Origin of the sequence: Pseudoalteromonas sp. A22 (genome assembly GCF_018141345.1) — a bacterium.
Lineage (GTDB): Bacteria > Pseudomonadota > Gammaproteobacteria > Enterobacterales > Alteromonadaceae > Pseudoalteromonas > Pseudoalteromonas maricaloris.
The window spans coordinates 2,052,745-2,110,415 of the sequence record NZ_CP047238.1; the positions used below are offsets into that span (position 1 = coordinate 2,052,745).

The 57,671-nt window shown below is 41.8% G+C and carries 56 protein-coding genes (1 of these 56 running past the window's edge); 30 read left to right on the plus strand and 26 right to left on the minus strand.

The features are described from left to right. Positions 1-31: 31 nt before the first annotated feature. Positions 32-1,003 carry a transposase gene (locus GSF04_RS13955; RefSeq protein ID WP_211857520.1) on the minus strand — a complete coding sequence of 324 codons (972 nt, stop codon included), beginning with the start codon at positions 1,001-1,003 and terminating at the stop codon, positions 32-34. A 301-nt stretch (positions 1,004-1,304) separates the two neighbouring features. Between GSF04_RS13955 and GSF04_RS13960 the strand changes: the two genes are divergently transcribed. The 3 genes from GSF04_RS13960 (at position 1,305) to GSF04_RS13975 (ending at position 3,782) form a co-directional block, all read left to right on the plus strand. Next, positions 1,305-2,501, plus strand: a complete 1,197-nt coding sequence (locus tag GSF04_RS13960) for a DUF3800 domain-containing protein (protein WP_211857521.1) — start codon at positions 1,305-1,307, stop codon at positions 2,499-2,501. A 25-nt stretch (positions 2,502-2,526) separates the two neighbouring features. Further along, positions 2,527-2,895 (plus strand): hypothetical protein, encoded by a 369-nt coding sequence (locus GSF04_RS13965; protein WP_211857522.1) that lies wholly within the window; start codon positions 2,527-2,529, stop codon positions 2,893-2,895. A gap of 230 nt (positions 2,896-3,125) precedes the next feature. Beyond that, positions 3,126-3,782, plus strand: coding sequence for a hypothetical protein (locus tag GSF04_RS13975; RefSeq protein WP_211857524.1), 657 nt, complete (start codon positions 3,126-3,128; stop codon positions 3,780-3,782). Positions 3,783-4,317: 535 nt separating this feature from the next. On the opposite strand, the gene GSF04_RS13980 is transcribed toward GSF04_RS13975, so the two are convergent. Together GSF04_RS13980 and bioA are read right to left on the minus strand one after the other, a co-directional pair. Beyond that, positions 4,318-5,655 carry a lysine 2,3-aminomutase gene (locus tag GSF04_RS13980; RefSeq protein ID WP_211857525.1) on the minus strand — a complete coding sequence of 446 codons (1,338 nt, stop codon included), beginning with the start codon at positions 5,653-5,655 and terminating at the stop codon, positions 4,318-4,320. A 188-nt stretch (positions 5,656-5,843) separates the two neighbouring features. Then, complete coding sequence (gene bioA, locus GSF04_RS13985) at positions 5,844-7,133, minus strand: adenosylmethionine--8-amino-7-oxononanoate transaminase (protein ID WP_211857526.1); 1,290 nt, start codon at positions 7,131-7,133, stop codon at positions 5,844-5,846. A gap of 148 nt (positions 7,134-7,281) precedes the next feature. Here bioA and bioB point away from each other — a divergent pair, with 148 nt between their 5' ends. The 4 genes from bioB to bioD are packed head-to-tail and all read left to right on the plus strand — an operon-like array spanning position 7,282 to position 10,939. After that, positions 7,282-8,325: a biotin synthase BioB gene (gene bioB, locus GSF04_RS13990; protein WP_010379433.1), complete on the plus strand. Its 1,044-nt coding sequence runs from the start codon at positions 7,282-7,284 to the stop codon at positions 8,323-8,325. 3 nt (positions 8,326-8,328) lie between these two features. After that, entirely contained in the window at positions 8,329-9,471 is a 1,143-nt protein-coding gene (locus GSF04_RS13995; protein WP_211857528.1) for an 8-amino-7-oxononanoate synthase, read from the plus strand. After that, entirely contained in the window at positions 9,468-10,247 is a 780-nt protein-coding gene (locus GSF04_RS14000; RefSeq protein ID WP_211857530.1) for a methyltransferase domain-containing protein, read from the plus strand. Before GSF04_RS13995 ends, GSF04_RS14000 begins: the two co-directional genes overlap by 4 nt. Further along, complete coding sequence (bioD, locus tag GSF04_RS14005) at positions 10,244-10,939, plus strand: dethiobiotin synthase (protein ID WP_211857531.1); 696 nt, start codon at positions 10,244-10,246, stop codon at positions 10,937-10,939. The genes GSF04_RS14000 and bioD overlap by 4 nt, the downstream gene beginning before the upstream one ends. A 246-nt stretch (positions 10,940-11,185) precedes the next feature. On the opposite strand, the gene GSF04_RS14010 is transcribed toward bioD, so the two are convergent. Further along, complete coding sequence (locus GSF04_RS14010) at positions 11,186-12,691, minus strand: hemolysin (protein WP_211857532.1); 1,506 nt, start codon at positions 12,689-12,691, stop codon at positions 11,186-11,188. Positions 12,692-12,878: 187 nt separating this feature from the next. Then, complete coding sequence (locus GSF04_RS14015) at positions 12,879-13,082, minus strand: hypothetical protein (RefSeq protein WP_211857533.1); 204 nt, start codon at positions 13,080-13,082, stop codon at positions 12,879-12,881. A 114-nt stretch (positions 13,083-13,196) separates the two neighbouring features. Here GSF04_RS14015 and GSF04_RS14020 point away from each other — a divergent pair, with 114 nt between their 5' ends. Continuing rightward, on the plus strand, positions 13,197-13,676 hold the full coding sequence (locus GSF04_RS14020; protein WP_211857534.1) for a GNAT family N-acetyltransferase: 480 nt from the start codon (positions 13,197-13,199) through the stop codon (positions 13,674-13,676). A 45-nt stretch (positions 13,677-13,721) separates the two neighbouring features. On the opposite strand, the gene htpX is transcribed toward GSF04_RS14020, so the two are convergent. Then, a complete protein-coding gene (gene htpX / locus GSF04_RS14025; protein ID WP_045989659.1) occupies positions 13,722-14,582 on the minus strand; it encodes a protease HtpX in 861 nt (286 codons plus the stop codon). Between the two features lie 147 nt (positions 14,583-14,729). Next, positions 14,730-15,254 carry a TetR/AcrR family transcriptional regulator gene (locus tag GSF04_RS14030; protein WP_069022073.1) on the minus strand — a complete coding sequence of 175 codons (525 nt, stop codon included), beginning with the start codon at positions 15,252-15,254 and terminating at the stop codon, positions 14,730-14,732. A 129-nt stretch (positions 15,255-15,383) separates the two neighbouring features. Here GSF04_RS14030 and GSF04_RS14035 point away from each other — a divergent pair, with 129 nt between their 5' ends. From GSF04_RS14035 to GSF04_RS14050, 4 genes are all read left to right on the plus strand, one after another. Then, the gene (locus GSF04_RS14035; RefSeq protein ID WP_039495859.1) at positions 15,384-15,590 is read left to right on the plus strand and encodes a hypothetical protein; all 207 of its coding nucleotides are present in this window, start codon (positions 15,384-15,386) and stop codon (positions 15,588-15,590) included. A 132-nt stretch (positions 15,591-15,722) separates the two neighbouring features. Further along, a complete protein-coding gene (gene purE, locus GSF04_RS14040; protein ID WP_010372883.1) occupies positions 15,723-16,205 on the plus strand; it encodes a 5-(carboxyamino)imidazole ribonucleotide mutase in 483 nt (160 codons plus the stop codon). Position 16,206: 1 nt separating this feature from the next. Further along, positions 16,207-17,355 (plus strand): 5-(carboxyamino)imidazole ribonucleotide synthase, encoded by a 1,149-nt coding sequence (locus GSF04_RS14045; RefSeq protein WP_211857535.1) that lies wholly within the window; start codon positions 16,207-16,209, stop codon positions 17,353-17,355. Positions 17,356-17,711: 356 nt separating this feature from the next. Beyond that, the gene (locus tag GSF04_RS14050) at positions 17,712-20,195 is read left to right on the plus strand and encodes a prolyl oligopeptidase family serine peptidase (RefSeq protein WP_211857536.1); all 2,484 of its coding nucleotides are present in this window, start codon (positions 17,712-17,714) and stop codon (positions 20,193-20,195) included. Positions 20,196-20,220: 25 nt separating this feature from the next. Here GSF04_RS14050 and rrtA read toward each other — a convergent pair whose 3' ends face one another. Then, on the minus strand, positions 20,221-20,805 hold the full coding sequence (gene rrtA / locus GSF04_RS14055; RefSeq protein WP_211857538.1) for a rhombosortase: 585 nt from the start codon (positions 20,803-20,805) through the stop codon (positions 20,221-20,223). An 82-nt stretch (positions 20,806-20,887) separates the two neighbouring features. On the opposite strand from rrtA, the gene ggt reads away from it, so the two are divergent. The 17 genes from ggt (at position 20,888) to GSF04_RS14140 (ending at position 40,567) form a co-directional block, all read left to right on the plus strand. Beyond that, positions 20,888-22,648, plus strand: coding sequence for a gamma-glutamyltransferase (gene ggt / locus GSF04_RS14060; RefSeq protein ID WP_211857540.1), 1,761 nt, complete (start codon positions 20,888-20,890; stop codon positions 22,646-22,648). 172 nt (positions 22,649-22,820) lie between these two features. Beyond that, entirely contained in the window at positions 22,821-24,515 is a 1,695-nt protein-coding gene (locus tag GSF04_RS14065; protein ID WP_039495863.1) for an NAD-dependent malic enzyme, read from the plus strand. A 209-nt stretch (positions 24,516-24,724) separates the two neighbouring features. Further along, the gene (locus GSF04_RS14070; protein ID WP_039495865.1) at positions 24,725-25,429 is read left to right on the plus strand and encodes an SIMPL domain-containing protein; all 705 of its coding nucleotides are present in this window, start codon (positions 24,725-24,727) and stop codon (positions 25,427-25,429) included. A 57-nt stretch (positions 25,430-25,486) separates the two neighbouring features. After that, positions 25,487-25,861 carry an MAPEG family protein gene (locus GSF04_RS14075; RefSeq protein ID WP_045963764.1) on the plus strand — a complete coding sequence of 125 codons (375 nt, stop codon included), beginning with the start codon at positions 25,487-25,489 and terminating at the stop codon, positions 25,859-25,861. Positions 25,862-25,863: 2 nt separating this feature from the next. Further along, a complete protein-coding gene (locus tag GSF04_RS14080; protein WP_211857542.1) occupies positions 25,864-26,517 on the plus strand; it encodes a sulfotransferase family protein in 654 nt (217 codons plus the stop codon). A 42-nt stretch (positions 26,518-26,559) separates the two neighbouring features. After that, a complete protein-coding gene (locus GSF04_RS14085) occupies positions 26,560-27,132 on the plus strand; it encodes a tRNA-(ms[2]io[6]A)-hydroxylase (RefSeq protein ID WP_039495868.1) in 573 nt (190 codons plus the stop codon). A 468-nt stretch (positions 27,133-27,600) separates the two neighbouring features. After that, positions 27,601-27,984, plus strand: a complete 384-nt coding sequence (locus GSF04_RS14090; protein ID WP_010372856.1) for a response regulator — start codon at positions 27,601-27,603, stop codon at positions 27,982-27,984. Next, positions 27,981-28,886: an AAA family ATPase gene (locus GSF04_RS14095; RefSeq protein ID WP_193522447.1), complete on the plus strand. Its 906-nt coding sequence runs from the start codon at positions 27,981-27,983 to the stop codon at positions 28,884-28,886. The genes GSF04_RS14090 and GSF04_RS14095 overlap by 4 nt, the downstream gene beginning before the upstream one ends. A gap of 14 nt (positions 28,887-28,900) precedes the next feature. Then, positions 28,901-29,830, plus strand: a complete 930-nt coding sequence (locus GSF04_RS14100; RefSeq protein ID WP_249122380.1) for a DUF58 domain-containing protein — start codon at positions 28,901-28,903, stop codon at positions 29,828-29,830. Next, positions 29,820-31,763, plus strand: a complete 1,944-nt coding sequence (locus GSF04_RS14105) for a DUF3488 and transglutaminase-like domain-containing protein (RefSeq protein ID WP_211857546.1) — start codon at positions 29,820-29,822, stop codon at positions 31,761-31,763. The genes GSF04_RS14100 and GSF04_RS14105 overlap by 11 nt, the downstream gene beginning before the upstream one ends. 1 nt (position 31,764) lies before the next feature. Then, on the plus strand, positions 31,765-33,093 hold the full coding sequence (locus tag GSF04_RS14110) for a Na+/H+ antiporter family protein (RefSeq protein ID WP_211857547.1): 1,329 nt from the start codon (positions 31,765-31,767) through the stop codon (positions 33,091-33,093). A gap of 149 nt (positions 33,094-33,242) precedes the next feature. Beyond that, on the plus strand, positions 33,243-33,842 hold the full coding sequence (locus GSF04_RS14115; RefSeq protein WP_211857548.1) for a response regulator: 600 nt from the start codon (positions 33,243-33,245) through the stop codon (positions 33,840-33,842). A 2-nt stretch (positions 33,843-33,844) separates the two neighbouring features. Then, complete coding sequence (locus tag GSF04_RS14120; protein WP_010604754.1) at positions 33,845-35,743, plus strand: EAL domain-containing protein; 1,899 nt, start codon at positions 33,845-33,847, stop codon at positions 35,741-35,743. After that, positions 35,733-36,872 (plus strand): response regulator, encoded by a 1,140-nt coding sequence (locus GSF04_RS14125; RefSeq protein ID WP_211857549.1) that lies wholly within the window; start codon positions 35,733-35,735, stop codon positions 36,870-36,872. The genes GSF04_RS14120 and GSF04_RS14125 overlap by 11 nt, the downstream gene beginning before the upstream one ends. Beyond that, positions 36,844-37,821 (plus strand): response regulator, encoded by a 978-nt coding sequence (locus GSF04_RS14130; RefSeq protein WP_130126324.1) that lies wholly within the window; start codon positions 36,844-36,846, stop codon positions 37,819-37,821. The genes GSF04_RS14125 and GSF04_RS14130 overlap by 29 nt, the downstream gene beginning before the upstream one ends. A gap of 2 nt (positions 37,822-37,823) precedes the next feature. After that, positions 37,824-40,115, plus strand: a complete 2,292-nt coding sequence (locus GSF04_RS14135) for a diguanylate cyclase (protein WP_211857550.1) — start codon at positions 37,824-37,826, stop codon at positions 40,113-40,115. Between the two features lie 59 nt (positions 40,116-40,174). Further along, the gene (locus GSF04_RS14140) at positions 40,175-40,567 is read left to right on the plus strand and encodes a hypothetical protein (RefSeq protein WP_249122381.1); all 393 of its coding nucleotides are present in this window, start codon (positions 40,175-40,177) and stop codon (positions 40,565-40,567) included. Positions 40,568-40,601: 34 nt separating this feature from the next. On the opposite strand, the gene GSF04_RS14145 is transcribed toward GSF04_RS14140, so the two are convergent. The 16 genes from GSF04_RS14145 to GSF04_RS14220 form a co-directional block, all read right to left on the minus strand. Continuing rightward, positions 40,602-41,453, minus strand: coding sequence for a lysozyme inhibitor LprI family protein (locus tag GSF04_RS14145; protein WP_211857551.1), 852 nt, complete (start codon positions 41,451-41,453; stop codon positions 40,602-40,604). A gap of 54 nt (positions 41,454-41,507) precedes the next feature. After that, positions 41,508-42,560, minus strand: coding sequence for a chemotaxis response regulator protein-glutamate methylesterase (locus GSF04_RS14150; RefSeq protein ID WP_211857553.1), 1,053 nt, complete (start codon positions 42,558-42,560; stop codon positions 41,508-41,510). Then, on the minus strand, positions 42,560-43,060 hold the full coding sequence (locus GSF04_RS14155) for a chemotaxis protein CheD (RefSeq protein ID WP_249122382.1): 501 nt from the start codon (positions 43,058-43,060) through the stop codon (positions 42,560-42,562). The genes GSF04_RS14150 and GSF04_RS14155 overlap by 1 nt, the downstream gene beginning before the upstream one ends. Next, on the minus strand, positions 43,054-43,854 hold the full coding sequence (locus GSF04_RS14160; RefSeq protein ID WP_010604746.1) for a CheR family methyltransferase: 801 nt from the start codon (positions 43,852-43,854) through the stop codon (positions 43,054-43,056). The genes GSF04_RS14155 and GSF04_RS14160 overlap by 7 nt, the downstream gene beginning before the upstream one ends. 11 nt (positions 43,855-43,865) lie before the next feature. Then, a complete protein-coding gene (locus GSF04_RS14165) occupies positions 43,866-46,100 on the minus strand; it encodes a methyl-accepting chemotaxis protein (RefSeq protein ID WP_211857555.1) in 2,235 nt (744 codons plus the stop codon). Between the two features lie 14 nt (positions 46,101-46,114). Next, positions 46,115-48,091: a chemotaxis protein CheA gene (locus tag GSF04_RS14170; RefSeq protein ID WP_211857557.1), complete on the minus strand. Its 1,977-nt coding sequence runs from the start codon at positions 48,089-48,091 to the stop codon at positions 46,115-46,117. Between the two features lies 1 nt (position 48,092). Continuing rightward, the gene (locus tag GSF04_RS14175; protein ID WP_039495895.1) at positions 48,093-48,377 is read right to left on the minus strand and encodes an STAS domain-containing protein; all 285 of its coding nucleotides are present in this window, start codon (positions 48,375-48,377) and stop codon (positions 48,093-48,095) included. Between the two features lie 10 nt (positions 48,378-48,387). Beyond that, a complete protein-coding gene (locus GSF04_RS14180; protein ID WP_010372802.1) occupies positions 48,388-48,753 on the minus strand; it encodes a response regulator in 366 nt (121 codons plus the stop codon). Positions 48,754-48,761: 8 nt separating this feature from the next. Beyond that, a complete protein-coding gene (locus GSF04_RS14185; RefSeq protein WP_211857558.1) occupies positions 48,762-49,949 on the minus strand; it encodes a methyl-accepting chemotaxis protein in 1,188 nt (395 codons plus the stop codon). Further along, entirely contained in the window at positions 49,949-50,464 is a 516-nt protein-coding gene (locus tag GSF04_RS14190; protein ID WP_010604740.1) for a chemotaxis protein CheW, read from the minus strand. Before GSF04_RS14190 ends, GSF04_RS14185 begins: the two co-directional genes overlap by 1 nt. A gap of 325 nt (positions 50,465-50,789) precedes the next feature. Next, positions 50,790-52,088: an ATP-binding protein gene (locus GSF04_RS14195; RefSeq protein ID WP_211857559.1), complete on the minus strand. Its 1,299-nt coding sequence runs from the start codon at positions 52,086-52,088 to the stop codon at positions 50,790-50,792. Positions 52,089-52,090: 2 nt separating this feature from the next. Beyond that, complete coding sequence (locus GSF04_RS14200) at positions 52,091-52,672, minus strand: chemotaxis protein CheX (RefSeq protein ID WP_010372790.1); 582 nt, start codon at positions 52,670-52,672, stop codon at positions 52,091-52,093. Further along, a complete protein-coding gene (locus tag GSF04_RS14205) occupies positions 52,669-53,034 on the minus strand; it encodes a response regulator (protein ID WP_010372787.1) in 366 nt (121 codons plus the stop codon). The genes GSF04_RS14200 and GSF04_RS14205 overlap by 4 nt, the downstream gene beginning before the upstream one ends. 283 nt (positions 53,035-53,317) lie before the next feature. Continuing rightward, complete coding sequence (locus GSF04_RS14210; RefSeq protein ID WP_010372783.1) at positions 53,318-53,752, minus strand: acyl-CoA thioesterase; 435 nt, start codon at positions 53,750-53,752, stop codon at positions 53,318-53,320. Then, positions 53,749-54,573 carry a M23 family metallopeptidase gene (locus GSF04_RS14215; RefSeq protein ID WP_130126332.1) on the minus strand — a complete coding sequence of 275 codons (825 nt, stop codon included), beginning with the start codon at positions 54,571-54,573 and terminating at the stop codon, positions 53,749-53,751. Before GSF04_RS14215 ends, GSF04_RS14210 begins: the two co-directional genes overlap by 4 nt. Then, complete coding sequence (locus GSF04_RS14220) at positions 54,566-55,420, minus strand: 6-carboxytetrahydropterin synthase (RefSeq protein ID WP_211857560.1); 855 nt, start codon at positions 55,418-55,420, stop codon at positions 54,566-54,568. Before GSF04_RS14220 ends, GSF04_RS14215 begins: the two co-directional genes overlap by 8 nt. A 240-nt stretch (positions 55,421-55,660) precedes the next feature. Between GSF04_RS14220 and fabA the strand changes: the two genes are divergently transcribed. Further along, positions 55,661-56,176 (plus strand): 3-hydroxyacyl-[acyl-carrier-protein] dehydratase FabA, encoded by a 516-nt coding sequence (fabA, locus tag GSF04_RS14225; protein ID WP_010372774.1) that lies wholly within the window; start codon positions 55,661-55,663, stop codon positions 56,174-56,176. A 78-nt stretch (positions 56,177-56,254) separates the two neighbouring features. Here fabA and rmf read toward each other — a convergent pair whose 3' ends face one another. Both rmf and serS read right to left on the minus strand, forming a co-directional pair. Next, complete coding sequence (rmf, locus tag GSF04_RS14230; RefSeq protein ID WP_010372771.1) at positions 56,255-56,425, minus strand: ribosome modulation factor; 171 nt, start codon at positions 56,423-56,425, stop codon at positions 56,255-56,257. A gap of 488 nt (positions 56,426-56,913) precedes the next feature. Further along, positions 56,914-57,671, minus strand: the 3' portion of a protein-coding gene (serS, locus tag GSF04_RS14235; RefSeq protein WP_211857561.1) for a serine--tRNA ligase. Its footprint extends 538 nt past the window's final position; the window shows 758 of its 1,296 coding nt (coding positions 539-1,296); its start codon lies beyond the right edge, outside the window — the gene reads right to left on this strand; its stop codon occupies positions 56,914-56,916.

Genomic DNA, 57,671 nt, shown 5'->3' on the forward strand with positions numbered 1-57,671 from the left:
AGAAATTCGAGAATTGAGAATGTGAGTTTTACTAAGCTAGCAAGCGCTCGCAGTTTGTTAGGTTTGTCCGTCGTCGTTTTTGGAGTGTTTCACAGTAAGCGGTTATTGTTCGCTCTCTTCCAACCGCGCCGTGGAATACCCGAGAAAATTGCGTAGTGAGTTTTATCCAGTTTTCAGGCTCTATATTGAGTCGAGTAAGAATGGGTTGCGCTTCGTTAATATAACCGCGTTTATCGGCTCGAATACACTGTCCTGTGAGTTCAACTAACTCAATATAGGATTTGAGTTCAAAGGGCAGGCCTTTTGGCATGTGTATTCGTGGGCTGCCAGCAAAGCGTAGTAGGCTTTTTGATTGCTTTCCTAATTTTGCATGGTCAATGCGCTTTTTGATGCTGGTGTAGTCTGAGGTTTCAGGCGTTGCGGCGATGTTTGCTCTAATTGGGTTTAAATCTACGTAGGCTAAACACGCAGCCAGTGCTGCCTCGTCCAGTAATGCTTGGGATTTAAATCGTCCTTCCCAAAACCGACCTGTACAATTATCTTCTTTATTTGCTCGGCGGGCGATATCTTCGTTAAGTACCCGCATAAACCAGCTAATATCTGCGAGTCTTTCTCTATATCCATCAACCAGCTCGTCGAATATCAATTGTTCCGATTCGCTGAGTGGTTCACCTTCAGTAAACTTTTGGCTTATCCAATTACCTTTAAACAGCTTGTGCCACCGTATCACAACTGCTTTATCCGACAGACGCTTAGCCTTTGTATCATCAACATATAAAACAATGTGAGTGTGATTACTCATCACCGCATAAGCGCAAACATCAATACAAAACACAGACCCCAACATCAATAGCTTTTCTTCAACCCAATCTCGGCGGTGCTCGTATGATTTACCAGTAAATTTATCTTCACCGCACAGAAACGCACGCCTTACGCAGCGGGAGATACAGTGGTAGTATTTGGTGTCGGTTAAACTGATTTGTCTTTTACGGGCAGTTGCCATAATTTAGTTTCCTCAATCCTTTGAGTGCAGAATTAAAGCGTAGGCGGTATATTTGGAAGGTGCAAATTAGTGGTGGGTGTCAGCGATTTGCATCAAGAGGTTATTTGTTTTCGATTTGAGATAATAGGTTTGGGAAACGCGCATGCGCATTTTTCCAGATGGTATATTTAGCAGAATGCTGATAAGTTCTTTACATACTGATAGTTAACTGCGCGCGTTTTCACTGGTCCAACGAGGTAAACGCGCATGCGCACGAATAAAATGTTATATTCTTCAGTGCAAATAATCGGAATCTAGGGAAATGGAAGTAGAGTTTAGTAAGAATAAATATTCTTTATATTACGATGAGTCCAACAATATTAGGAAGTTGCTTCTTGATGGTGATGAATACAATATTGACAATGATCCTAACCAAGAGTCATCTCCTATTTTTGTACTCGCAGGAATTGCCTTCAACGAAGAAAGCGAAAGCATAGATTTTTCTGAATTAAAGAAACAATTATATATACAACAAGGTGTTACTGAGTTAAAGCTAGCTCAAATGGTAAAAATACGGGCTAAATATACTCCAATTGAAGCTTTCAAATATGCTCTTGGTAGCAAAAAGTTCAAGAGTCTTTTTCAATGCCTTCTCACAAAGAAAATCCTTATTCACTATGAAATGATCAATACAGTCTATTGGTCGTTTTTAGATATTATTGAAGATTTAGTTCTTTGCACAAATGATCCACAGGACTATGCGAATCAGTTTATCTACAAAGACTGTTTATACAGACTCATAAAGATAGATAAGGAAAACTTCTTGTCACTAATGAGTCAGTTTAACTATCCAAACATTGAAAAGCATGAGTCATTAAAGTTTCTCGAGAGACTCAGTGATCTTGTAATGAGAAATATCGCTTTAAGATTTTCTGAAGATGAAAGTGACCTAGATGTGAAAATGTTAAATCATCTGGGATTTTTGATTTATAAGTGCATTAAACTTTTTAAGGATAAAGTAAATTTTGAATTAGTATTTGATTTTGAAAAAGATATTCTTATAGAAGACTTCTCATTCTTCTATATGAGTAGACTGAAAATGTTTCCTAACTCGTCGCATATTCTTGATAATGAGTTTGAAGTTGAAAAGAAATTAAATCACGGAAAAAATTTCGATTCTGAATTGAATGGATTATCGTTTTCTTTTGTAGAGTCAAAAGAAGAAGATAACTACTTAGTCCAAATATCAGACGTTGTATCTGGATTTATTCGTCTCTATTTTGATTTCTTAGAGTATGCCTCTATTGAGGAGGCTACTTCCTTTACTTCTGAGCTAAATCCATTACAGAAAGAAACACTTTTACTATTTAAAAGACTAATTGATCAATCTGTTAATGAGGATCATATCTTATTGCATCGAGTTATTGTTCCAATTGATGAGCATAAAGCAACAATCCTATTTAACCAGAATATAACAAGTCAAAGCACTCGGACACAGCAAAGCTGCGCCGGTGTTTGAGGCGTTAGCACTAAAGGAGTATATAATGACAGATTCAATTACAGTAACAACAAAAGCAGAACTAGAAAAAGCTAAAGACGATGGTGTACATGAAATTATCATTAAAGGAGAGCTAGCAAATAAACTAAAAAGATCTAAGAAAGTTGCAATGCTAAGTGGTGTAGGGCTTGCTGCTTTAACTGCTGCATTAGGGGTTGCAACGGTAACCGCACCAGCTACTGGAGGTTTGTCACATTTTGCAGTCGCACCTGTTGCTGCATTAACTGGCCTTGAGATTGCTACCATCATTACGGCTGCTTCATTAGGTATAGGTTTTATTGTTGCTCTATTTTTGGGCTATGAAGAAGTTAGTTTCGAAAATGGTCGCTTGGTATTACGTAAAAAGCAAAATTAACTTAAAGCTAAACTATAGGGTTTGTCATGTCCGAGATGCAAATCGATATGGCTTAAGAAAGACTTTTCTGTGCGTAAATAGTACTAACAATCTGTTCAAGAGTGATTTGCAACGCGTGGCATTTTTACGATGCGTTGGTCTTAGTGGTTAAGGTGGTATACGGGAGATTCGGTATTGCGTTGCTCACACCTTAACAGGGCGCTAGGTGCTATTCAATAGAATGAGATGTAGTGAAAATGACAATAATAAAAGATGGTAAGTTCAGTATTCCGCTTTATCATGGGACAACAGGTGCTTTTGTTGACTCGATCAAAGAGCATGGTTTAGGTGGTGTTGACCATTTGGAGAAAATTGGCGCAAAATCTTTGATGCAAGACTTATTTGACCTTGCTGAGAGGCAGGGGTGGACGGATGAAAACTGGTTAAAGCACCGGAAACTGCTGGAACCTCTGGTTATTCAAGAACGAAATCAAGTCTACAACTTTCAACACGGTGGAGCATACTTAACTTATTCAAAAGAACTTGCTAAGAAATACGCTTTAGATAATCCATTTGGGTGTGAATACTTGCAATATTTAAGGGTCTTCATTCAAATACTTTTACAAAGGGACGTCAATGAAGTTAAAAAGTATTTTGACCATCCTGTATTTGAGCTTTGGCAAAAACCGAATGACCCTTATCTCATTACTCTAGATCAAGTCGAGCTTGAAAACGTTGAGTCAGAGAATGATGTTAACCTTGAAACACAAATCGCTAGTATCGAGTCTCAAATAAAACAGGGCAACTATGATGCTCAAAGTTTTAAGCTAATTAATCCCGTTACTAATGATAGGCTGGTAATTACTAATTTGGGACACTGGAACTCAACAGCAACGGAACTACTTTAGGACTTAACTGGTGAATTTTTTGGCTCGCACCTAACAAACTGTTTAAGAGTGATTCGCAACGCGTGGCATTTTCACTATGCGTTGGCTTAAGTGTTTAAGGTGGTATGCGGCGGCTTCAGTATTGCGTTGCTCACACCTTAACAGGGCGTTAGCCATAGAAGTCTTTATGCGAAATAAACCTAATACAGACGTTCTCCCAACTCGTTTTGTCCAAATACGAGTCAGTCGAATGCCCTTTATCGCAATTGGATTTAAGATATGATGTTGCTGTTGAACGGCCGAGTTAGGCCCTTAAGTGACAGTCAGATTTGATTATGCTCTAGTACTCAAACCTGATAGATATAATTAAGACTTATTCAAATTAGAGCTTTTAGCAGCCTGTTATCCGCAAAACGCTCTGGCTAGATAAGGAAGTAATTATACTTAATATTAAAAGCAATGAGTTAGCCCACCTCTAATCTAAACCTCAGGTTATTTAAATGCGCCAGATAAAATGAAAGCCAGCAATTTACTGGCTTTTTTGATATTTTTACATTTACATGGCGTCGTACTCGTCCTGCCAGAAGAATTTTTCTTCGCCAAATGCTGGCTTTAAGTCATCCAGCCAGTGGGCATTTTCGTCGAACTTGGCAAAGAACGGACGCTGCACCCAGTCAGGGTTTCGAGCTTGAATAAAGCGCAGCACAAACACCTTTTCGCCTGCGACTTCTGTTACGCCAGACACTTCAACTTTACCAGGACCCGCACTCATTGATGGTCCTCTAACTGTACGACTCACACCGGAGACTTGCTTATAAGCTTCACGGAATGTTTCCCACGTTTTGTGTAACGGGATTTCAAAGTAACGCTTAGCGCCAGTATCACGCTCGATAAACATGTAGTAGGGGATCATGCCAAGCTGCGTTTGCTCTTTCCACATGTCAGCCCACATATCAGCGTCTACATTTATATTATTTAAAAGAGGTGCTTGTGTTCTGATCTGTGCACCTGTTTTGCGGATAAATTTAATCGCTTCACGTGTGACTTCAGTACGCAGTTCTTGTTTGTGGTTAACGTGTGCCATGATTGATACATGCTTTCCGGCATCAACCAGCTCTTTTAGTAAGGCTAACAACTCTTGTGCGTCCGGATCGGTGACGTATCTAAATGGCCAAAAAGTGAGAGATTTAGTACCGATCCTAATGGTACGAATATGGTCAAACCTTGGCTCTTTTAGCGCCTCAAGGTATTTACGCAATTTAACGGTGCGCATTACCATAGGATCGCCACCAGTCATCAATAGATCGGTCACTTCAGTGTGTTCGGCTAAGTAGTTGTGGAGCAGCTCGGCGTCATTATTGTTAAATCGGGTAGCTTTGCCAACAAACTGCGCCCAACGGAAGCAGAAAGTGCAATATGAGTGGCAGTATTGTCCTTGAGACGGGAAAAACAACACTGTTTCTTTATATTTGTGTTGGATCCCGTCTACGCGTTCACCTTCATACTCAGGAACATTTTTTTCCATTTGACCAGCTGGGTGCGGGTTTAACTTTTGACGAATTTTGGTTGCGAGGTTAAACACTTCTTCTGGTGTATGTTCGCGGCTTAACAAGTCGGCCATTTGCTCGTATGACTCGTCATCCAGCATGCCACGCTGTGGGAAAGTTAACTGAAAAACGGGGTCGTTAGGCACTTTATCCCAATCGATGAGCTCTTCAATCACAAAGTTATTAACGCGAAAAGGGAATACATTGGCGACGACTTTCATTTGAAAGCGAAGATGTTCAGGCAGTTTATCCAGTTGCTCTATCTTATCGATTTGGCGGTGTTGGTAAACAGTAAAACGAGGGGGCTGATAAGCTTCAGCTGGCTGCAATTTGACGGTTTGCTGCATAGATAATATGTCTCTTTTCTCACTTGCTAATAATAAAAACGACCATGGTAACATGCCATTGATATCATTTCAGGTACAAAGCGAGGAAAGTTCGAAATAACGCAACTTTGTTGATTATGCGCCATTGTTTTAGGTTACATTGTCGAAATTAGGTCATGAAATAGACCTAATTCCAAATTTAATGTGTTTTAGAAGTGTTCGCCTTCAATGGCAGCGTAAATCGCGTCAATGAGTGTTTCAATATCTTCATTTGAGGTGATATACGGCGGCATAATATAAATTAGCTTGCCAAAAGGTCTTATCCATACACCTTGTTGAATGAAGAATTTTTGGATTTTTGCAACATCAACAACCGTTTCTACCTCGACCACGCCAATCGCACCAAGGACTCTAACATCTGTGACTGCACTTAGATTAAGACAGCGCTTGAGTGCGTTTAGCGCGCTCGTGACTCGTTCAATATTGGCCATTGTTTCTTGGCGTTTTAAGATTGTGAGACTAGCTACAGCGGCGGCACACGCCAGCGGATTTCCCATAAAAGTTGGTCCGTGCATTAACACTTTCGCTTCGCCTTGGCTAATACCCAAAGCCACTTCTTCTGTTGTCAAAGTGGCCGCGAGCGTCATGTTTCCGCCAGTAAGCGCTTTGCCAACACACATAATGTCCGGCGCGATATCTGCATGTTCACAGGCAAACATTTTACCTGTACGGCCAAACCCAGTCGCAATTTCATCTAAAATTAGTAACACCTCATACTTATCACATAACGCTCGAAGCGCCTTGAGATATTCTGGGTGGTAGAAGTTCATGCCGCCCGCATTTTGCACTATCGGTTCGATGATAAATGCCGCGACCTTTTCATGATTAGCGGCAAATGCGGTTTCTAACGCGTTAAGTTCATCTTGACTTTGGCTGCCGTAAAACTCACTTCTAGGGGCATCGACAAACACTTGCTCAGGTAAAAAGCCTTGGTACATCGCGTGCATCGAATTCACAGGATCGCAAACGCTCATCGCCGCAAATGTATCACCGTGGTAGCCTTTTTTGGCGGTCATTATTTGGGTTTTATTCTTTTTGCCTTTACTCAACCAATATTGGATCGCCATTTTGATTGCAACTTCAACACTGACTGAGCCGCCGTCGGCTAGGAAAACTCGATTAAGTGGGGCTGGGGTTAGCTCCACGAGTAGTTTGCATAATTCCACGGCAGGCTGATGAGTTAGCCCCCCAAACATAACATGGCTCATCGTGTCCGCTTGATTTTTTATCGCAGCGATTATTTCTGGATGACCATAACCATGCACAGCACTCCACCAGGATGCCATACCGTCAATGAGAGTTTCGCCAGTTTCAAGCTCAATTTTGTTCTCGAATGTTCTTGCGGCCGGATAGACGGGCAGAGGGTCAATCATTGATGTATAGGGGTGCCATATATGCTTGCGATCAAATTCAATATCGATTGTTTGTTTATTGTTCATTTGTAAACCTTGTAGGCGCATGTAACGTTGACAATACTAAGCTAAGAAGTAGACTAAGCCAATCACCGTCAGTTTGACTGCGCTAAATTTAATCACTAGAAAATACTCGTGTTGTAAATTTAGGCAAGAATAAAAAGAGAATGAAAATATGGAATTAGGCGCGCTAAGACACGATTGGACACATGAAGAAGTAAAAACACTGTTCACCATGCCTTTTAACGACTTACTTTTTTATGCAGCAAGTATTCACCGCAAAAACTTCAATCCCAATGAAGTTCAAATCTCCACTTTGCTGTCTATCAAAACGGGTGCCTGTCCTGAAGATTGCAAATACTGCCCACAGTCAGGTCATTACAAAACGGATCTTGAACGAGAGCGTTTGATGGAAGTGGAAAAGGTTGTAACTCAAGCTAAGTTGGCGAAAGAAAAGGGCGCGACACGTTTTTGTATGGGCGCCGCTTGGTCTGATCCAAAAGACAGAGATATGCCTTATATCGCCAAAATGGTGAAAGAAGTTAAAGAGTTAGGCCTCGAAACCTGTATGACTTTGGGTAAATTGGATAATCAAAAAGCGCACACGCTAAGAGAAGCTGGCCTTGATTATTACAACCATAATTTGGACACCTCACCTGAATACTACGAGCAAATTATCACGACAAGAACTTATCAAGACAGACTTGATACCCTTGATCACGTCAGAGATGCAGGAATGAAAGTGTGCTCTGGTGGTATTGTAGGAATGGGAGAGCAGGCATCTGATCGTTATGGCTTGCTGATCCAATTAGCAAACCTGCCAAAACAACCAGAAAGTGTACCGATTAACATGCTTGTTAAAGTTAAAGGTACGCCGCTTGAAAATGTTGATGATCTCGATCACTTTGAATTTATCCGTACTATCGCGGTTGCGCGTATCATGATGCCACACAGTTACGTGCGTTTATCTGCAGGTAGAACGGCGATGAATGAACAGATGCAGTCTATGTGTTTCTTCGCTGGCGCTAACTCAATTTTCTATGGTGATAAGCTATTGACCACGGAAAACCCAGAAGCAGACGCCGATATGAATCTCATTAGAAAACTTGGGATGAACCCTGAAAAACGTGAAGATTATTCGGATGAGGCCTATGAGGCATCGTTAAGCTCTGCAATTGCAGACAAAGCGACATCAGAGCTATTTTACGAAGCCAACTAATCAATGTCGTTTGAGTATATTCAATCTGCCTTAGCAGCCCGTCACGCTGAAGGGTTGCTAAGAAAGCGCATTGTGGTTGAAAAGGCCTCTGCAAGTAGAATAAAAATTGCCGATCAGCAATATATTAACTTTGCCAGCAATGACTACTTGGGACTTGCAGACTCGCTGGAGTTTAACACGCTCGCATGCACTGAAGCCGGAAGCCGAAGTTCGGCGCTTGTTACGGGTTATCTTGATATTCACCGTCAGTTAGAAGATAGGCTTTGTAGCGTTTTGGGCTATGATGCAGCACTGTTATTTCCAAGTGGTTTTGCTGCTAATACCAGTGTGTTAAAGGCATTGTTCACGCCCCAAGAAAAGCAATTAAGCGCTGCGGTGTTCCAAGATAAGCTCAACCACGCCAGCCTGTTAGACGGTGGTTTAGCGGGCAGCGCTAAGTTTGTTCGCTTTAATCACAATGATTTGACGCACTTAAGGTCTCGATTAGAAAAGACCAAAGCCGATAGTAAACTCATCGTGACTGAAGGGGTGTTTTCTATGGATGGAGACAAAGCGCCAGTATCTGAAATCAGTGTGCTGGCTAAGTCTCATTCTGCGTGGCTGATGGTAGACGACGCTCATGCGTTTGGCGTTGTGGGAGCGCAAGGACTTGGCACGATTGAAAGCGGCATTAAACCTGAAATTTTGGTGATCACCTTTGGCAAAGCGATGGGCTGTCAAGGAGCTGCGGTATTAGCGAGTCATGATGTGATAAATTACATGATGCAATTTAATCGTGAGTTTATCTATACAACGGCGTTGTCGCCTATTATGGCGAGCGTTGCATTATGCCAACTAAATAAATTGCTTGTTGCATCTGAAGCGAGACACAAATTACAAGTAAATATCGACTATTTTAAGTCGTTAGTTGCTCAAACCAACTTATCTCCCATTCCAAGTGATACGGCTATACAGCCTCTTGTGTATGGAAGCAGTGAAAATGTATTAGCGGCGCAACATAAGCTTAAGGAAAAGGGACTTTGGGTTGGGGCTATTAGGCCACCAACGGTACCGCAAAATACCGCAAGATTGCGAATAACAATAACGGCACAGCACAGTCACGAAGATATAGACAAATTGGTTTCGGCGTTAGTGGAGGGAGCATGAGCAAAGCACAGAAGACGCAAACAGCAAAGTGCTTTTCAAAAGCCGCGCAATCATACTCTCAACACGCTAACGTGCAGAAACAGGCTGCAGATATACTTTTTTCACGTTTGACACAGCAAAATAGCGAGCTTGGTGCTGTGCGTATGTTTCCTAGGTTGCTCGATTTAGGATGCGGGCCACATGAAAACTTTCATAGATTAAACGCCTTCACGAATCATTATGTTGGAGCGGATCTTAGCTTGGCGATGTTGGCAAGCGCTGAAAATACGACAAATAGTGTTTGCTGTGATATGGATAAACTCGCTATTCAGTCAAATTGTATCGACTTAGTCTTTAGTAATTTTGCAATTCAGTGGTCTAATTCCCCGCAAGCGTTGTTTGCGCAATTGTATGAAGTACTAAAAAAAGAAGGACGAGTGTTGCTAAGCTCAGTGCTAGACGGCTCGTTAAACGAAATCGATATCGCATGGCGAGCCATCGATCAGTGTGGCCATATCAATTCATTTTATTCGCTGTCTGCACTTAAATCTTTTGCGCTACAGGCCGGGTTTGCTGTGACTTGGGCGGATGAAGCGTTATTGATTGATAGTTATGACACGCCGTTAAAGGCGTTACGCTCGGTAAAAAATATCGGTGCCAACGATGTAAAAACCGCTTCTCGCCGACAAGGTTTGTTAGGCAAATCAGCCTACGCTCAGTTGCTGAGCAGCTACCCTGAGAGTAAAAATGGTTTTGATGTCAGTTATCAAGTCGGATTTTTGGAGTTAAGGAAATGAATCAAGCATATTTTGTAACTGGGACCGACACTGAAGTAGGTAAAACCTATATTTCTACTTTATTACTAAAACTGTTAGCCAAACACGGCAAAAAGGCTTTTGGCTTTAAGCCGATTGCGGCAGATGCTGAAGAGGCATTTGGTGAACTAGTGAACGTTGATGCTATCAGTTTAATGGAAGCTGCGACGGTGCACGGTACTTACGAGCAAGTTAACCCATTTTGTTTTGCACCGCCAATTGCGCCGCATATTGCAGCCAAACAGGTAAATGTTGACATCACAGTCGATAAGCTACACGAGCGCTTTAGTGAAATTCAGCAACTGGGCGCAGAGTATATGCTATGTGAAGGTGCAGGTGGCTGGGCATTGCCCATTAACGACAACGAATATCTGTATGATTGGGTCGTCAGAGAACAACTTCCCGTTATTTTAGTGGTTGGCATGAAGCTAGGTTGTTTGAATCATGCGTTTTTAACGGCAGAATCTATCAAGCAAAAAGGACTGAATTTGGTTGGGTGGATTGCAAACCAGATTGACCCTGAAATGGCTGTATTTGAAGAAAACCTTGAAAGTTTAAAGCTTCGTCTAGACTGTCCGCTGCTTGCAGCAGCGCCCTACAGTGAGGGCACACCAAAGCTACAGCTTCGCTCAGCGTTACTAGAGTTGTTTGAGCTAAAATCAGGTACCAGTTAATATTAAATAACCTGAACTCGGGATAACACTTTGTTCTCTAGCAGCTGTTATTCCTCACTACTGCGTTAAATTTGCTTGCAATAGGCCAGCTATTGGCGCACAAATTTGCCTTGTATTAAGAAATAACTTCTGGCTAGAGTGATATTACTCTTTTTAACTTAGTGATTTTAGTGGATTAACTAACTTCTTATCCTGGTTCAGGTTAAATAAAGCGGCTTCTAATAGTAGTAAGCCGCTTTGAGTCTGTTAATTACAACCTTTTTGAATGGTTTGTGTTGTCACACTGACCTCAAAGTCATTGTAATCATTATCGTTTTGATCTTCCCAACGTTGGTTGGTACCTGAGACTTGGTACTTGGTTGATAGTGTATTGCTGTTACCATCAATTGCGAGCACATAGGTAAAGGATTGTCCTTGAAGGATGTCATAGTTTCCGGCACTTCCGTATTCATCAAGCAATTTAATATACTGGCCATTTACTTTGATACCCCAGTCGTTATTGAATAATGAGTCTTCTCTGACGAACGCGTAATTGATCCGCGTGTAGTTGTCAGGCACACATGCGGTTTCATTGTCGAGTATGTTTCCCGATAGGGTTTCATTGCCTGAGGTATTGTTCACGCCTGTTACGCTCAAAGAGAGTTCCCGATCGCCAGTGTACTCAGTATCGTCTATTGTTGCTATTTGAATGGTAGCAGTTGTGCTGCCAGCAGGAATTACCAATGAAGTAGATGGTGCTACGTAGTCATTTGATTGCGTTGTCACATCATTGACCGCTACTGAAAAGCTGACGTCCTGCTCGAAGGCTTTACTTAAGGTAATTTGATAGCTAAGGGTACTTCCTTCATAAACCGTGTTTTCAATACTCGTTAACGTAAAAGACGGTGGCGAAGGAGGGGTTGGGGTGCCGCCGCAACCAGAAACGGTATAGCATGTACCGCTACCATTTGGGTTATATGCGAGGTCATTTACTCGTATTGGTAATGTATTGATATAACAGGTGCTTCCTGTATCAGGGTTTAGCTTATAAATCGCGCTTTTGTTGGTGTGTCCGGCGTCATTAATGATAACGCGACTGATAATAAGCTCTCCGTTACTATTAAGGCTTGCCCCTGTAACGGCAGTTAAGTCGTGATCAGATAATTTAGTCACAGAAAAGTCGTTGGTATTAACTTGGTAAACGGCTGCACTAGTGACTAGGATTAAGCGACCATTATAAAACTCAAGATCGCCGCGGTATTTTCCCGCCAATGAGGGGAGATCCGAGAGCTTAGTCGCGTCGCCTGTGTTTTTATCTATGCTGTAAATAGAATCGTAACTCGTTCCAATGAGTCTATCGTTTGTGCTGTCATATGCCAATCCCACCAAATAAGCCGTTCTACCGACAATGGTATGAGAGGTTCCATCAAAATATGCTAGTTGAATATAGCGATGTTTTTTACCTTCAATGGGAATATCTGCGTCAGCTGGTAAGTTTAGATGACTGGTATCAACTTTATAGTCGATTGGCCTTGGTGCGGATGCATAGTACCAACGTGCACTGCTAGTATCATAGGCGAGTGCTGCCGAACTAAAGGCAGCTAAACTATTGGCGCTGGCTTGTCCTGCACCTTCATCTAGGCCAAACAAAATACCAATATCGCCGCGGCCAGCGTTAATACCAAAAACCTGACCTGGGCAACTATCTGCATAGGTGTATGTGGAAAGTAATGTTGAGATTAAACCAAGTGTTGTGAGTGATGCTTTTAACATAGCAGGAACCCTAAAAAGTTTACGTCCTGTAACTTAAAACAACACAAAGCAATGTCTTCGCAATTAAGTCCAACTCAATGCGATGACTTAATCCTTTAAGGCGGGCGCTTCCATTATTGACTTTGCAATCTAGCGCTATAATTGATCATAATTTACACTTTTACAACAGTAAAATAATTAAAAAGTATTAATTATTTGATTCTTGCCTATTTTTAAAGTTTGGTAATAATGACTCAACGATTTCTTTTGCTGAGATGGTATAGCGTACGCCAGAGAACATCACTGATGCGTTTTCATCGATCCCTGTAATGCCCGTTAACGTCCAGCCTTCACCTCTTTTTGGGCAGTAAACCTTTGTCGTTGGGGGGATAACTGTGAACTCTTGACTCATATTCATTCTCCAAAAATGCTAAATTATAAAGCAATACAAGCGCTTATAATATTGAAGGTGTATTTGCTGCAATCAGTGCTACCATTGCACCAGATACTTAGACCTGAGCATTTTATGGAATTTGAAACACCAAGGCTAGTCATCAGGCCCATAAGGCACAAAGATAATCCGCAGTTATTAGCGCTACTTAATTTACCGCAGGTAAAAGCGTATAACGATTACGGCGACAACCTCACTGAAGTAGACCTTAAATGCATGATCCAAATGGATATTGAGCGTCAATATGAAGGTATAGGTGGACGCTTTTGCCTCGTGTGTAAAAGCACTAAAGCGGTGATTGGGTGTATTGGTTTCTATCACGAAGACGGTGATATTGAGGGCCTACATGTTGGCTATGAATTACTACCTGATTATTGGGGTAAAGGCGTGATGTTTGAAGCTTTACGTTGTCTATTTGCAAACAAAAGCCAGATTGAGCTTAAACTCAATGTGATTCTGGCGCATGTATCGGCTGATAATCTTCGTTCATTAAACCTACTCAAGCGTTTGGGATTTTGCGCTGTTGGAAATAATCTGTATAAAATTGAGCTATAAAAAAAGGGCAACTTAATCGTTGCCCTAGTATGAATGTGAAAAGAATTACGAAAGTGCTCTAATTCTTTCATCAAGTGGCGGGTGAGACGCAAAGAAGTCTGCAATAGACTTACCTGAAGCAATACCAAAAGCCATCATTGAACCTTCTAATTGCGATTCATGGTTGTGCTTCAAACGCTCTAGTGCTGAACGCATTTTTTGCGCACCGACTAAATCTGCTGCACCTTTATCGGCTGCGAATTCTCGTTTACGACTAAAGTAAGCGACAATAACAGACGCCAAAATACCAAAGAGGATCTGGAATATCATATCAAAGATAAAATATGTCCAGCTTCCACCTGACTCTTCTTCATCGCTATTCAAGAAGTTGTCAACAATACCCGCCAATACTTTAGCGAAGAATATAACAAAGGTATTTACAACACCTTGGATCAAGGTAAGTGTAACCATGTCGCCATTTGCAACGTGCGACACTTCATGCGCCAAGACTGCTTCCGCTTGATCCTGATTCATGTTGTGGAGTAGGCCAGTACTTACAGCAACTAAGCTGTTATTTTTACTTGGCCCGGTTGCAAACGCATTCATTTCAGGGCTGTCGTAAATCGCAACTTCTGGCATTGCAATTCCTGCTTTTTTAGCTTGCTCTGCGACAGTAGAAACTAACCAATGTTCAGTTTCGTTTCGTGGTTGTTCAATAACATGGGCCCCTGTAGATTTCTTTGCAATCCACTTAGACATGTAAAGAGAGATAAAAGAACCACCGAATCCAAATACGGCAGCAATAACCATAATGCCAGTATAGCTTCGGCTAGAAATACCAAACACAGACATTAAGATAGATAATACAATTCCTAACACAAGCATCACTGCTAAGTTAGTGATAAGGAATAAGATGACGCGTTTCATTTTGACCTCGTTAGACAAAAATAAGGAACTAAGTAACTTTTCCCAAGCACTTGCTTATTACACTAGTCCTAGATGCTTTATATGGTCTGAAGTTCAAAAGCACAAGTAAATTCGCATGAATACTCAAAAAAGAACACATCATACAAATTATTGACTAACCAATTTCAGCTTCTGAGATAGGGAATGCAGCATCTGGTCAACAGAGCTATGCTCATTGCTTAACCCTTCTAATAAGGTCATAAAGTAGCAATCCATCATAACGGTTGCTTTCAACTCATTGTATTCCTGCTCACTGAATAACAAGTGTTTGAACAAATTGAGTTGTCCAGTAAAGAATTCGCTATGCCAAATAATCCCACAAAGCAGCTCTTTACTGAAATCTCTATTGCTAAGATAAAAAGCAAATAAATACTTTGCATAGTGGCGTAGCTTTAAGCTGGCACTATGCTGCTCATCTGTTGTTTTTGCTTCATTAATTAGTTCATCTATTTGGTTATGCATTGCGACTTTGAGCATGTCGAGCTTAGTAGGGAAGTGAGAGAAAACCGTTCCCGTTGCCACGTTTGCTGCTTGGGCAATTTGCCGAGTAGTGGTGTTTTCAAAACCATTGTCTTGAAAAAGTTGCCAACTAGCACTGAGAATTTTATTGTACGTAATTTCTCTTTTTTTCATATGGTTACCTTTTTATTTGCGAAGAGAGTGTAGCACAATTCCAGATTATTTAAGAGATAAAGTTTGCAAATAATGAGCGTGCTCATTATTATAATTGAGCGTGCTCATTAAATTTCAATAGGAGTTGTTATGCAATATTTGAGCTTATTCATCGGATACATTCTGTTTATCCCTTTTATCTTTTTTTACAGCTATATTCTTGGCCCAGCTTTAAAAATGGTGCTGATCCCAGGTGGCCTGGCGGTTTTATGCTTAATTATGGGTCCTAAAACGTTTTTCTCTCACTTTAAGCGTGCGAAAGCATTAAGTATTGAAGAATTGGTGGTGTCTAAATAACTCAGGGTGCCATCGCGTGATAATTGCAATAAGTTGATTCTTCGCATTAAAGACGAACTCAGGTATAATGCCCGCAGCTAAGGTGTGAAGGACCTTAGCCCTGTATCGTTCAAAATTAGTCGAGGAATTATTATGACCGTTGGCATCATTATGGGCTCAAAATCAGACTGGCCTACAATGCAACATGCAGCTGAAATGTTAGATAAATTTGGTATTGATTATGAAACTAAAGTAGTTTCAGCTCACCGTACTCCACAGCTTTTAGCGGATTATGCTTCGACAGCGGCAGAACGTGGGATCAAAGTTATCATTGCCGGTGCTGGCGGTGCTGCACACCTACCGGGTATGGCGGCAGCATTCACAAGTCTGCCTGTACTTGGCGTTCCAGTAAAATCAAAAACGCTTAATGGCGTGGACTCATTGCTATCAATTTGCCAAATGCCTAAAGGTGTTGCGGTAGGTACGTTAGCGATTGGCGACGCTGGTGCTGCAAACGCAGGTTTGCTAGCTGCTCAAATTTTAGGCTGCCAGCAGCCAGAAATTTTTGCAAAAGTAGAAGCGTTCAGAAAAGAACAAACAGAAACGGTACTAGCTAATCCAGATCCTGCGAAATAACATGAATATTCTTGTTTTAGGGGCGGGACAGTTAGCCCGTATGATGAGCCTATCGTCAACTCATCTTGATATAAAAGTGTTGGCTTATGATGTTGGTAGCCAAACGGTAATAAACCCCGTTACCTTTGCAACCACACCAGAGTCATTACAGCAAGCCATTGACAATGCTGATGCCATCACTGCCGAATTTGAACATATTCCACATGATGTTTTAGCGCTTTGCGAACAAAGCGGTAAGTTCTACCCTGGCGCAGAAGCAATAGCCACAGGTGGTGATCGCGCGAAAGAAAAAGCGCTGCTAGATAAAACATCTGTGCCTTGTGCTCCTTTTAAAATTATTACGGATAAGGCGCATTTCCTCACAGCGATTGATGAGTTAGGCATGCCTTTGGTCGTTAAAACCTGTCAGGCAGGCTATGATGGGAAAGGGCAATGGCGAGTTAAATCAGAGTCTGAAATAGATAGTATTTGGGCCGAAATGTCCGAGTTTTTGCAAGCAGGCACTGAAGCACAGCCTCACTCTATCGTTGCTGAAAAAATGATACCGTTTGACCGTGAGGTGTCGATTATTGGTGTGCGTGCTAAAAATGGCGAATGTAAAATTTATCCGTTGACTGAAAACCAGCATACCAATGGTGTACTGACCCTATCAATTGCTGGTAAAGAGAAAGCAAATATTCAAGCGCAAGCGGAAGACGCATTTGCGAAACTTGCGAATGCACTCGATTATGTTGGTGTACTTGCTATTGAGTTTTTCGATGTTGAAGGTCAGTTATTGGTTAATGAAATAGCGCCAAGGGTACATAACTCAGGACATTGGTCTCAACAAGGGGCCCATGTAAGCCAGTTTGAAAACCATATTCGTGCCGTTGCCGGTTTGCCGATTGGTGATACTAAGCTGCTTCGCCCAACCGCGATGATTAATGTGTTAGGGCAAAGTCACATTCCATCGCAAGTTCTTGCTGTCTCAGGGGCAACCAGTCACTGGTATGGCAAAGATGCGAAACCGGGCAGAAAAATGGGGCATATCAACGTGTCAGCTGACTCACTGCATAAGTTAGGTGAAGCACTGGCAGAGCTTGCTGACATCTTGCCTGAAGCAGACTACCCAGGGGTTATGGAAACCGCTCAGCAATTAATTTTAAATTAGTACTACTGTTTTTAGTGGAAAAGGTCCATTGTTAACTAAAAACCTAAGCTTATGATAACTATTGAGTTAACTCATTCTTTATAACAGAGCTCAGGGTAGATATAAAAAATTTAATTTTTTTACTGTTATTTTTGGAACTCTTTTCTGATAGTGCGGTCTACTATTGTGAGGCGCGGATAGGCCTCATTTCATACTCGTTGTCCATCAACGACTATGTGAGCGCAGAGAGTATTTGGCCAGCATCCCTATGCTGGCCTTTTTTTGTCCCACGCATCGTGCTTTTAATCTTAAATCTGTCGATATTCCGCTGGCTTTCTGCTTAAATTAAGCAAATTTAATTATTATAAGAAAGTCACATGTCGAAACTCTCTCTTATCTCGATGGCAGTCGCTTCAGGTTTATTCCTTTCTGGTTGTCAGACCACTGAAGTCAGCCCAAAACCACAACAAGTTGAAGCCAATTCACCAGTCCCACAAGTTGTTGCTACTCCCGTTGATTTCGGTGGTGAGCAGATCACCTTAAAACAAGCAATGGCGCATCCTGATTGGTTGGGAAGACAACCAGAAGGCGCATACTGGGGAGCTGATAGCAAAACCGTTTTCTATAAGCGTAAGCAAGCTGGCTCAGAGTTAAGAGATCTATTTAAAGTCAGTAGCGCACAAACAAGCGAAGCGGTTTCGCTGTCAGATTTGCATGCAGTTGGTGCTGCAAACGCGATTTATAATAAAGGTCGAACGCTACAATCTTATGAATTTAAAGGCAACATATTCGTTAAAAACCTGAAGTCTGGCGCTTTGACACAAGTTACTCATTCTTCGAACTATGAGTATGCACCGCAATTCTTAAGTGATAACCGATTAGCTTACCGTTCAGGCAATGCGCTATTTGCGTTCGATTTAGTCACTGGCTTAACGAAAGAGCTGGTAAAGTTACATTTAGCGGATAAGCCTGAAGGGGTGAAAGAGCCAAATGGATATATCGCAGAGCAGCAACACGAACTAATTCAATTCGTTGCGCTAACGCACAAAAACAGCAAAGATCGAGAAGTAAGAAATCAAGAGATAGAAGCGAATAACGCAAGCATCCAAGATAATCAGTTTTATCTAGGTAAAGGAAAAACGCTTATCTCTGTTAGCCTAGCACCTTCTGGTGACAAGTTAATCGCCGTGATAACAGACGATAAACCAAGCCGTTCAGACTCTGACATCATGCCTAACTACGTGAGTCAAAACGGTGACATTGATCCGGTAAAAGCTCGCCGCCGCGTTGCAGACACAAAACCAATGAGTTCTGATGTGATTTTCATTGATTTAGCAAAATCAGAGCAAGTCACGCTGAGCTACGATACTTTGCCTGGCTTTGATGAAGATGTACTAGCCGAGGTGAAACGCGAAAATGCTAAGGCAAAAGGTGAATCATATAAGAGTGAAAAAGCACCTCGTGATATCAACTTGATCGACACATGGGGCTGGAGTCAATCCGCTATCCAATGGAATAGTGACGGTTCTCAAGTCGCAGTGATGCTTGGTGCTTGGGATAATAAAGACAGATGGTTAGCAACTGTTGATTTTGATAAACAACAATTCGTTTCTCAGCACCGCCTACACGATGAAGCATGGATCAATTACACCTACAATGATTTTGGCTGGTTAAACAACCAAGATGCTTTGTACTATCTTTCAGAGCAAACTGGATATAGCCAGCTTTATGTTAAGCCGCTTAACGGCAAAGCAAAAGCAATGACTTCAGGGAAGTTTGTGGTTTCTGAACCAACCTTAACCCAAGATAGTCAATTTGTTTATTACAAAGCCAATAAAGATCACCCAGGTTTATACGAAATTTATCGCGTCAATTTAGCAAGCGGTGAAGATGAGCAGTTAACGGATTTAGATGGCCTGACTGATTACCAGCTAAGCCCAGATGAGCAAAAGCTGTTGTTAACTCACTCAAAAATCATGATGCCTCCAGAACTTTATGTGGCGGATGTAGCGCCAAAAGCAGCGGTGTCACGACTCACTAATACAGTCTCTGATGCGTTTTTAAATAAGAAGCTAATTGCACCTAAGATTGTCGCGGTTCCTTCAAGCCATCAAGGTGAGCCTGTCTACGCAAAAGTATATTACCCAGCAGATTATCAAGAAGGCGAAACGGGTAAGAATCGTAAGGCTGTGATCTTTAACCATGGTGCGGGTTATTTGCAGAACTCTCATATGGGTTGGTCTAACTACTTTAGAGAGTTTATGTTCCATTCACTCCTCGCGAGCGAAGGCTATGTCGTTATGGATATGGACTATCGCGGCTCTAAGGGCTATGGCCGAGATTGGAGAACGGCAATCTATCGTCATATGGGTAAACCAGAAATCGAAGATTTGGCAGACGGTGTCGAGTGGATGGTGAACAACGCTAATGTTGATCGTGGCGCTGTAGGTACTTATGGTGGTTCATACGGCGGCTTTATGACATTTATGGCGCTATTTACTCAGCCCGATCTATTCCAAGCAGGCGCTGCTTTACGTCCAGTCACCGATTGGGCCTATTACAACGACCCGTATACCTCAAATATCCTTAATCGCCCAGATGTAGACCCAATTGCATACAAACGCAGTTCGCCTATCTATCATGCTGAAGGTTTGAAAAACAAGCTTCTGATCAATGCACCTATGGTTGATGACAACGTGTTTTTCCAAGATGTTGTGCGCTTGGTGCAACGCCTGATTGAGCTAGAAAAGGAAGACTTTGAAACGGCGATTTATCCAGTTGAGCCCCATGGCTTTAGACAGCCATCAAGTTGGTTGGATGAATACCGTCGTATATACAAGCTGTTCAAAGAAAACTTGTAATCAAATGAGTGGATAAAAAGCCAGCTTAAGCTGGCTTTTTTGTTTTATAAAATAAATAGATAACAGCTAAAACCACACCACCAACTGCACCAAATAGATGTGCTTCAATGGCGACTCTCGAATCTATCAGCTTAGCTACATCTGCGCTTGCACCCGCATATTGCTCCCAACATACCTTTGCCAACACACCAATAAACAACAGATATCCAGTTGTTAGCTTCCGCTTAATATCTTCAAGCGCTCCCCATACGATAAGCCCATGTAATAAGCCACTCAAGCCTGTATATACAACAATGTTTGGCGAAAATAGCAAGATCATGAGTCCAGTAAAGAGGCCAAGGAAAAGTACATTCAGCCAATATTTTCTTAGTCTTGTATATTCGGCATGTAATAGCCAAATAAATAAGATACCAAGCAGGTTTAACATCAAGTGATACCAATTGCTATGGGTAAACTGACCGCTCAAAATACGCCATATTTCGCCATCAGCAATTGCATTTCTGTCAAAATCTAAGTGTGGGCCAAGCCCGAACAACATCAGTATTGTTGACAATATCGCCAAAGACGCAGGGCCAATGAGATATTCTTTGTTCGTTGGAAGTTCAAACATACGATTTCACGTTATTATTTTTGCATATTGTGCCTAATTGCTTTTATGATGCCAAATATAAGACGTAAGCAAAGTGGGTATTATGAAACATACACTTGCATCACTAACCGTGATTGCGGCATTCAGCTTTTCAACCAACACCTTAGCTGAGCAACAAAAAATCGAAATTAGAGAGCCGGAAGCCGCAACAGGTTTCCAATCTAAAGAAGCACGCACCGCAGAAAAGTACATGGTCGTTGCTGCCAATCCCTATGCGAGTAAAGCAGGTCAATTGATGCTCTCAAAAGGGGGAAGTGCGGTTGATGCCATGATAGCGACTCAACTCGTGCTTACATTAGTTGAGCCGCAATCTTCAGGCGTAGGTGGGGGGGCTTTTATCCTGCACTACGACAGGAAAAGCAATGAATTAATTAGTTTTGATGGAAGAGAAACTGCACCAAAACTTGCAGGCCCTGATCTGTTTTTAGATGATACTGGTAATGCGGTTAGATGGATTGAGGCTGTGGTGGGCGGTCGCTCTGTTGGTGTGCCAGGCATTCTACACGCGTTTAAATCAGCACATGACAAATACGGTAAACTGCCATGGCAGGAATTATTCAAACCAGCGATTGAATTAGCTCGAGATGGGTTTATCGTCTCTCCACGTTTAAATATGCTGCTTGAGAAAAAACTCAACCCAGGTTTGACAAAGCTCAGTCCTGCAAAAGAATATTTCTATCCGAATGGTAAAGCACTACAACCAGGGACCCTTAAAAAGAATCTGCCTTTGGCAAACCTATATTACAAAGTAGCAACACAAGGGATCCAAGCCTTTTATGAAGGGCAAAATGCCACCCAATTAGTGGAAGCTGTGCAAAAGTCTGAAATCGCACCTGGCAAATTGGCGCTGAGCGACTTAGAACATTATAAGAGCAAAACCCGAGGCGCTATCTGTACGGAATATCGTGTATATAAAGTTTGCTCTATGGCACCGCCTAGCAGTGGTGGTATTGCCGTTTTGCAAATGATGAAACTGCTTGAACCGTACGACCTAGGTAAGTTTAAGGCAAATGATCCAGAAGCCTTGCACCTCTTTACTCAAGCATCTCGCCTAGCGTTTGCCGATAGAGATTTTTACGTTGCTGATCCTGATTTTGTTGAAGTGCCAGCAAAAGCATTGCTTAACGAACAATATCTATTAGGCCGTAGCAAACTTATCGGTGAAATGGATAATCACGACTTTCCAGTAGGCGACCCAACTTCGGGCACACTCGCTTATGCTATGGATGATAGTTATGAATTACCTTCGACCAGCCATGTGTCGATTGTAGATGCAGAGGGTAATGCCATTTCTATGACAAGCTCGATTGAAATGGCATTTGGCTCAACGGTGATGGTCAACGGATATTTACTCAATAACCAATTAACCGACTTTGCGCTTTCCCCAAAAGTAGGGGATAAATGGGTCGCTAACCGGGTAGAAGCAAACAAACGCCCAAGAAGCTCTATGGCACCCGTAATGGTATTTAACAAAGACGGGTCGCTTAAATTGATAGTCGGCTCACCGGGTGGCAGCCGTATTATCAACTATGTTGCTCAAACCTTAGTTGGTGTACTGGACTGGGGATTATCTGTGCAGGCAGCGATTGATTTACCAAAAATCACCAATCGCAATAAGTATACAACGCTGGAAAAAGGCACCGAGCTGACAAAACAAGCGGCTTACTTAGAGAAAAAAGGCCATGAAGTACAGATCCGCGACTTAAACTCTGGACTACATGCCATTGAGGTTCGTGGAACACATTTAATCGGTGGTGCAGACCCAAGAAGAGAAGGTGTTGCACTTGGCGAAAGCAGCGAATAAGCCGTGGTTTCTTAAGTGCTTTTAGGCTATAATTTTGCGTTCCAGAAAAATGCGTTTAACGTGCTCTGGAGCGCGTTAATAATGGTCTGATGAGCACTAAATTCATTGTAATTTAATCCTTTTCGACAATAATGAACCCTTAGACTAAAAAATTAGTGTCAAGCTTGTAAATATGACTAAACAAACCGATCCAAATTATCTCTACATTCCCTATTCAGGTCCTACGCTATTAGAAACACCATTGCTTAACAAAGGGAGTGCATTCTCTCAACGCGAGCGTGAAAATTTCAACTTAGCAGGACTACTTCCTCCTCGTTATGAAACAATTGAAGAGCAAGTTGAGCGTTGTTATCAGCAATATTCAAGCTTTAGCGACAACCTAAACAAGCACATTTACCTGCGCGCTATTCAGGACAACAATGAAACGCTGTATTACCGCTTAGTACGTGATCATTTGGAAGAAATGATGCCAATCATCTACACCCCAACAGTAGGTGATGCATGTGAGAAGTTTTCTGATATCTATCGCAGCTCTCGTGGTTTGTTTATTTCTTATGAAGACCGCTATCAAATCGATGATATTTTACGAAATGCCACTAAAGGCAAAGTAAAAGTTATCGTGGTTACAGATGGTGAACGTATTTTAGGCCTTGGTGACCAAGGTATTGGTGGTATGGGTATTCCTATCGGTAAGCTGGCACTTTACACCGTATGTGGTGGGATCAGCCCAGCTTACACGCTGCCTGTTATGCTTGACGTAGGGACAAACAACGAGAAGCTACTCAATGACCCAATGTACATGGGCGCAAGACACCCGCGTATCGGCCAAGCTGAATATGACGAATTCCTAGATCTATTCATTAAAGCGGTTAAACGCCGTTGGCCTAATGTGCTGTTACAGTTTGAAGATTTCGCACAACCTAACGCAATGCCACTATTGAAACGTTACCGCGATGAAATTTGTAGCTTTAACGATGATATCCAAGGCACCGCTGCGGTTACTGCAGGATCGCTACTAGCCGCTTGCCGTGTGAAAGGGGCAAAGCTCTCGGAACAAAAAGTAGTGTTTGTTGGTGCAGGTTCTGCTGGCTGTGGTATTGCAGAGCAAATTATTAGCCAAATGATTTCTGAAGGAATAACCGACGAGCAAGCGAGAAGCCAAGTGTTTATGGTGGACCGTTTTGGCCTTCTGACGGAAGGCATGGAAGGGCTAAGAGATTTCCAAGAAGCGCTAGTTCAACAACAAGCAAACCTTGCGGATTGGACATACAGTGGTGAATTTGCATCTTTATTAGATGTAATGCACTGTGCAAAACCAGACATCTTAATTGGTGTATCAGGTCAAGCGGGCCTATTCACAGAGCAAGTGATCCGTGCGATGCATGCAGGGTGCGAACAGCCAATTATTTTCCCATTAAGTAATCCATCACGCCAGGTTGAAGCGCATCCAAAAGATGTGATTGAGTGGACTGATGGTCAAGCAATTGTTGCTACGGGAAGCCCATTTGAACCGGTAGTGCATGGTGAGCAAACAATCATCATACCGCAATGTAATAACAGTTATATCTTCCCAGGGATCGGCCTTGGTGTACTTGCAGCTAAAGCGAATCGTATTACAGATAGCATGTTGATGGTATCTAGCGAAATGCTTGCTGAATCATCACCACGTGCTAATACCGGCAAAGGTAGCCTACTACCAGCACTAACTGAAATTGAACCGTTGAGTAAGCGCATTGCTTTTGCAGTTGCTAAAAAAGCAATGGAAGAGGGCGTTGCACTTGAAATGGAAGACGACGCAATTTGGGCAGCGATAGAGAAAAACTATTGGCTCCCTAAGTATAGAAACTACAAACGCTGTAGCGTCTAATTACTTTTACTTAGCTAAAACAGAAATCGCCGCCAACTCATATTGGCGGCGATTTTATTTATTAATCACTCGTAAGTCTAAGTTTGAGATATCACTTATCAAAGTGACAACCGCTCATTTTGTTAAAGTTTGTTACCCTGAAATCCAATTCAGTAGTTGTTAATTGAAATATGCTTGAATATGCAGGTATCACATTTTAGGAGCAAAAGATGCGAATTTTAACTGGCTTACTGGCATTATGTTTATCTGGATTTAGCTTTGCAGGCGCATTGCCTGACTCGCCGCATTTATATGTTAAAGGCACTTCATTTATTCAAGTACAACCCGATATTGCAACTATTCGTGTTGCTATTACCGAAAAGCAAAAGTCGCTGCCTACAGCTAAAGAGAACGTCGATAAGATTATGGCTAAGGCCATCGAAATCGCTAAACGCTTCGATATTAAAGAAGACGATATTCACGCAGATCAGCTGAATGTTTACAGACAGACACGCTACAATCGTGAATCAAATGAAGAAGAGTTTGATGGTTTTCGCGTAAGTCGCAGCCTGACTGTAAAACTTAAGGACATCAAAAAATACCCAGAGTTACTTCAAGAGTTTGTAGACAGCGGCATCAATCAGTTCAATAACACGGAATTTGGTGTTGAAAATGAAGGCAAGTATCTGCAAAGCCTCAAAAAAGCCGCCATCAAAGATGCAAAGAAAGCAGCTAAAGAGCTAGCAGGCGAGTTTGATGTTGAATTGGCAAAACTGTACTCAGTTTCATTCCAACCAATGCAAACGCCAGTTCAGCCTTACGTGCGCTCTGCAGCAATGGCGATGGAAGCAGATCAAGGCGCATACAAAAATGCGTATAACACAGGTGCAATTACATTAAACGCGGAAGTGTATGCTGTTTACTTAATTGAGTAATACTGGCTGTGAACTAATTAAACTTATACACTAAGCCCTCCATTGGAGGGCTTTTTTATGATCACCGGTTTATATGCGGCATTGCTGGCACTAATCTATATTAAACTCAGTTTTAACATAATATCACTCAGACACAGACACAAAGTATCGCTAGGAGATGGCGGTATCGATGAGCTGCAAAGTGCAATACGGATCCACGGTAATTTTATCGAGTACACACCGTTCGTACTGTTAATGATGTTGTTACTCGAAACTCAACAAATCAACCCATATCTGCTTCATGCATTTGGCATTGCTTTTTTGTTTTCTCGAGTCGCACACTATGTTGCACTCGGTAAAACTAACTTTTCAATCAGAAAAGTAGCGATGGCGACAACATATGGAGTAATACTTATTTTAGCGTCATTTAACATCGTGTATTACTTTATCTAACTATGACAAAACACAAATTTCTGGTAACGGGTTTACCACGAACGGGCACAACAAGTCTGAGTATTGCTGCATTAGGTGCTGGATACAAAACAGCACACACGGCATACACAAGGCAAGCGTTAGACTGCGCTGAGTTTATTGCTGACACGCCCGTTTTTGCTGACTATGAAAAACTATATGCTTTATATCCTGAAGTTAAAATAGTACATTTGACACGAGATTTTGAGCAATGGCTTCCCTCAATTAAGCGTTTGATGACGGCAATGAAAGAAAATTTACTGTCACAAAAAGGGGGCTTTAACGACACGATTAAGCGTTGTTATTTGGAAACTTTTCCTGATTTTGACAAACATTTTGAAGACGATGGTTATTGGCGGGATTGTTATAACAAGCATCATGATAGGGTGCTTAGATTTGCAAAAATGAATCATATTCCTTTTATTACGGTCAACCTAACAGCTGCTGATGCCGAGCAAACGCTTGCCGAATTTATAGGCGTGACTCAAGAAAAAGTGACCATCCCGCATGTCAATATTGGTGGTAAAGTAACTGCATGGAAGTGGTTTTCACACCCCAATAAAGTGGAATCGACACGTAATGGCAAAGCAGATAAAGACACAGCGCTCTTTAGCATGCAAGTTCGCTCGAGCGCCTGAGTTTGTTATACTCACCACAAGCTGTATATACAAGATAGAATTATGTTTGAATTAAAATATCACACACCTTTTAGCTGGACTGAAAAAGTCCTAGCCGACTTTGATACCTTTCTTCAAGATCATGCTGCTGCAGAAAAAAAAGCAGCCGGAATGGCGATGGCAATGCTTGGTCATTACCCAGACAGGATCAAGCTAGTAAAAGCGATGGCAGATCTCGCAATAGAAGAAATGATCCACTTTAAACAGGTACTTAAAATCTTAACCGAGCGTGGAACGCTATTAGGAAACGACCAAAAAGACCCCTATATAAAGCAAATGCGCGCATTGTTCCGCCAAGGCACTGACGAATATTTAATTGATAGATTACTAATCGGCGCAGTAATTGAGGCTAGGGGCCATGAGCGTTTTTCTTTAGTTGCAGAAGCGCTTCCTGAAGGCAAAGAGAAAGACTTTTATGTAGCAATCGCCAAGTCAGAAGAAAAACACAAAAACCTCTTTGTGGAGCTCGGCTACGAGTACTTCGACAAATTAACGATAGATAACCGCCTAGAAGAAATTCTCATTGCAGAAGCGGATATTTGCAAAGGTATTCCATTTAGCGCAGCGCTTCATTAAAAGCAGCCACATGACTCGAGCCAATAAAGCCTCAACAAGTTACAGTGTGGCTTTATTGTCTCCCATATTTCTAAATACTTATTCAGTGAAGAGAACGGTTTCACTAGACACATCAATTAAGATTTCTAGTTTCGCCCAGTGCATTGTGTTCCATTGAATACTTTTGGTTTCAAAACGACTCATATTCGAAGCAACTAATATCGCAATAGTTATAAATCAACCAGACGAGTAACACTGAACCTTTGATTTTATAAGGGATTAGACTTTCCTCATCTAAAATTTATTTTATTTAACATAACGTAAATTATAGGATGCAATGAATTATGTGAGAAACCATATAAAGCATCTTGCTAATGTCCAATACTAGACGGTATCGGACATTAATAAAAAGTTTACTGTATTTTCTATTGAGCTATGGTTTCGCTTTTTATAGTATGTGGTTGAATTTGTAATTTGAAGTATCGACATATGGAATTTGTAAGACCGCTAGAACCAATCTTGATAATTGATGACGCTGTTGAGATCAGAGATTTTCTGACACAGATTTTGGAGAACTTAGGGTTTGAAGAAGTTTATGGTTGTGAAGACTTTGATTCCGCAAAGCCGCTACTAAAGCATAAACAACCCAGTGTTGTCTTTTTAGATATTGAGCTTCCCGATACAGATGGCACCGAAATTCTTTCCTACATCAACGAAAACTTTCCTGTGGCCCATGTCATCATGTGCTCTGGCCATAATAGTATGGAGAATGTTCAAAATACTTGGGAACTTGGTGCTAAGGGCTTTATCGCTAAACCTTTCAATGCACATAAAGTGGATTCGGTAATGAAGCGTTTAGAGCTGGTTACATGAATGAAGAAATAAAGAAACTTACCGATGCGCTCTCTACCGTTATTTTAGAAAAGCCTGAACAAATAAAACTCGCGATCTGCAGTCTTTTGTGTCGCGGCCATCTTCTAATTGAAGATTTACCAGGTATGGGTAAGACAACGCTATCTCATTCGCTTGCTGATGTGTTAGGTCTGACATATCGTCGTGTGCAATTTACTAGCGATCTGCTCCCAGCTGATATTACCGGCACTTCTATTTTTAACCGTGAACATCAGTCTTTTGAATTCCATCCTGGTCCAATTTTCAGCCAAGTTTTACTGGCCGATGAAATCAACCGCGCAAGTCCAAAAACTCAAAGCGCGTTGTTGGAGTCCATGGAAGAACATCAAGTAACCATCGATGGCGTAAGCCATGAGCTCCCTAGCCCATTTTTTGTGATTGCAACGCAAAATCCTCAGCATCAATCTGGCACGCATCCACTGCCTGAGTCACAACTAGACCGCTTTTTTATGCGTATAAGCTTGGGATACCCCTCGGAAATGGCAGAAGCGCAGCTAATTAAATTAGCTGGAAAAGCGAGAAAACTGACTCAAGCACCACAAGTGATCGATGGTAAAACACTGCTAGCCTATCAACAAGTTGTGCCTAACATTGTGCTAAGTGACGCTATTATTGATTACATACTTCGCTTAGTTAACTACACACGAAGCTCAGGTCAATTTAGCGATCCTTTGTCGCCAAGAGCTAGCATTGCACTTGCAGCCGCTAGTCGTGCATATGCGTTTATTAGTGGTCGAGATTTCGTCATACCTGATGACGTTCAAGCGGTTTTCACTTCAGTCTGTGCCCATCGACTTGGCGTCACCACGACTAATGAAGCAGAAGTTAAGACACAGGTTTTTCAAAACGTACCGGTACATTAAGCATGATTAACCGCTTGAAACGGAAAGTTAAGCAGCATATTTATAAACGACATCAACGCTCAGAAATACGGTTATCTCATAATAATATCTACATACTGCCATCCAAGGATGGCGGTTTTTTTATCGCTGTGGCTTTGCTTAATTTTGTATTGGGGATCAACTATCAGAATAATCTAATCCTTGCAGTGTCCTACATTATGGCTGTGATGATGATAGCCGCCCTATTTTTAGGTTTTTTTAACTTGAACAATACAAATGTCCGATATTTGGGAAGTAATGCTAATTTTGGCCCATATAGTTCATCTATTAGACTCAGTATTTCATCTAGCGCAGAGATCCAATCTCTCAGACTATCAAGTGAATACAACCAAACGGCTACCCATATTTCCAAAGTGAGTGATGAAAAAGTTCTCGAGCTAAGTGCCCCTGAATTACCTCGTGGCGTATATGATACGGGGGTAATTAAAATCCTCAGCTACTTCCCATTTGGCCTTATTCGTACCTGGTCGTATATAAAACCAAACGATGCTTTCTACGTGTACCCTACTCCATTGCCCGTTATAGACACAGAGTTTAGCTTCGGCAGTGCCTCGAATACTAGCCAAAGCATACAACAGAAAGAGCGTTCAGTTGAGTTCGACCATCTTTCGCAATATCAAAAAGGGATGAGTTTAAGCCGCGTTTCTTGGAAGCATTACGCCAAGACTGACCAAATGTTAATTAAACAGAATGCACCGGAGTCGGCCGATTTACACCGCATTATTTTCGATTATTCTAAGCTTTCAGGCAGCAAAGAAGAACGTCTGAGTAAACTCTGTACTATGGTGCTTGACGCCGACAAGCAACAAACAAGTTATGCCCTGTTATTGCAACAAAACAGGATCCCGTTCGGTCAAGGTGAAACCCATAAACTAAGTTGCTTGGAGGCATTAAGTGAATTCTAGCTTCCCAAAATGGTACTACAGCACATCACTATTTTTATGGCTGCTGAGCATTATTCTTGTTGATGATTTTGGTATCGGCTTTGTCGGGTTATGTACCGTTTTAACACTGTGGCAAGCATCCAGATTGGTGACTAAACCAAGCGTGTTAAGCATTCGTTTTATTAACTTGGTCACTTTACTCGGCGCCATTGCGACGGCCTCATTAATAGGTCTAAAAAACAGCGTGAATGTTTTTGTGGCTTTGATGTTGGTTGCATCGCTACTGAAACAAGTGCATGCCACGCAAGCCCGCCAATTTACACAAATATGTATTTTGAATTTCTTTACTTACCCGTGCTTATTTCTTTTTACACAAAGTATATTTGCAGCATTTTTGGTATTAATTTTGTTGGCTGTTAATTTAGCTATCATGCTTAATCTCGAGCAAAACCTAAGGTTCAAATCTGCGCTTAAGGTAAGCGCAAAGGGATTGGTATTGGTGCTGCCCGTGGCTACTTTATTAGTTGTTTTTTTACCAAAACTCCCGGCATTTTGGCAGTTACCTGCACCGCAGAATCAAGCAAAAACAGGATTATCTGAGAATGTAGATCCTTTCAATATCGCAAATTTATCCCAGTCCAGCGACTTGGTGTTTCGGGCATCATTTGAGGACACTCAACAAACGGGACCTTTTTATTGGCGTGCAATTATTCATGATGAGTTTGACGGACGGCAATGGAAAGTCTCTGAGTATCAAGGTACCAATATCAGAGCATTGCCCAAAGAGCCGATTGGCGCAGCTACCATTATTGCGCAGCCAAGCCAACTACCCTGGTTGTACGGCTTGTCATACTCTTATTCAAAAAACGCTAAGTTGAATAGTAATGTGTTTGGCACGGTCTATTTGAAAAACCTATCAGCAAAACCTGTCGAGTATCAAATCGATTTCACTGACTTTGAACCCCAAGATTCGTTAACGCCTTGGTATTATAGGCGTAACACCGCATTACCTGACGGCATTAATCAACAGGCAAGGCAATTGGCGCGCGATTGGGACAGTCAATCGACAACAACGAGCCAATTCATTGAATTAATGAAGCGCTATTTTTTGCAAAATGGCTTCGTCTATACCTTAACACCAACAATAGCGCAATCTGATGATAGGATTGATGACTTTCTATTTAGCTCATTTAATGGATTTTGCGGTCACTATGCCTCTGCCGCGGCATTTCTACTGCGAAGCGCGGATATCCCTGCTCGCTTGGTATCTGGTTATCTGGGTGGTGAAAAAAATGACAATCAAGGCTATTACAGTATTTATCAATATGACGCACATGCTTGGGTTGAATATTTTACACCGGGAATTGGCTGGCAACGCTTAGACCCAACCGCCTGGATTGCCCCAGAGCGCATGACGGGGAGTCTTTCTCAGTTAGAACAATTATCGAGCGAGTTCAAAAGTGGTTTAGGCTACAGCTTAATTGGGTTGTCTAATTGGCAATCTATTAATTGGTTGCGATTACAGCTTGAGGAGCTTGACTATCAGTGGACTCGCGTCGTCATTAATTTTGACAAAGAAAAGCAAGGCGCACTGTTTAAAGAGTGGTTTGGGAGTAATGGTCAGCTTTGGGCCGGAGTATTTTCCCTGTTTATGCTGCTTTTGCTCTCAATTGCGCTATTTTACCTTAGCAAGCAGCTTACTCGGCATAAACGCCCTATCGAACTTGTCTATTACAATGCTATAGTGTCCGATTTCAAAGGGCAGCTAAGTGGCACTACGGCGAAACAACATATTGTTGAGTTATGTAAGTTGTTTCCAGAGTTAGATACGTCGCTTTGGCAGTTTTATCAATTAATTGAAAAGTCACAGTATCAACAAAAACCACTTAATAAACTTGAGCTTGGTGAGTTGAAGAGGTTGTATAAATCAATAAAAAGAAAGGCAAAAAAATAGTATGAATGCTGTTATTTTGGGCGTCTTGCTCATGCTGGGGTTAACCCTCTTTAGAATAAATGTAATTGTCGCCATGACAGTTAGTGCAATAGCGGCCGGCTTAGTAGCCGGTTTAGATTTGAAGACAACCTTAAACGCTTTTAATGATGGGCTATCTGGTGGCGCAGAAATAGCCTTAAGCTATGCCATGTTAGGTGGGTTTGCGGTTGCTATTTCGAAGTCTGGCTTAACTCAAATCCTCGCGCAAAAGCTGCTCAAATTGGTTAATGCCAATGATAGCGGAGGCTCAACGTTTTTAAGCATGTTTATAATGGTTATCATTTTGGCTTGCTCGATTGCGTCGCAAAACCTTGTGCCAGTTCATATTGCGTTTATTCCTATCCTCATTCCACCGCTATTAGTCGTACTGAACAAGCTGACGATAGACCGCCGTGCGATTGCTTGTATTTTAACGTTTGGCTTAGCGACCAGTTATATGGTGTTGCCATATGGATTCGGTGGCATTTACCTTTACTCTATTTTGCATAAAAACCTTGTAGACAATGGTTTAGAATTGGTTAAGTTCGACGTGCCATACGCTATGGTGATCCCTGCGCTTGGTATGCTGATTGGCCTGTTGATTGCCGTTTTCATTACTTATCGTAAAAAACGAGTTTATGAGGTGAGTCAACAGCAAAGTACTCAGTCAAACACAGTACCGGAAGGCCAAGAAGCAACTAAAGTCATGATTGTCGGCGGCGCTGCGGTGCTGGCTTCTCTCATTGCACAAAATAACAGTGGCTCAATGATATTAGGTGGGCTCGTTGGCGTGATGATTTTTAGCCTCTTTGGTATTGTTAAATGGGAACAAAACTCCGATGTTTTCAGTAAAGGTGTGGCGATGATGGCAATGATAGGTTTTATCATGATCTCTGCTCAAGGCTTTGCCTCTGTCATGAAAGCAACGGGTGATGTGGCAAGTTTAGTAGCAAGCTGTGCCGATTTTGTTGGCGATAATAAACCACTTGCCGCTGCGATGATTTTACTTGTTGGCTTACTTATTACCATGGGAATTGGCAGCTCATTTTCAACCGTGCCAATCATTGCCACGCTATTTGTACCTTTGTCTCTAGAAGTTGGCTTTTCTGCTATGGCTACCGCCGCTTTGGTGGGAACCGCAGGTGCACTAGGCGACGCGGGCTCTCCTGCATCAGACTCCACACTTGGACCAACTTCGGGCTTAAATGCCGACGGCCAGCACGATCACATATGGGATTCCGTGGTGCCTACATTTATTCACTTCAACATCCCACTACTCTGCTTTGGCTGGATAGCCGCGATGGTGTTATAGGTTTATACATCCATGATGGTATCAAGGCTCCTCGCCTTGATACCTTTAGCTCATAAACATACTGTATTTTCTTTGTCTCTTATGTCGCTTTTGTCTTATTAGTTTTCTTGTGCTATACCAATAGGTAAGAGAATTAAAGCAAAAAGACTATGCAAACACTTAAACCAAGCGAAATCGCCAGTTACTGTAACGTACACCAACGCAGTGTGAGTCGTTGGATTGCCAATGGCGAATTAAAAGGTCATAAGCTTCCTGGACGCGGTAACTACCGTGTCTTACTTGAAGACTTTTTATCCTTTTTAAACAAGCACAAAATCCCCCTTTCGCAAGACTTTATTAGCGACTATCAAATCGCAGAAAGTGGTCTACACTCTGATAAAGAACGGGATTTAGCTAAGGTGCTTATCATTGATGACGAGCCCCAGTATAGAAAAGCGATACGACGAGTGATAGGCAACGATTATTTGATACAAGAAGCTGGGGATGGCTTTATGGCAGGCATTGCCATCTCGGAGTTTAAACCAAGTTTAATCACGCTCGATCTTTCCATGCCGGGAATGGATGGCTTTGAAGTGATCTCATTTATCCGTGAAAAAGAAGAATTTAAAGCGATTAAGGTTTTGGTGGTCTCTGCGTTAAATGATGTAGAACTTGAAAAGGCCAAAGCGATGGGCGCCAATGATGCCCTTTCTAAACCGTTTGATAACTCTATTCTGTTAGAAAAAATTAATGCGCTAATACAGGGGTAGCTATGAATGCACCTATCATGTTGGTTGATGATGAAATTGATATTCTAAAGTCGCTTAAACGCACTCTGCGTTTACAGCATTATGAAGTGGTATATACCGATGACCCAAGACAAGCGCTTGGTTTGATACAAGAGCACAAACCGCATGTGCTTATTACTGATTTCAGAATGCCCAACATGAATGGCCAAGAGCTTATCCAAGAAGTGAAAAAGCATGATCCTAGTATCGAATGCATCGTGCTCAGTGGACAAGCTGATTATGACGATATGAAGTCGCTGATCAACGCGAATAATACCTTTAAGTTTTTATCCAAACCTTGGAATAACGAAGAGCTTTACACAACGATAGAAGCGGCACTCACAAACCATCACAAAAACGAATTAAAAACCCAAATTCTGCGTAATAATAATGCACCTTTAGTCGAAGTAAATACCATAGGTAATGTCATCGATTGCAATTACGCTTACACGGAATTAGTGTTGAACGAGGTCAATAAAGGCAATTTCTTTCAACTGTTTAATTTTGAAAGTGATAAATGCCTTGATGATTTTACTGAGCGCAGAATTGCAACATTAAAAAGCTCTGGGGTGTTATGTCAAGTTGAGCTCAAGCTAAAAACAGAGTCCAGCTACCTACTTATCATTAAACCCCTTTCCAGCGAGCAGGATAAATATCCTAACTTTTATCAGAGCAAACTGGGCTTTCTAGAACATATCAATCGCACCGATAACTCTGTCATGATCTGCCTGAAAATTCGAGATTTGTTGGTTAAGAATATTATTTCTAATACCCCAATATATTCAGATACGTTTAAAAAAATCATAGATCATGCTCTACTGAGCGAAGCGACTCATTTTTCGATGCTTGAAATCAGCTTTGATCAAGCCATTTTCTGGTTAGATTCAGTACAAAGTGAAATTGAGGTACACAAATTTTTAGATGAGTTAATCAACTCAATTAAACAATTTTTCATTCGCAAAAATATCCAAATCAAGTTCTCTGTCTCGTACACCATGATAGAGCCTGAGCAACCACTCTCGGAAGCAATAGACAGCTTAGTTATCTATACCCAATTTGTTTGCGAGTCTCGTACTGATTTCTATATGCGTTATTCGCAATCACTGCTTTCAGAAAAGCTAAACGAGCATAAAGTCTCTGAAGCATTATTTAACGCCGTTGATAATGATGAGTTTTATCTAAGATTCCAGCCCAAGCTTAATTTAAATGAACATTCAATCAATAGTTGTGAAGTGTTAATTCGCTGGAAGAACACCCAGTTTGGCGCTAACTCACCAGATTATTTTATTCCGTTGGCAGAAAAAGACGGACAAATAGTCAAAATAGGAACTTGGGTGCTTGAGCAGGCGTGTATCGCACTGTGCGAATGGCAAAAGGAAGAACTAGAGATCCAAAAAGTCGCAGTGAATGTTTCACCTTATCAACTTTCCGATCCCTGCTTTGTACAAACCATGTATTCGATTATTGAAAGGTATTCGCTCAAACCCGAGCAATTCGAGTTAGAAATCACTGAGAACTTTGTTTTAGAAAATCTCGAGCAAGCCAAAACTAAATTACTACAATTAAAAGAAATCGGATTCTCCATTGCCATCGATGACTTCGGTACGGGCTATTCCTCATTGGGCTATATTTCAAAATTGCCAGTGGATGTTATCAAAATTGACAAAAGCCTGATTGAAAACATCGACAGTTCAAAATCAGCTCGAGATCTTGTCCAAAATGTTATTCGATTAGTTCACGACCTTGAATTAAAAGTTGTCGCTGAAGGTATAGAAACCGTGGAACAGCTTGAAATTCTAGAACAGTTAAAATGCGATGAAGTACAAGGATATCTCATCGGAAAACCTGTTTTACTTGAGGAGTTTACTCACTATGTCTATTAAAAGCCAAGTGCCACGGATTGTGCTCGTTGATGACGATGAGTTAATGTTGAAGTCGCTCCACCGCCACTTCAAAATCAGCATAGAAGGCGCTGAAATATTGACCTTTTCATCACCTAAACAATTCATAGAATCCCTAGATACGTTAGCAAGCATCGACATCTTAGTGAGTGATTACCTTATGCCATCGATTAACGGTGTTGAATTAATCAATATTGTGAGGCGCCGTTATCCACAAGTCCTCACCGTGTTGTTAACCGGCGATACCACAGGCAAGGTACTGTGTAAGTCTTCAATTTCTGCGACCTTTATCGTCGCTAAGCCATTTAGAAGAGAAGAATTCGATGATGTGATCACCGCTTTTTATCGACTCAATGAGCTGCCATTAAGTGAAGCAATAAAGCGTGCGCTAAATGAAACTTTCATTGAGAACGAATTGCCTATCTTGCTAAGTAAAATTGAAGACATTGATTTAGATTTTCACAAGCTTGAAGCAATGCTGGAACAAGAGGTGCTCATTCAAGCTAAATTATTCCACCTGTGTAACAGTGCTTATGTGGGATTATCGACAAAACAATACTCCCTCTCTACCGCAATTAAGACGCTTGGTGTGGATTTAGTGTCTGCAATTATTGTCTCTGTGTGTTATCACAATATGGTCGCAGCCAGATATGATATCGCGAACTGTGAGCAGTTAAGCGATATTAACTTTAAAAAGGTCAAGTTACTTAAGGAATTGGTACACAAGCTACATGACGGATCAATTGACTCTGAGCGCATTGTTTTTCTTCAATCCTTATTATTTCTTGGCGAGCTCGGCTCAGAAATAGCTCAGCTTATTACCGAAAGTCAATGTCATTCCCCACAGAGTTGCTATACCGAGAAATTGCATATCGCCCTTTATACAGCCACATTAATTGGCTACGAGTCAGCCATCACGGATCAATTGTATGCGCTCATTAATGCCCTAGAAATGGGTAGCTCAGATTGCAATGCCACTAAGCTATTGTTGCTTATAGACACTATCACCAATAAAGAAGTCAATCAGACGGTGATCAACACCTTTTTTGATCAAAAGAGCCAAGATTGGTTGGAGCTTTTCTATGAACTCAGAAGCAAATACTTTAGTTAGTTACAAAGTACTGATATTAGACGATGAAACGTCAATACTTAAGGCGTTAAAACGAGTCATACGGCTGCCTTCGGTAGAGGTTGTCAGTTTTGATAATCCTTTTGAAGCTCTTGAGTACATAGACACGCACCCCGTTCAGGTTATTATCTCTGATTTTAGAATGCCGCTAATGAATGGTGGAGATTTTCTAAAACGAGCCAAAAAAATAACCCCTGGTGCAATTGGCCTAATTCTTAGCGGTTATACCGACTCCGATATGCTTATTGATATGATTAACAGCAAGGTTGCGCATAAGTTTTTGTGTAAACCATGGGAGAACGACAAATTACTCGAAGAAGTTAATGCAGCAATAGACGTATACAATAATAATTATTTTAAAACGGTTTTACAGGAACAACTAAAAAAGCGTGATTGCCCACGGGTATTAATCAATAATGAAGGCCAAGTTGTCGAGCATAATCTCAGCAAAGACATTGAATCTCAGATTCTTGCTGAGTTCTCGGCATGCTTTAGTGGTAATGGCATCTACCACACTCCTCTTGGTGTTTTAAGATGTGAGATCCGCAGCAATCCAAAAGACGAAGAGTTCTATCTGATCACCATAGAAAAAGTCGAAGTAACAGACGAAATTAACGTCTATGAAGTTATCACCGAACTGCTATTATGTTACTCGATAAACCCCGTTCTCACTTACTATGCGTTGCCAACTTGCGAACTCACTACACCGAAATTGGCAGCTGCGGCTCAAGAAGTTTTCAGAAACTATAAAATATTACCATCACCGACCCATAACTATCTGTTCGTACTGGATAACATTGAGCAATCCTTACTGCCAAGAAAGCAGATAGAGCTAGAAATTCAGTTGGAAAAGTTACTCGATACCGCGCTACCTCACGAGATACAAAGTAATACCACTCAACTTGCTGCATTTTTAAATAATGGAGAGTAGGCGTGGATACTTTTGCAAAAGTTGAATTAACACAAGATTTAGTCGAATCAAGCTTTCCGCTCGCCGACCTCAATACGCTACTCACCTCCCTATCTGATTATTTTGAGGTACCAATAACTTTAGTCACTGTAATTGAAGGGCAATGGCAACATCTGATCGCCAGACATGGGATCCTAGCCGACAGGACACCGGAGCAAGATGCTTTTTGTAAGAGCTTAATCAAACATAACAAGTCTTTACTTGTTCCAGATACCGCCTTGGATGAAAACTATGCGAATAACCCGCTCGTGACTGGCGAGCCCTACATTCGCTCATACTTGGGCGTACCTTTTCGACTCGACGGCAAGCCAATCGGTGGCGTATGTTTAATCGATACCAAACCGAAAACCTATGCCGAGCGAGATATTCATTTACTCGAGACGATCAGCGGTCTTATCACCAATATTTTAGAGCTACAAAAAAACTATTCGTTATACCTCGAAGATCAAGAGTTAATCCGTTTTTCACCAATCGTGTTAATTAAGTGGAAGTATAATAATGGGCTGCGCATTCGTACGGTTTCTCCGAATATTGAGCGCGTGATTGGTATTGACGCTTTTCACTTATGCTCCGGGGAATTGCATTTCGAAGACTTACTCACCGAGCCAAGTGTTGATAAATTTCATTTTAACTTACAAAACCACTTGGATGGGTTAGAAGCGTCTGAAATTTTGCTAGAGATGGCATTAGACTCAAAACAGATCTGGATCCGTATGATCACCGTGGCGCACTTTAACCACGACGGCAGAATGACCAGTATTCAAGCTTTTATTACCGAAAATACTGCGCAAAAGTACACCGAAGACAAACTCAATGAGACGAACCGACAGATGCGCCTGTTGTTAGAAGCATCAGAGCTAGGTACATGGGATTGGAATATTCCAGCAGATATCAATAAAGTTAATAAAAAGTGGTGTGATATGCTTGGAATTGAATTTGAATACGTTGAGACCAGTGTTAATTACTTCCGCCAGCTCATTCATCCAGCCGACCGTAGTCACGTAGAAAGAGACCTAGCCAAACACCTACAAGGGTTAACCGATGCCTACACCACGTCCTATAGAATGAAACATGCCGATGGCCACTGGGTGTGGATAGAAACCTATGGCAAAGTGGTTGAACGCGATAATAGTGGCAGAGCGCTGCGCCTCGCTGGTACTCACCGGGATATTACCTACCGGATGGAAGCACAGTTACAAGAGCGAAAGCAAAAGCAATTACTGTCTTTTATCAGTAAAGCACAGTCAGCCTATTTAAAGACAGGTGATCTGTCTAAATCATGCCGTGAAATTCTAGAAGAGCTCATCGACATTGCTGATAGCCAATTTGCGCTGATCGGCGAGCTTGAGCATACCGCCGGTGTACCAAGGCTCTTTATTCATGCCATTTCAGAAATGCAATGGAATGATTTAAGCTCTCAATTGGTACAGCGATATTATGATAACGATCTCTATTTTACTGACTTTAATAATCTATTCGGATCAGTGATACTAACGGGAAAAACAGTCATTAGTAATGAACGAGGCAAGCACCCTGCGTCGAAAGGCACGCCAAAAGGACACCCAAGGATCTCTAAGTTTTTAGGGCTGCCGATAAAGCTCAATGGCGAATTGGTCGGTATGATAGGACTTGCGAATAAGTTTTTTGACTATACCGAAGAAGATGCAAAATTCTTACAACCACTGGTCGATTCTCTAGCGGGTTTATACTATGCGGTTAAACTCGATAAAGAACGTCAAGAAGCAGAAAACAAACTGCTTGAACTCGCAATGACCGACACCTTATCAGGCCTGCCCAACCGACGTGCCTTTATGGAAAAAGCCGCCGAAGTTGGTGAGATATCCTTCCCCTATTTAATTGGTATGGTAGATATCGATAACTTTAAGTCAATTAATGATACCTACGGTCATGATGCTGGTGACAAAGCCATTAAGCTGATTGCTTACACCATAAAGGATGCACTACGCAGTGATGATTTTACCGCGCGAATGGGAGGTGAGGAGTTTGCATTTGTATTGCTTGATGCCACACATGGATCATCTAGCGCATTGATTGAGACTATCAGAGAATCCATATCTAACTTGGAAATTACACTGTCAGAAAAAGAGAAAATACACCTCACGGTCAGCATTGGTGTAAAAGCGGTACTTCCCGAGATGGAAAAAATGTCTATTACAGCACATTTAAATGATGCTGATAAAGCTTTGTATGAGGCTAAACATACTGGCAAAAATAAAGTAGTTTGGTTTGAATAACAAAATATTTCATATTGCTTGATATACTTTAATTTCGCGTCAGACATAAAAATGGAAAAATGATGAAACAGCTCTCACTTAACCTAGCTGCACTTGGATTTTTAGTCACCTCATCTGTAGCTTATGCCGATTATACTGCTGAGTTAGAAATTGACAGAATGCAGGACACACCGTTTAAAGAGTGTAGCGACTACACTTTTCGCCAAGTTATGAATAATTTTTTTACCGAACTCACTTGGGATTATCTCACAAGCGATTGGGGCAGAAACTACATAAATATTGAGGGTTATGTAGAAGAAGAAGGCGAAAAGTTTGATTTTCTTCTTCAATACGAAGTCAAATCTGATGGGACGTTTGAATTTAACGCAATGGAGTTCTTAGGAAAAGCAAAAGACGACTCGTTTATTATCATGATGCTCGACAAGATTTGCTATCATTCAACCGGTGATTAGCGCTTCAGCTCGAAGCGCTAATCTACTTCTAAATTTAGTCTGCTGTAACCCTGCACTGGATGGGCTGTTGGTAATAACCCCAAGTTAATATTGCTACATTACTTTGTACTTTAAGGTGATAATCGCCACCGCGGTAATGAGTATCACTGGCGGAGTTATCGATGAACATCAGCTTTTCACTGTCATTAAATTCTGCGACCATGCTTAGTGGCTGAGTATCATAGTAAAAAACGGATAATAACTTATCGTTACAGAGATACGTCGTATGCCCGGAGCTAGTCACTAATGCAAAACGAGCCTCAAGCTCGGCAATACGGTGAATATACGACTGCTTCAAGCAATGCGTGCTATCGCTAGATTTCCAACACGCATTGCGCCCTTTTATCCACCCTCTTTGCTCGGCTTGAAGCTGCTTCGAATGCGGCTCTTTTACAATTTTTTCATACACAGAATTGAGCCTGCGATCCAGTCGAGACAACGCCGCACTATCACAAATAACGGCTTCCATGCTTCCAGCTCTTACCTCGTTACAAGCGAATGAAGGCGTATGTAGGGTATGTTGTTTTAAGTGCTCGTCAATATAGCGACACCAATCCTGCGTGCTACGGTCGGGCTTATCCGAGTAACTTCTTACACCAAGTTTAAACTCAATGACCGATTGCCATTCTTGGCTGCCAAGATCAGGACCATGCCCGCTACCATCACCACTTATTAAAAGATCATCGACCTCTGTCATCCACTGCTCGCCACAGTGAAACGCTTCAACGTTCAATTTCTCGGTGGGTGTTAAAACTGTCCTATTTTGTGGCGCACACCCAAATAGAGTGATGGCTATAACTACAGCCAATCCATGATAAAAAGTTCGGGTTAATATGGTCGCTTTCAAGCTAATTTCCTTTTAATCGTGTAGACAAGAGTTGCGCTTACTCCAACAGTAACGCTATGAAAAACATTGAGTTATTGTCATCGGCACGTCCGCTAGAGTCACTTCTTTACTGTGAGCATTTAGCTTAATGGCCTCTTTGGGCATTCCAAATACAATACTGGAGCTTTCATCTTGTGCATAAGTCTGCGCCCCCGATTTCTTCATTTCTAACAAACCAAATGCACCATCTGCGCCCATTCCGGTTAATATAAATCCGATAGCATTGCTTCTAACTTGCTTCGCAACAGATTGAAACAATACATTGACCGAAGGCTTATGGCGCTGCACTGGCGGCCCATCTTTGAGCTGAGTGTAATAGAATGCACCACGACGAACAAGCTGAAGGTGATGGCTTCCTGGCGCGATGTACACATGGTTAGCCAGTACGCGTTCGTTATGCTCAGCCTCCTTAATCTTTAATTTTGAAATATCATTTAGCCTTTGAGCAAAGGCTTTAGTGAAGTTGGCTGGCATATGTTGTACCACCACAATACCAGGCAATTCGGGTTCTAATTGACTAAATATGTACTCAAGCGCTTGCGTCCCCCCTGTCGAAGTGCCGATGGCTACCACTTTATCAGTGGTATTAATGGCAAGGTTGGTATTGCTCATTGCAACATTGATAGCAGGCGCACGGCTTATGTCTTCCGTAGAGGACTTTGGTCTGTAGAATCTCGCTTGCTTAACCACCTTAATAAATTGCTCGCGTTGAGACTCAAGAAATGATTTTAAGCCACACTCTGGTTTAGTTAAGATTTCAAATGCACCAAGAGAGAGTGCCTCTACCGACAATTGAGCACCTGTGGTTGTTAGCGATGAACAAATGATCACGGGGATAGGTTTATTGGCCATGAGCCAGCGTAAAAAGGTAATACCATCCATCTGTGGCATTTCTATATCAAGAATAATTACATCTGGCGGCTCTGCCAACACGCTGGGCTGCGCCAAGACAGGGTTGCTAAACACCTTAGTCACGCAGATTTCAGGCGAATACTCCAACATCGCAGTGACCGTTTGCCTTACCACAGCAGAGTCATCGATAATATAGACGGAAATTTTATTCGACATCAGGTTGCTCTCCTACTCGATAACGCAACATGAAAACGGTCTACCCGGCAAGCGCCATCCTTGAGATCCACTTGAATTCTCCGATAATAAGGGCCACCAACATCACGCGCAATAAGCCTAAATCCATAATCGTCAATCAGCTTATGACTCATTTCGATGTTTCGCATACCGACAGTCTCTGAACAAGACGTTTTGAACATCTCTCCACCACCAAAAAGCTTAATCTCCACACAATTCTCAGGGATACTAAACCGCTTTAAATATTGTCGAACCAAAGAAAAAGTCTTATCGACATATTTAGCCGGCTCATCGTCATTCGGCTTTTCTGTGGTTGGCAATAGCATATGACTCACAACAACTAGTTGGTGCTGCTTAGACACTAAAACAAATGAAACACAGGACCCGAGCAAGGTATTGAGCGTTGCTGGACGAAATGACTCAATCGCCAAACTACCCGGCTGCAAAAATATTGATTCAACGTCTCTGCTTGGCATCAACATTTTGCATACACCGCAGGGGCGATTGATTCAAATTTGTCATACACGCCATTTAAGCTCTCGGAGTGTCCTAAAAACAAAAAACCTTGCTTCGGCATCGCCCTATAAATATTTTCTAGGATTTTTACCTTTTCATCTTTTTCAAAATAGATCAGTGCATTACGGAGGAATATTATGTCAGCTTTACCACCGATATAAGGCACAAGTAGATTATTTTTGAAAAAATTAACTTTATGATAGAGCTCATCATTCACCATGATATAGCCGGTCTTCTCTCCGACGCCATTTAGACAGTATTTCCTTAGGTATTCGTCAGGAATGTTTTTAGCACGATGTAAGGGGTAAATTGCCTTTTTCGCTAAATCCAGCATCCGCTCAGAAATATCGCTGGCACGCACCACCCAATTCCCGTGACCATAATGCTCCTGCGTGCACATGGCCAAGGTGTATGCTTCCTCGCCAGAAGAGCAAGCCGCACACCAAATATCTGGTGCAGACTTTTGGTAGTACGTGGTAAACAGCTCTGCTAACTTTTCAAAGTGTTTACGCTCTCTGAAGAAATAGGTTTCATTGGTAGTCAGCAAGTCGATGCACATATTTCGCTCACCTTTGTTATTGGGTATCTTTAGATACTCAATGTACTCACCATAGCTACTTAATCCTAAAATCCTCAGTCTTTGATTTAGTCGTCCACAGACTAAGTTCTTTTTATGATCCCTAAGATGTATTCCTGATTCGGCTTTGAAGAAGTCAGCAATACAGGTAAATTCTTGATCGCTAATAAAGTCCCCAATCATGTGGCACCTCCTTAGAACTGTTCAAAGTGCTCTTTTGAGCGAGCTCGCCCAGCACTAACTTCTTTTCGCTCGGCGACGGGTTGTGCTTCTGTTTGCGGCTTGCCTCCTTCTAACACGCGCATTTTGCTTTGGCTTTCAATGTCTCCGATTTTAAAATAGGCGACGAGCTGGGTAAGCGTCTCTGCTTGACTGGACATTTCTTCCGCGGTGGCTGCAAGCTCTTCTGACGATGACGCATTTTGCTGCGTTAGCTGGGTGATTTGATTCATCGAGTCGTTGATTTGGCCAACACCCGCAGCTTGTTCGTCTGACGCTGCGGAGATCTCTTGTACTAAATCAGAGGTTTTACCAATCGCAGGTACGATTTCAGCAAGTAGACTGCCTGCCCGCTCGGCTTTGCTCACTGAGCCAGATGCTAACTGAGATATTTCCTGCGCTGCAAATTGAGATCGCTCAGCAAGCTTTCTGACTTCTGCAGCCACCACAGCAAACCCTTTACCATGCTCTCCAGCTCGAGCCGCTTCTATGGCAGCGTTGAGTGCCAACAGATTCGTTTGATAAGCAATGTCATCAACAATACCTATCTTAGAGGCAATTTGTTTCATGGCCGATACGGTCTCTTCCACGGCGCTACCGCCTTCTTGTGCTTCACCCGCCGCTTTTGATGCCATACCGTCGGTGATTTTGGAGTTTTCTGCATTTTGGGCAATGGATGCCGTCATTTGTTCAACCGAGGCTGATGTCTCTTCAACTGATGAGGCTTGTTCGCTTGCACTCTGTGCCAATGACTGTGCTGTAGAGGAGACTTCAGTTGATGCCTGCGCTAGCGATTCAGAGTTAGAACGAACATCACAAATAATGCGACTTAAACTGGAGATTGTACTATTGACGCTTTGCTTTAACTCGTCATAGACACCTGAATAGCTTCCTGCAATCTCAACATCAAGGCGACCTTCTTTTAACCCCTCCATGACGTTAGCAATTTCTTTAATTGGCTTTTCAGTGGCTTCCAATACCTCGTTAAGACCATCAGTCATGGTTTTAAATGCGCCGGCATAGTTTGAGGTGTCTGCGCGATTTTGGATGTTTCCTTTGACCGCTTGTGAAACCAACTCGACGATATCGGTCGCTAAGGTATCTAACACACCGGTGAGATTGGCTGTACGTTGCGCCAGCTCACCTAAAAGCCCTTGTGCTTGTACTTTGGGCTTTAATGATAAGTTACCTTCACTCACTGCGTTTAGCACGGAAAAATTGTCCTCAAGTACCGATTCCAGCACTTCCATCGACTTATTATATGCCTCTGCAATTCTGCCTATCGATCCCTCTAATTCACTGGCTTCAATGCGTCTGTCAAACTCCCCACAAGCTACCGCTTGGAAGGCAACACCAAACTCTTCTTCTAACAAGCGCTCTTTACGCTTTTCATCAGTTACGTCTTTCCACTCAACCGTAGTAGAAATACGCTTATTGTTTTCATCAAATACAGGGGTGATCATGAGCTCCAAGCTGTGCTCACCAAACCCGAGTCTTGCAACGTGCGTAGAGTTTAAACTCGCTAACATAGTGCGCTGGTGGCTTGGATTACGGTGGAATTGGTCGATACTTCCTCCCACTAGTTTGTCAACGCAAAAGGTAGGTAACGTGCTTTGGATCGCAGTTTCTAACTTGAGTAACATGTCTCGCATGGCGCGATTTATATAAACAATATCGTAATTTTCATCGGCTAGCATAATACAAGCGGTACTGTAATCCATGGCTTGTTTATAAAAATCGCTATTACTTCCAGCGCTCAAACTCGATTGGCTGATTAATTTAGCCACGAAACTACAGTTGGCAATGGGCTGTGCTAATTTCATGATTTCTAATTGATAAGATCCGCTTGGCATATTAACTTTGGTGGTCTTATCTATCAGCTCGGAAAAGTTACTGTGCAACGACAGCATATCAGTAATATATCCACCATCACTTTGTGCGTTATTTGCAATAAGCTGGGTAAATTGATTGCTTTGATGAACAATCCGACCTGCACCATCTAACAGTGCAGCAAATGTGCCTGTAGTCTCGATAGCCTCTAATTCTGCATTGCCTTTAAGCAAACTTAATACATTGGTCGCGAGTGTTTTGGCTTCCCCTTCATATAAAGCGGGGTTTACTTGGGTAAGATCTGAGTGTTCAATCGCGTTTACGACTGCCTTCGACAGTTGATTAACTTGTTTGTCAAAGATTGCTGGTAAAATTCCCATTATGTATCCCCTTATTAAGAGTTAGCTAATTTTCTAGATTCAGGTTCATGAGCAAAATCATGAATAAGCTTTGGTACATCAAGAATGAGCGCAATGTCTCCTGACCCTAAAATACTTGAGCCACTGATCCCCGACATCTTTTCAAATAACGCACCGAGTGGTTTGATGACCGTTTGAAACTCACCTAACAGCTGATCGACGACGATGCCTGCTCGCAACTGACCGTACTTCACAACGACAATACTTGGTCTGATCTTAGGGTTCGTTGGTAAGTCGAAAATACGACTCAAATGAATAAATGGCAGCACTGTACCGCGCAGATTAATGTAATCGGTTTGACGAGTTGCCCCATTGCCAAGCGGAAGTTCAATACACTCTGTAACCATATCGAGTGGAATGACGAACTTAGCATCAGCAACACTCACCATAAAACCATCGATAATGGCCATGGTTAACGGCAACCTGAGTTGGAAACACGTACCTTGGTGCTCGACAGATTCAACACTCACCGTTCCACGTACCGCTTCAATGTTTTTTCTCACCACATCCATGCCAACACCGCGTCCCGAGATATTTGATACTTTTTCGGCTGTGGAAAAGCCTGGTTCGAAAATTAAGTTAGCAATTTCTTTGTCAGTAAGCTCAGTATCAGGTGAGATCAGATTACGCTGAATTGCTTTTTCTTTAATTTTTTCTTTGTCTAGCCCGCGTCCATCGTCACTGATCTCTATTACAATACTGCCAGAATCATGAAAGGCTTTGAGTGATAAAGTACCGTATTCAGGCTTTCCACTGTCCGCTCGTTGTGCTGGTGACTCCACACCATGATCAATGGCATTGCGAACTAAATGCGTAAGAGGGTCGACTATCTTTTCAACCATTGATTTATCAAGTTCGGTTTCAGCCCCCATAATTTCTAAAGAAACCTGTTTTTCCAACTCCTTTGAGGTGTCGCGCACCACACGGCTAAAGCGATTAAACGTTTCGCCTATCTGTACCATTCTGAGTTGTAGTGTACTGCTTTGCACATCACTAACGAGCTGTTGAATATGCTCAACAATTTCGGTAAGGGCCGAGTCGCGTATTGTTTTAGTGTGATCTTCAAGTGCCGCAGACACGATAACCAGCTCGCCAAGTTCATTGACTAATTCATCTAGCTTCTGCGCCGGTATTTTCATCATCCGCTCGGGATTCTTTGGTTTGACTTTGTTATTTTTGGTGGGCTGTTTATCAGTTTTGACAAGTGTTGGCGTTGGCTTATCATCTTCAATTGGGGCTATCTCAATATTTGATTCTGCAGCAATAAACTCAAATGCTTCATCAATATCTTCTCGCGTAGAGTGATGTATCTCTAGCTGCATTCTAAAATGGCATAATTCTAGTTCATCTGGTGTGACCGCGTTAAGCGCAGGTACCTCATCAATTAGCCAATCTACTTCTACCGTACTACCTTTACTTTCGATGTACCGAATAATCGAAAGCGGATCAAAACCATCCACCATGCAGGCCTTATAAAACTGCGCTGAGACTCGAAAGCTCTGCGTTGCTTCTTGATTTTCGACAACGGTTTGCTCACTTGAGGCTTGGTCTTGCAAACCACTATATGACTTTAAACTTTCTAGCAGCCCAGCTTCAGCATCGGTCAACGCCTGAGGAAAATCTTCGTTTGACTCTAAGCACTTAATTAACGCATTTATATGGTCATTACATTCGAGCAAAGTCGAAATCAGTTTTTCGCAAGGATTTAGCGCGTGATCACGAAGAAGCTCCATAGTGGCTTCAACAAAATGCGTAAAATCGACAATATGGTCATAGCCAACAACACCGGCTGAGCCCTTTATGGTATGTGCAGCACGAAACGCCTCGTTTATGATCTCGTCGTCACTATTTGGCAGTATAGACTCCATTGCCAAGAGACTTTCTTCAAATTGAAGTACCAACTCCTTGGCTTCTTCAATAAAGACCGCTTGAATTTCGGATAAATCAACCATCTTACCTCCTTTGCGCGCAGTTTGATGCAACTAAGGTATTGAGTAGCCATAAGGCACAAGGTGAGTGATGCTCATCGACACCTATCACAGATAACGGCTTTTCCGTACAACACTGTGCGAGTGCTACAACTAATTGAAAGCCTGCAGCGTCCACCTCCAACAGCTCGCTAAGGTCAATCGCTACCGCCGTCGTGTCATCGCTTAACATGAGCTGCCATTTTGCTGCCACTTTGCTCACTTCATAAATGGTCAATACTTCTGGCAGCACAATGGTTAAGTTGCTCATATTTATGCTCCTAAGCCAAAATACGTGAAACGGTATTAATCAGCTTTTCGGGTTTAAACGGCTTTATCATCCAAGCCTTTGCTCCCGCTTGCTTACCTTGACTCACGAAATCAGAGCCCGATTCTGTGGTTAGCATCAAAAAAGGCGTAAAGCGATATTGGCCCATTTCTTTCACCTTCTTCAACAAGCTCAGCCCATCCATGTTTGGCATATTCAAGTCACTAATGATCAGGTTGATTTTGCCGTCATCTAGCTTGTTGATTGCGTCAAGGCCATCACAGGCATCAATGACTTCATAACCTTCAGCGAGTAGTGTCATTTTTGCCACCTGACGAATTGAAGCCGAATCATCTACTATCATAATTTTCTTAGTCATAAGACCTCCTAGAAAAATGTTACTTCGTCTTCAACATGGTCGTGTTGAGACGTATTTTCAGTGGTTGAAACATGACATTCCCTTTCTTCTTTCATGGTGTAAGAGTTGAACATTTCTTGCTGCAATGCAGCCAGCCCTTCCTCGCCTAGCTCACCTTCTGTCCTGTATAGTGAGACTAATGAAGTAAGCCCTTTGCAAATGTGCTCTAGCTTTTGGCTCACTCTATCTTGAAATTGAAAATCGGTTATCGCGTCGTCGACGTTCGCTTTTATCTTGCTTGCGGTATCATCTAATCCATGTACCGATTGCGTCAGCTCATTAGCGACCGTCGCCATCTCATTTAGCACTTTTCGGATATGTAATTCAGCGTCATCCATAAGCGTAACGTCTTGTGCCTGTGATTCGGTGAGCTTTTCAGTATTGTCAGCAACGGCATTGGTTAAGCCGTTCATCTTTTCAATAATAAGCTCTGCAGCTTCTGAGGTAATATCCGAAAGCTCACGCACCCTTTCCGCTACCACGGCAAACCCCCGACCGGCTTCCCCCGCTCTTGCAGCTTCAATTGATGCGTTGAGTGACAATAACGTGATCTCTTTTGATATTTTTTGAATAGATTTGGTTTGCTCAGTTAATTCCTTGGCGGCATGGCTTACAGCTTGATTGGAATTGACGACCTCGAGTTTTGAACCAAGAGCCACACGCAAACTGTGCAGGACTTCATTGAGTTCTTCTTGACTGTGTTTGGCAAAACAGTGTTCATCATCACCGAAGTTTTCTACTGAACCTCGTGCCGATTCAATCGTGTTATTTAGTGCCTGTCTTAACTCTGAAAACTGCAAGGTGAGCCCTGAAACCGAGTCATTACCCAAAGTTTTAATACTGTAGACCTGATTAATAACAGTTTCTAAAATCGCGGCTACAGATTCTGTATTGTGCAGCTCTACCTCGCAATGCTCTTGCATCTCACTCGAATAACTAGCAAATGCCTCACAATCAAGAATGACTTTTGCGGTTAAATGACGCTGCCTTAACGTTACCGCTAAGAGTGCACTGGTGATGAGCACAGAAGATAACGATAAGATATCAACGCGAACACTGAGTAATAGCGTGAGAGACAATACTAGGCTTAGCAACACCGCAGCGCTAATGTAGTACTTGTAGATTGCCTTTAGCTCATTAATTGGAAGTATCTGCATTATGCTGACTCCCCAAGGTGACTGCCACGCTCGCTTAACTCTATCAGCTCAGCCATCTCTTCAACTGAGAGAACTTTTTCAAGGTCTAGCGCGATGAGTAGCTCATCTCCGCGTCTTACCATGGAAGCGATGAAGTCGGCTCTGATTTGCGCGCCAAACTGAGGTGAGTTGGTTAGATCTTTTGCGTCAACTTCTATGACTTCATTAACGCCATCAACAATGACACCCATCTCAATGAGGTTGTCAGAAATACTGAATTCACAAATGATAATGCAGGTTCGTCTGCCAACTTCTATTACTTCTCCACAAAGCCGAGCTGACAGATCGATAACGGGTACAACTGAGCCTCTTAAATTGATCACTCCTTTAATAAACTCAGGCATCAAGGGGACTTTTGTCACGGAGCCCAATTCAATAATCTCCTTTATTGACAGGATCTCAATTGCATAGCAATCCTGTCTTGACTGAAAAGTGAGATATTGCAATGACTGTGTGTTTTCTGTGATCGCTTGCATTTTTCACCTCGTCTCATTTGTCTTATATGTTACTTTAGTCTCGCATTTCTTATCTGTCAAAATTTGAGCAATAATTTATGTTAACTATTTTTGAGTGGTAAAAATAATCTTAAAAACAGGTGGTTATAAACAATTTCGTAGTATTGAGTATTACCGCAGTGACGGATTTATAGTGGATTTTTTGACAACGAAACCTGTGGCAGAAAGCTAAAGCCAACTGATTGAAAACTGGATAATCAGAACAAAAACAATAAGGAAGTACATGAATTGCAAAGAAACGCTAACCTAATGAAGGCTAATTTTATTATGAACTGGGTTTGATTGATTACTTATCCGTAAATTCGTCGGAGAAATCTGCTTCGCTGAGTTTAGGAAAGGATACCGTAAACGTTGTGCCTACACCGACTTGTGAGTCAACTTGAATGCGACCCTTGTGCTTGGCGACGATGCTATATGATAGAGACAGACCAAGGCCAGTACCTTGACCAACAGGTTTGGTGGTAAAAAATGGGTTAAAAATTTTATTGATGTCCTCAGCTGGGATCCCTTTGCCAGTGTCTTGGATGGCAATAATCACCTCGTTTTGTTTATCTTCGATAGAGATAGTTACCGCACCGCTTGACTCTATCGACTGTGCAGCATTGATGATTAAATTTAAAAATACCTGATTAATCTGCATCGGCTGACAATATAGCAACACTTCATCATCAAGCGAGTAAGTTTTGTTGATAACCGCATGGTACTTAATTGAGTTATTGGCTATTTTCAGCGTACTTTCAATCCCTTTAATGAGATCTGCCTCTTGCCACTCCTGGTTATCAACATGAGAAAAGGATTTCAAACTCTCAACTATCTTAGAGACTCGGTCCAGCCCTTCTAAGCATTCTTGCAGTAATTCAGGCACGTCCTCCTTTAAAAAATCAATACTATGCTGATTTTGGAGCTGCTGCTCCTGCTGTGCTAAACCAATGTCAGCAAGTGTACTAAAATTCGATTCATAAAAATCGAGCATCGCAAACAGCCCGCTAGCCTGGCCTTCTAAACTTTGAATATTGGAATTCACAAAACCAATTGGATTGTTGATTTCATGCGCCACGCCAGCAGCAAGTTGGCCAATTGCAGCCATTTTCTCAGACTGTAGTAATTGGTTTTGTGCAGCTTCTAACTTAAGGTTGAGTGTTTTTAACTCCTGCTTTTCTATCTCTAATGCTTCGGTTAGACGTTTTTGCTCTTGATAATAGCTCGCAAGCTCCGTCACATCTTGTATGATCACGCATACCTTTTTCACTTCTTCAGAATGCTCAAAAATCGGCACATATTGAATGTTCTGATACATTGAAGTTTCATCGCCAGTAACGGGACGGCTGCTGCTAAGTTCAAACACGTGAGGGCGATGCTCCCAGTAGCTAAAACTTGCTGCTTTTAAAGCAAAAACACTCTTCAATTTCCGCTTAATGATTTTTGCAGCTTCAGGAAATACCTCATCGATGGACATGCCCTCAATATTTTTGGGAGTGTTATCCGGTAGCCGGTTTTTCAAAAAATCATTCGCAAAAACCACCGTATGTGCTTGGTCTAGGACACAAATTCCAACCGGAATGTAACGCTGCAATTCGCTAAACACAGTCAGTCCTCTATTCCAAGCATGGCATTAAGTTTTTGGATCACTGTTTTAATGGAGTTTTCATCTAAACAAATAATCACTCTCGAATCAAAAGCAATAGACTCGATTATAAATGCAATTTTCATTACTAATGTGGTTTTCCACTCAGCAATGTCGTCGGATAGTTGATGTTTATAAATAGTCGGCATAGTCAATGAGGTTTTAAGCTCTAGCTGGCTAGAAAAGCCGTTTAAACATGCACCAGCCAAAATGTTAGACAAATCTAATAAGACTTCATTGAGATCAGAGTCATCGAGTGGACTATCGTAGTCCATAAGCTCGGCTATTTCTTGTAAGCCTTGCGGTGACAATAGATTAATGACTTCACCTTTAATTTCCCCTAAAAATGACTGCCTCGTTCTGTAAACATGTGCGGTATTACAGATCTCATTGAGTTGATTTGGGCTTACCGAAGTAATTTCAGGGATAGATAAGCTAATTTTCGTTTCAATTAATCGAGCTAAAGAGTTCGCTGCCTGGCCCATGGATATATTCATTAGCTCTTGCAAGCCATCCCTTTGCTCTTCACTGAGTGGCATGTTCATAATAAACCTAGCTCTTGTAGCGTGTTATGTAACTCTTCTTTTTGTAATGGCTTTTGCAAAAAGCGAAATGCGCCGAGTTTATCCACCAACTTCTTCGCTTCGGGCTGAATATCAGCGGAAATAACGATTACCACGGTTTTTGCGTGGTGTTCGTGTAGATGCGTAAGAACTTCAAAACCATCCATTTCTGGCATAGTGAGATCCAAAAATAACACCTCAGCTTTGCCCTGCTCAACCATCACCAATGCTTCTTTGCCATTTTTTGCCTCACTGACCTCGACATCCCAGTCTTCAGGTATTGCCCTAAGCACAGCCTTTCTCGACATCATAGAATCGTCTGCAACGGTTACTGGAATTGCCATGAGCACCACTCCTATTTCACTATATTGGTAAAAAGTATGGTCTTTGGCTTTTTGACTGTCAAAAAATTATGAGTAAAAAGTGACTCATTTGTCCTCTGAATAAAGGAAATTCGATTCGAATAACAAATGATGCCTCGATTAATTATCATAAATGGTTTTAGCCGTTCTTGACGAATAGCAATTTTAAAAATCTTTGTATGATGTGTTCTTTTTAATCTATTAAATATAGGGCTAAGCCCTATATTTGCTTTAGAGATTTTAAAAATAAAATCTTAGCGAAAAACTAGCTATCAAAGCCGTTTAGCATTTTGTCACAAACCACAGGAGTTGGCCTATGATTGTCATCTACGGCAACAAAGGTAAAACTACCGGTAATTGCTAAGTGTTTATCATCTTTGTGCATTCTTTCAAGATAGATTTCAACATCAACCTTTAAGCTGGTATTACCAACATGCACTACTTTAGATACTAATTCAGCAAAAGTACCAGCAGGAATTGCCTCTTTGAAATCGACTCGGTCTGACGAAATCGTTACCAAAGGTTTGCGACAAAAACGCGTTGCAGCAATAAAGGCAACTTCGTCCATCCAAGCCAGTGCGTCACCACCAAATAAGGTGTTATGGTGGTTTGTACGACCTGGGAATACGGTTTTTGTTACGTGTGTGATTGAGCTTTTAATGCGTTGCTCAACAATGGCTTGTCTTTGTTCGTCTGTCATTTTTGTACTGCTTTATCCGCTATTGTATCTTTCATAAGTAGAGCTGGATCGAGTCGCTCCCCGAACCAATTAAAGCGCCAATCTAAATGCGGGCCAGTTACCCTGCCCGTCGCGCCAATTTCAGCGATTTTATCGCCTGTTTCTACCGTATCGCCAACCTTAACATCCAGTTTACTAAGATGGATATACGTAGAGGTAATGCCGTGACCGTGATCGATAATCAAAGTGCCGCCACTGTAATAAAGATCTGGATTTGCAAACACCACTTTACCCGATACCGGCGCTAAGACCGGCTCACCCGTTTTGTTTGCGATATCTAATCCAAAATGTGGTCGTTTTGGCTCACCATTAAAATATCTTTGGCTACCATAAACACCTGAAATACGGCCCTTCGCAGGTCTGAAAACGGGGTCTTTAAAGAATAATAAATCCGAATTGCCTTGTCTTGCTTTTGACACGGCTTGTGCTTCTTCACGTATGCGCTTTAGCACCGACTCTGGTGGCGAAACATACTTTTTCGCCACTCCCGTGATCTTGTCTATATCGTAATCTCTTTTCGTGATCACTATCGCTTGGCGATGCTTTTGACCATCATCAGACTGCCAACTCAAGATGTGGTTAAGTTCAGCATCACGGCCAAAACCAAACACGAAATAACCATCTTTAGAGCGCTTTAATTCTGTTTCGTTTAGCTTTATCTCAGTTGCATTTTCAAGCTTACCGACGACCAAGCCACCTTGTGTCAGGTTACCTTTTAATTCAAGCGCCTCAGCAAATAATGTGGTGCTCGCAAGCAATATGACAATTGCACGTTTAAGCATACGCAATCGCTCCTTTTCCAACCCCTTCGTATGCTCTTACTTCAACCTTATCATGTGGATTTTCAAGCTTTATTTGGCCTGCAAGATAATCCGCAATACATTCAACTGTTGTATCGCAAGGTAATATATCGCAACGCGATTTGCTGATCGCCAACTCAAAATATCCCTGCGACGAGGTATACGCGAACGCATAATCTTTATCTTGAGCGGTTACATACTGAAGCAAACTAGGATCAATCAAGTCTTCTTCACTGCCAAGATAAATATCTTGCCATTTATCCGCCCATTGTTTTTGTAATCTAGGCATGCTGATATCGTTGAGCTTCACACCAATCAATGAACGATGACCATGAATAATACGCTGACAGTTGCCATCGTGTTTCTTTAAGCCATGGCTGTAGTGATAATAGAAGCCTGTTGCAGCCTCTGGACGCAGTGTTATATCTAAATCTTTCACGTTTTCAGGCATATGCGGCATAATAACAGACTTAAGGTAAGCAATGGCATTGACTTCATTGATTTCATCCCCTTCCACTACACACACCGCCTCTTCCGGTGCATTCATGGCTAAGTGATTTCCATCAAATTGCATATCAAATTCAAATCGGCCTTCACTGTGTTTTGCATTACACGCAAGCGCGCTGGGTACCGCTAATTTGTGATCCAGCTTTTCGTCGATAATACGTTTGATTTGCTTTTTAACTTTTGCAAAGTCTAACACCATAGACTCTTCGTTTAGCTCACCATGCAACACAATATCGGTGATCCAACTTTCACCTACCGCACCACGACGTGGGCAAAGGTACGAAAAATCAATTACGGTCAAAGAGTCAACAAAAAGGAGCATAGGTCACCCAAAATAGCCTGCTAAAAAATCATCCCCGATTATAATGATTTTCACATTATAAATCGCCCCTAATTGGAACTGATTTGCATTTAATCTCTTCAATTTTTTGAAATTTAATCAAATAGACATATCTTTAGCGCAAAATTTACAAGTCTCCGTACGCTTTTTAACTGTTCGGAGTTGTTTAGCGTACATCTGTACGCTAAAGTAGCGTCAATTTGCAAGTTAAGAAGAAGATTTATGGAACCGAAGAACAGCTATACAAAAGAAGAACTTATTTTATGTGGTCGTGGAGAAATGTTTGGTGAAGGCAACTGCCGCCTACCTAGCGACAACATGCTGATGATGGATCGCATCGTTCAAATTAATGATGACGGTGGTGAGCATGGTAAAGGTCAAATTATTGCTGAACTCGACATCAATCCTGATCTGTGGTTCTTCGACTGCCACTTTAAAGGTGATCCAGTAATGCCTGGTTGTTTAGGTTTGGATGCGATGTGGCAATTGGTTGGCTTCTTCCTTGGTTGGTCTGGCGGTCCTGGTCTTGGTCGTGCACTCGGTGTGGGCGAAGTGAAGTTTACGGGTCAAATCTTACCGACTGCTAAAAAAGTGACTTATCGCATTGAAATGAAGCGCGTTATCAAACGCAAGCTATTTATGGGTCTAGCAGATGGCATCGTCGAAGTTGATGGTCGCGTGATCTATGAAGCAAAAGATTTGAAAGTAGGTCTTTTCCAAGATACCAGCGCATTTTAACTTTTTCGCTGTTATCGTTTTATAGCTTTAAAAACACACAAAGCCCCATCTGGGGCTTTGCTCTCCTAAAATTCGGTATCAGGTTTTAAAGATGTTGCGATTATCCATCGCTTCTCGCCATCCGCCTAACCATTCTGATCTGTGTTCTACTTGTTGATAGGGACAATTTTCTTTCGACCGACCGGCTAATCCTGCCTTAAATCCTTGTGAATGTGCTCTTTCTAAACGGTCTCTTTTCTGTCTCTTCATAGGTAATATCCTCACCTTTTTCTCGATCAGCATTAGCGTTTCTAATACTGTGTAGTTCAAACTTAAGCGAACGTCATTCAAAACGAAGATAGTGACTTGCGATATAATGACAATTCGTACTAACAATTTAAATTAAAGATTTTATTGAGAAAAGTTAAACACGAGCGACATCGTATTTCATACAGATGTGCTACTTACCGATGAGATTTGGCCAAACCCATACCTTCAATAAATCACATCTCAGCGAGTCATGCAATGATCAGAAATGTAATTCTTGTACAGCTGAGCACAAAAAGCATAATCATTTTAATTTTATATAGATACCTAGATATTCAAGACGTAAATTATTGGTTGATGATCTTGTTTTTCTATATTTCTCTGTAAAAAAACATTCATAATATAGTAATAAAAAGAGGCTGGACGAATCCAACCTCTTTTCAATAACTTGAGTTTTTAAATCGAGCAAAGCTCAATTAAGCAGTACTGTCTTAGCTTGCTTTAATAACCTCTATACCACCCATATATGGTTTTAGTGCATCAGGCACAATAATTGATCCATCTGCCTGCTGGTAGTTTTCTAAAATCGCAACTAGAGTACGACCTACCGCTAAACCAGAACCATTAAGAGTATGAAGTAGTTCTGGCTTCTTCTCACCACTACGGCGGAAACGCGCTTGCATACGGCGCGCTTGGAAATCCCACATGTTTGAACAAGAAGAGATTTCTCTGTAGGTATTTTGCGCTGGTAACCAAACTTCCAAATCGTACGTCTTCGTCGCACCGAAGCCCATGTCTCCAGTACAAAGCACCACTTTTCTGTAAGGTAAGCCAAGTGCTTGTAAAATTTGCTCAGCATGGCCCGTTAACTCTTCTAACGCAGCCATTGAATCTTCGGGTTTAACCAGTTGCACAAGTTCAACTTTATCAAACTGATGTTGACGGATAAGTCCGCGCGTATCACGCCCATAACTACCTGCTTCGCTTCTAAAACAAGGCGTGTGCGCCGTCATCTTAATCGGCAGCTCTTTTTCGTCGTAAATAACATCACGAGCGCAGTTAGTTAACGGTACTTCTGCCGTCGGAATTAGGCTAAAGCCATCTTGGTCTTCAGATAATGCTTCTGTATGGAACAAATCTTCTGCAAACTTAGGAAGTTGACCCGTGCCAAACAAGCTCGCTTTATTCACAAGATATGGTACATACATTTCGGTATAACCATTTTGCTCAGTGTGCGTATTCAGCATCA

Bases quoted from the DNA above. Each gene is read 5' to 3' on its own strand.
- GSF04_RS14015 (WP_211857533.1), bottom strand. From the start codon at position 13,082: ATGAGTCAAGAGTTCACAGTTATCCCCCCAACGACAAAGGTTTACTGC.
- GSF04_RS14050 (WP_211857536.1), top strand. From the start codon at position 17,712: ATGTCGAAACTCTCTCTTATCTCGATGGCAGTCGCTTCAGGTTTATTC.
- htpX (WP_045989659.1), bottom strand. From the start codon at position 14,582: ATGAAACGCGTCATCTTATTCCTTATCACTAACTTAGCAGTGATGCTT.
- GSF04_RS14210 (WP_010372783.1), bottom strand. From the start codon at position 53,752: ATGACAGACGAACAAAGACAAGCCATTGTTGAGCAACGCATTAAAAGC.
- GSF04_RS13960 (WP_211857521.1), top strand. From the start codon at position 1,305: ATGGAAGTAGAGTTTAGTAAGAATAAATATTCTTTATATTACGATGAG.
- ggt (WP_211857540.1), top strand. From the start codon at position 20,888: ATGAAACATACACTTGCATCACTAACCGTGATTGCGGCATTCAGCTTT.
- GSF04_RS14220 (WP_211857560.1), bottom strand. From the start codon at position 55,420: ATGCTCCTTTTTGTTGACTCTTTGACCGTAATTGATTTTTCGTACCTT.
- GSF04_RS14095 (WP_193522447.1), top strand. From the start codon at position 27,981: ATGAATGAAGAAATAAAGAAACTTACCGATGCGCTCTCTACCGTTATT.
- GSF04_RS14160 (WP_010604746.1), bottom strand. From the start codon at position 43,854: ATGATTGGGGACTTTATTAGCGATCAAGAATTTACCTGTATTGCTGAC.
- GSF04_RS13980 (WP_211857525.1), bottom strand. From the start codon at position 5,655: ATGCAGCAAACCGTCAAATTGCAGCCAGCTGAAGCTTATCAGCCCCCT.
- GSF04_RS13965 (WP_211857522.1), top strand. From the start codon at position 2,527: ATGACAGATTCAATTACAGTAACAACAAAAGCAGAACTAGAAAAAGCT.
- GSF04_RS14215 (WP_130126332.1), bottom strand. From the start codon at position 54,573: ATGCTTAAACGTGCAATTGTCATATTGCTTGCGAGCACCACATTATTT.
- fabA (WP_010372774.1), top strand. From the start codon at position 55,661: ATGGAACCGAAGAACAGCTATACAAAAGAAGAACTTATTTTATGTGGT.
- GSF04_RS14010 (WP_211857532.1), bottom strand. From the start codon at position 12,691: ATGTTAAAAGCATCACTCACAACACTTGGTTTAATCTCAACATTACTT.
- GSF04_RS14045 (WP_211857535.1), top strand. From the start codon at position 16,207: ATGAATATTCTTGTTTTAGGGGCGGGACAGTTAGCCCGTATGATGAGC.
- GSF04_RS14165 (WP_211857555.1), bottom strand. From the start codon at position 46,100: ATGGGAATTTTACCAGCAATCTTTGACAAACAAGTTAATCAACTGTCG.
- bioB (WP_010379433.1), top strand. From the start codon at position 7,282: ATGGAATTAGGCGCGCTAAGACACGATTGGACACATGAAGAAGTAAAA.
- GSF04_RS14110 (WP_211857547.1), top strand. From the start codon at position 31,765: ATGAATGCTGTTATTTTGGGCGTCTTGCTCATGCTGGGGTTAACCCTC.
- rrtA (WP_211857538.1), bottom strand. From the start codon at position 20,805: ATGTTTGAACTTCCAACGAACAAAGAATATCTCATTGGCCCTGCGTCT.
- GSF04_RS14075 (WP_045963764.1), top strand. From the start codon at position 25,487: ATGATCACCGGTTTATATGCGGCATTGCTGGCACTAATCTATATTAAA.
- GSF04_RS14090 (WP_010372856.1), top strand. From the start codon at position 27,601: ATGGAATTTGTAAGACCGCTAGAACCAATCTTGATAATTGATGACGCT.
- GSF04_RS14155 (WP_249122382.1), bottom strand. From the start codon at position 43,060: ATGTTGATGCCAAGCAGAGACGTTGAATCAATATTTTTGCAGCCGGGT.
- bioA (WP_211857526.1), bottom strand. From the start codon at position 7,133: ATGAACAATAAACAAACAATCGATATTGAATTTGATCGCAAGCATATA.
- GSF04_RS14120 (WP_010604754.1), top strand. From the start codon at position 33,845: ATGAATGCACCTATCATGTTGGTTGATGATGAAATTGATATTCTAAAG.
- GSF04_RS14150 (WP_211857553.1), bottom strand. From the start codon at position 42,560: ATGTCGAATAAAATTTCCGTCTATATTATCGATGACTCTGCTGTGGTA.
- purE (WP_010372883.1), top strand. From the start codon at position 15,723: ATGACCGTTGGCATCATTATGGGCTCAAAATCAGACTGGCCTACAATG.
- GSF04_RS14065 (WP_039495863.1), top strand. From the start codon at position 22,821: ATGACTAAACAAACCGATCCAAATTATCTCTACATTCCCTATTCAGGT.
- GSF04_RS14180 (WP_010372802.1), bottom strand. From the start codon at position 48,753: ATGACTAAGAAAATTATGATAGTAGATGATTCGGCTTCAATTCGTCAG.
- GSF04_RS14130 (WP_130126324.1), top strand. From the start codon at position 36,844: ATGAACTCAGAAGCAAATACTTTAGTTAGTTACAAAGTACTGATATTA.
- GSF04_RS14020 (WP_211857534.1), top strand. From the start codon at position 13,197: ATGGAATTTGAAACACCAAGGCTAGTCATCAGGCCCATAAGGCACAAA.
- GSF04_RS14070 (WP_039495865.1), top strand. From the start codon at position 24,725: ATGCGAATTTTAACTGGCTTACTGGCATTATGTTTATCTGGATTTAGC.
- rmf (WP_010372771.1), bottom strand. From the start codon at position 56,425: ATGAAGAGACAGAAAAGAGACCGTTTAGAAAGAGCACATTCACAAGGA.
- GSF04_RS14125 (WP_211857549.1), top strand. From the start codon at position 35,733: ATGTCTATTAAAAGCCAAGTGCCACGGATTGTGCTCGTTGATGACGAT.
- GSF04_RS14000 (WP_211857530.1), top strand. From the start codon at position 9,468: ATGAGCAAAGCACAGAAGACGCAAACAGCAAAGTGCTTTTCAAAAGCC.
- GSF04_RS14080 (WP_211857542.1), top strand. From the start codon at position 25,864: ATGACAAAACACAAATTTCTGGTAACGGGTTTACCACGAACGGGCACA.
- GSF04_RS14185 (WP_211857558.1), bottom strand. From the start codon at position 49,949: ATGCAGATACTTCCAATTAATGAGCTAAAGGCAATCTACAAGTACTAC.
- GSF04_RS14170 (WP_211857557.1), bottom strand. From the start codon at position 48,091: ATGGTTGATTTATCCGAAATTCAAGCGGTCTTTATTGAAGAAGCCAAG.
- GSF04_RS14205 (WP_010372787.1), bottom strand. From the start codon at position 53,034: ATGGCAATTCCAGTAACCGTTGCAGACGATTCTATGATGTCGAGAAAG.
- GSF04_RS14085 (WP_039495868.1), top strand. From the start codon at position 26,560: ATGTTTGAATTAAAATATCACACACCTTTTAGCTGGACTGAAAAAGTC.
- GSF04_RS14035 (WP_039495859.1), top strand. From the start codon at position 15,384: ATGCAATATTTGAGCTTATTCATCGGATACATTCTGTTTATCCCTTTT.
- bioD (WP_211857531.1), top strand. From the start codon at position 10,244: ATGAATCAAGCATATTTTGTAACTGGGACCGACACTGAAGTAGGTAAA.
- GSF04_RS14140 (WP_249122381.1), top strand. From the start codon at position 40,175: ATGATGAAACAGCTCTCACTTAACCTAGCTGCACTTGGATTTTTAGTC.
- GSF04_RS14190 (WP_010604740.1), bottom strand. From the start codon at position 50,464: ATGCAAGCGATCACAGAAAACACACAGTCATTGCAATATCTCACTTTT.
- GSF04_RS14115 (WP_211857548.1), top strand. From the start codon at position 33,243: ATGCAAACACTTAAACCAAGCGAAATCGCCAGTTACTGTAACGTACAC.
- GSF04_RS14030 (WP_069022073.1), bottom strand. From the start codon at position 15,254: ATGAAAAAAAGAGAAATTACGTACAATAAAATTCTCAGTGCTAGTTGG.
- GSF04_RS13995 (WP_211857528.1), top strand. From the start codon at position 8,329: ATGTCGTTTGAGTATATTCAATCTGCCTTAGCAGCCCGTCACGCTGAA.
- GSF04_RS14200 (WP_010372790.1), bottom strand. From the start codon at position 52,672: ATGAACATGCCACTCAGTGAAGAGCAAAGGGATGGCTTGCAAGAGCTA.
- GSF04_RS14175 (WP_039495895.1), bottom strand. From the start codon at position 48,377: ATGAGCAACTTAACCATTGTGCTGCCAGAAGTATTGACCATTTATGAA.
- GSF04_RS13955 (WP_211857520.1), bottom strand. From the start codon at position 1,003: ATGGCAACTGCCCGTAAAAGACAAATCAGTTTAACCGACACCAAATAC.